The sequence below is a fragment of the Flavobacterium sp. LS1R10 genome (assembly GCF_003968825.1).
In the GTDB taxonomy this organism is placed as follows: domain Bacteria; phylum Bacteroidota; class Bacteroidia; order Flavobacteriales; family Flavobacteriaceae; genus Flavobacterium.
Genome location: NZ_RYDH01000002.1, coordinates 160594 through 218264, shown reverse-complemented (window position 1 = coordinate 218264; position 57671 = coordinate 160594). Strand labels below are relative to the sequence as shown.

46 protein-coding genes, 1 tRNA gene and 1 pseudogene (2 of these 48 only partly in view) are annotated in these 57671 nt (G+C 33.7%); 20 read left to right on the top strand and 28 right to left on the bottom strand.

Annotated elements, in window-relative coordinates:
* Positions 1-1663, bottom strand: partial view of a M1 family metallopeptidase gene (locus EKL96_RS06100; RefSeq protein WP_126459606.1) — the 5' portion only. 398 nt of this gene lie to the left of the window's left edge; 1663 of the gene's 2061 nt are visible here — the first part of the coding sequence; the start codon lies at positions 1661-1663; the stop codon falls past the left edge of the window.
* A 100-nt stretch (positions 1664-1763) separates the two neighbouring features.
* Here EKL96_RS06100 and EKL96_RS06095 point away from each other — a divergent pair, with 100 nt between their 5' ends.
* A complete protein-coding gene (locus EKL96_RS06095) occupies positions 1764-2501 on the top strand; it encodes a diphthine--ammonia ligase (RefSeq protein WP_126459603.1) in 738 nt (245 codons plus the stop codon).
* Positions 2502-2911: 410 nt separating this feature from the next.
* Here the strand turns inward: EKL96_RS06095 and EKL96_RS06090 are convergent, their stop codons facing one another.
* Positions 2912-3457: a DUF1697 domain-containing protein gene (locus EKL96_RS06090; protein WP_126459600.1), complete on the bottom strand. Its 546-nt coding sequence runs from the start codon at positions 3455-3457 to the stop codon at positions 2912-2914.
* 139 nt (positions 3458-3596) lie between these two features.
* Here EKL96_RS06090 and recG point away from each other — a divergent pair, with 139 nt between their 5' ends.
* From recG to pheT, 7 genes are all read left to right on the top strand, one after another.
* Complete coding sequence (gene recG, locus EKL96_RS06085; RefSeq protein WP_126459597.1) at positions 3597-5705, top strand: ATP-dependent DNA helicase RecG; 2109 nt, start codon at positions 3597-3599, stop codon at positions 5703-5705.
* A gap of 377 nt (positions 5706-6082) precedes the next feature.
* On the top strand, positions 6083-7153 hold the full coding sequence (locus tag EKL96_RS06080; protein ID WP_126451460.1) for an efflux RND transporter periplasmic adaptor subunit: 1071 nt from the start codon (positions 6083-6085) through the stop codon (positions 7151-7153).
* Positions 7154-7213: 60 nt separating this feature from the next.
* Positions 7214-10309 (top strand): efflux RND transporter permease subunit, encoded by a 3096-nt coding sequence (locus EKL96_RS06075; protein WP_126459595.1) that lies wholly within the window; start codon positions 7214-7216, stop codon positions 10307-10309.
* Between the two features lie 52 nt (positions 10310-10361).
* The gene (locus EKL96_RS06070; RefSeq protein ID WP_126460124.1) at positions 10362-11675 is read left to right on the top strand and encodes a TolC family protein; all 1314 of its coding nucleotides are present in this window, start codon (positions 10362-10364) and stop codon (positions 11673-11675) included.
* A gap of 153 nt (positions 11676-11828) precedes the next feature.
* The gene (locus tag EKL96_RS06065; RefSeq protein WP_126459592.1) at positions 11829-12692 is read left to right on the top strand and encodes a bestrophin family protein; all 864 of its coding nucleotides are present in this window, start codon (positions 11829-11831) and stop codon (positions 12690-12692) included.
* A gap of 75 nt (positions 12693-12767) precedes the next feature.
* Positions 12768-13265: an AraC family transcriptional regulator gene (locus tag EKL96_RS06060; RefSeq protein ID WP_233579271.1), complete on the top strand. Its 498-nt coding sequence runs from the start codon at positions 12768-12770 to the stop codon at positions 13263-13265.
* Positions 13266-13607: 342 nt separating this feature from the next.
* Complete coding sequence (gene pheT, locus EKL96_RS06055) at positions 13608-16028, top strand: phenylalanine--tRNA ligase subunit beta (protein WP_126459589.1); 2421 nt, start codon at positions 13608-13610, stop codon at positions 16026-16028.
* A gap of 131 nt (positions 16029-16159) precedes the next feature.
* Here pheT and EKL96_RS06050 read toward each other — a convergent pair whose 3' ends face one another.
* From EKL96_RS06050 to EKL96_RS06020, 7 genes are all read right to left on the bottom strand, one after another.
* Positions 16160-16714 (bottom strand): fasciclin domain-containing protein, encoded by a 555-nt coding sequence (locus EKL96_RS06050; protein ID WP_126459586.1) that lies wholly within the window; start codon positions 16712-16714, stop codon positions 16160-16162.
* Positions 16715-17053: 339 nt separating this feature from the next.
* Positions 17054-18835: a 30S ribosomal protein S1 gene (gene rpsA / locus EKL96_RS06045; protein WP_126459583.1), complete on the bottom strand. Its 1782-nt coding sequence runs from the start codon at positions 18833-18835 to the stop codon at positions 17054-17056.
* Positions 18836-19220: 385 nt separating this feature from the next.
* Positions 19221-20597: a nucleoside permease gene (locus EKL96_RS06040; protein WP_126459580.1), complete on the bottom strand. Its 1377-nt coding sequence runs from the start codon at positions 20595-20597 to the stop codon at positions 19221-19223.
* A gap of 75 nt (positions 20598-20672) precedes the next feature.
* Positions 20673-21368, bottom strand: a complete 696-nt coding sequence (cmk, locus tag EKL96_RS06035) for a (d)CMP kinase (RefSeq protein ID WP_126459577.1) — start codon at positions 21366-21368, stop codon at positions 20673-20675.
* Positions 21369-21402: 34 nt separating this feature from the next.
* Positions 21403-22425, bottom strand: a complete 1023-nt coding sequence (gene porQ / locus EKL96_RS06030; RefSeq protein WP_126459574.1) for a type IX secretion system protein PorQ — start codon at positions 22423-22425, stop codon at positions 21403-21405.
* Positions 22426-22590: 165 nt separating this feature from the next.
* The gene (lon, locus tag EKL96_RS06025; RefSeq protein WP_126459571.1) at positions 22591-25041 is read right to left on the bottom strand and encodes an endopeptidase La; all 2451 of its coding nucleotides are present in this window, start codon (positions 25039-25041) and stop codon (positions 22591-22593) included.
* Between the two features lie 356 nt (positions 25042-25397).
* Positions 25398-25475 (bottom strand) — tRNA-Val (locus EKL96_RS06020).
* A gap of 211 nt (positions 25476-25686) precedes the next feature.
* On the opposite strand from EKL96_RS06020, the gene EKL96_RS06015 reads away from it, so the two are divergent.
* On the top strand, positions 25687-27474 hold the full coding sequence (locus tag EKL96_RS06015) for an ABC transporter ATP-binding protein (RefSeq protein ID WP_126459567.1): 1788 nt from the start codon (positions 25687-25689) through the stop codon (positions 27472-27474).
* A gap of 117 nt (positions 27475-27591) precedes the next feature.
* On the opposite strand, the gene EKL96_RS06010 is transcribed toward EKL96_RS06015, so the two are convergent.
* Positions 27592-28761: a proline dehydrogenase family protein gene (locus EKL96_RS06010; RefSeq protein ID WP_126459563.1), complete on the bottom strand. Its 1170-nt coding sequence runs from the start codon at positions 28759-28761 to the stop codon at positions 27592-27594.
* 92 nt (positions 28762-28853) lie between these two features.
* On the opposite strand from EKL96_RS06010, the gene aroB reads away from it, so the two are divergent.
* The 6 genes from aroB (at position 28854) to recQ (ending at position 35267) form a co-directional block, all read left to right on the top strand.
* Positions 28854-29921, top strand: coding sequence for a 3-dehydroquinate synthase (aroB, locus tag EKL96_RS06005; RefSeq protein ID WP_126459560.1), 1068 nt, complete (start codon positions 28854-28856; stop codon positions 29919-29921).
* A 56-nt stretch (positions 29922-29977) separates the two neighbouring features.
* Positions 29978-30157 carry a hypothetical protein gene (locus tag EKL96_RS06000; RefSeq protein ID WP_126459556.1) on the top strand — a complete coding sequence of 60 codons (180 nt, stop codon included), beginning with the start codon at positions 29978-29980 and terminating at the stop codon, positions 30155-30157.
* 53 nt (positions 30158-30210) lie between these two features.
* Positions 30211-31611 carry an arginine decarboxylase gene (locus EKL96_RS05995; RefSeq protein WP_126459553.1) on the top strand — a complete coding sequence of 467 codons (1401 nt, stop codon included), beginning with the start codon at positions 30211-30213 and terminating at the stop codon, positions 31609-31611.
* A gap of 84 nt (positions 31612-31695) precedes the next feature.
* The gene (locus tag EKL96_RS05990; protein ID WP_126459548.1) at positions 31696-32667 is read left to right on the top strand and encodes a deoxyhypusine synthase family protein; all 972 of its coding nucleotides are present in this window, start codon (positions 31696-31698) and stop codon (positions 32665-32667) included.
* Between the two features lie 8 nt (positions 32668-32675).
* Positions 32676-33074: a DNA primase gene (locus EKL96_RS05985; RefSeq protein ID WP_126459544.1), complete on the top strand. Its 399-nt coding sequence runs from the start codon at positions 32676-32678 to the stop codon at positions 33072-33074.
* A gap of 87 nt (positions 33075-33161) precedes the next feature.
* A complete protein-coding gene (recQ, locus tag EKL96_RS05980; protein ID WP_126459541.1) occupies positions 33162-35267 on the top strand; it encodes a DNA helicase RecQ in 2106 nt (701 codons plus the stop codon).
* Positions 35268-35542: 275 nt separating this feature from the next.
* Here recQ and EKL96_RS05970 read toward each other — a convergent pair whose 3' ends face one another.
* The 4 genes from EKL96_RS05970 to EKL96_RS05955 form a co-directional block, all read right to left on the bottom strand.
* On the bottom strand, positions 35543-36058 hold the full coding sequence (locus EKL96_RS05970; protein ID WP_126459538.1) for a DinB family protein: 516 nt from the start codon (positions 36056-36058) through the stop codon (positions 35543-35545).
* Positions 36059-36068: 10 nt separating this feature from the next.
* A complete protein-coding gene (locus tag EKL96_RS05965; protein ID WP_126459535.1) occupies positions 36069-38654 on the bottom strand; it encodes a phosphoenolpyruvate carboxylase in 2586 nt (861 codons plus the stop codon).
* A gap of 100 nt (positions 38655-38754) precedes the next feature.
* Complete coding sequence (locus EKL96_RS05960) at positions 38755-39234, bottom strand: Lrp/AsnC family transcriptional regulator (RefSeq protein WP_072943262.1); 480 nt, start codon at positions 39232-39234, stop codon at positions 38755-38757.
* A gap of 76 nt (positions 39235-39310) precedes the next feature.
* Positions 39311-40465 carry a M14 metallopeptidase family protein gene (locus EKL96_RS05955; RefSeq protein ID WP_126459532.1) on the bottom strand — a complete coding sequence of 385 codons (1155 nt, stop codon included), beginning with the start codon at positions 40463-40465 and terminating at the stop codon, positions 39311-39313.
* A gap of 310 nt (positions 40466-40775) precedes the next feature.
* On the opposite strand from EKL96_RS05955, the gene EKL96_RS05950 reads away from it, so the two are divergent.
* Entirely contained in the window at positions 40776-41252 is a 477-nt protein-coding gene (locus EKL96_RS05950; protein ID WP_126459528.1) for a helix-turn-helix domain-containing protein, read from the top strand.
* 69 nt (positions 41253-41321) lie between these two features.
* Here EKL96_RS05950 and EKL96_RS05945 read toward each other — a convergent pair whose 3' ends face one another.
* A complete protein-coding gene (locus EKL96_RS05945; RefSeq protein ID WP_126459525.1) occupies positions 41322-41708 on the bottom strand; it encodes a hypothetical protein in 387 nt (128 codons plus the stop codon).
* Positions 41709-41882: 174 nt separating this feature from the next.
* Positions 41883-42437, bottom strand: coding sequence for a 1-acyl-sn-glycerol-3-phosphate acyltransferase (locus tag EKL96_RS05940; protein ID WP_126459522.1), 555 nt, complete (start codon positions 42435-42437; stop codon positions 41883-41885).
* A gap of 62 nt (positions 42438-42499) precedes the next feature.
* On the opposite strand from EKL96_RS05940, the gene EKL96_RS05935 reads away from it, so the two are divergent.
* Positions 42500-43165, top strand: a complete 666-nt coding sequence (locus EKL96_RS05935; RefSeq protein ID WP_126459519.1) for a spermidine synthase — start codon at positions 42500-42502, stop codon at positions 43163-43165.
* 13 nt (positions 43166-43178) lie between these two features.
* Here the strand turns inward: EKL96_RS05935 and kdsB are convergent, their stop codons facing one another.
* Complete coding sequence (kdsB, locus tag EKL96_RS05930; protein WP_126459516.1) at positions 43179-43916, bottom strand: 3-deoxy-manno-octulosonate cytidylyltransferase; 738 nt, start codon at positions 43914-43916, stop codon at positions 43179-43181.
* Between the two features lie 796 nt (positions 43917-44712).
* Between kdsB and EKL96_RS05925 the strand changes: the two are divergent.
* Positions 44713-45141: pseudogene (locus EKL96_RS05925) on the top strand (LTA synthase family protein); the annotation flags it as partial.
* Between the two features lie 252 nt (positions 45142-45393).
* Here the strand turns inward: EKL96_RS05925 and EKL96_RS05920 are convergent.
* A complete protein-coding gene (locus EKL96_RS05920) occupies positions 45394-46392 on the bottom strand; it encodes a zinc dependent phospholipase C family protein (protein WP_126459509.1) in 999 nt (332 codons plus the stop codon).
* A gap of 98 nt (positions 46393-46490) precedes the next feature.
* On the opposite strand from EKL96_RS05920, the gene EKL96_RS05915 reads away from it, so the two are divergent.
* Entirely contained in the window at positions 46491-47240 is a 750-nt protein-coding gene (locus EKL96_RS05915) for a YoaK family protein (RefSeq protein WP_126459506.1), read from the top strand.
* Here EKL96_RS05915 and EKL96_RS05910 read toward each other — a convergent pair.
* From EKL96_RS05910 to fabG, 4 genes are all read right to left on the bottom strand, one after another.
* The gene (locus tag EKL96_RS05910) at positions 47224-48201 is read right to left on the bottom strand and encodes a YeiH family protein (protein WP_233579270.1); all 978 of its coding nucleotides are present in this window, start codon (positions 48199-48201) and stop codon (positions 47224-47226) included. The two genes, EKL96_RS05915 and EKL96_RS05910, sit on opposite strands and share 17 nt — an antisense overlap.
* A gap of 75 nt (positions 48202-48276) precedes the next feature.
* Positions 48277-49173 (bottom strand): LysR family transcriptional regulator, encoded by an 897-nt coding sequence (locus EKL96_RS05905; RefSeq protein WP_126459503.1) that lies wholly within the window; start codon positions 49171-49173, stop codon positions 48277-48279.
* A 19-nt stretch (positions 49174-49192) separates the two neighbouring features.
* A complete protein-coding gene (locus tag EKL96_RS05900) occupies positions 49193-51220 on the bottom strand; it encodes a hypothetical protein (protein WP_126459498.1) in 2028 nt (675 codons plus the stop codon).
* Between the two features lie 100 nt (positions 51221-51320).
* Positions 51321-52067: a 3-oxoacyl-[acyl-carrier-protein] reductase gene (gene fabG / locus EKL96_RS05895; RefSeq protein WP_126459494.1), complete on the bottom strand. Its 747-nt coding sequence runs from the start codon at positions 52065-52067 to the stop codon at positions 51321-51323.
* Positions 52068-52461: 394 nt separating this feature from the next.
* Between fabG and EKL96_RS05890 the strand changes: the two genes are divergently transcribed.
* Positions 52462-53652 (top strand): cytochrome-c peroxidase, encoded by a 1191-nt coding sequence (locus EKL96_RS05890; protein ID WP_126459491.1) that lies wholly within the window; start codon positions 52462-52464, stop codon positions 53650-53652.
* Positions 53653-53701: 49 nt separating this feature from the next.
* Here EKL96_RS05890 and EKL96_RS05885 read toward each other — a convergent pair whose 3' ends face one another.
* From EKL96_RS05885 to lpxA, 6 genes are all read right to left on the bottom strand, one after another.
* Entirely contained in the window at positions 53702-54124 is a 423-nt protein-coding gene (locus EKL96_RS05885) for a hypothetical protein (protein ID WP_126459488.1), read from the bottom strand.
* A gap of 214 nt (positions 54125-54338) precedes the next feature.
* Positions 54339-55211: a succinate--CoA ligase subunit alpha gene (gene sucD, locus EKL96_RS05880; RefSeq protein ID WP_126451553.1), complete on the bottom strand. Its 873-nt coding sequence runs from the start codon at positions 55209-55211 to the stop codon at positions 54339-54341.
* A 94-nt stretch (positions 55212-55305) separates the two neighbouring features.
* Positions 55306-55668, bottom strand: coding sequence for a nuclear transport factor 2 family protein (locus tag EKL96_RS05875; RefSeq protein ID WP_126451552.1), 363 nt, complete (start codon positions 55666-55668; stop codon positions 55306-55308).
* 1 nt (position 55669) lies between these two features.
* Positions 55670-56599, bottom strand: coding sequence for a UDP-3-O-(3-hydroxymyristoyl)glucosamine N-acyltransferase (locus EKL96_RS05870; protein WP_126459485.1), 930 nt, complete (start codon positions 56597-56599; stop codon positions 55670-55672).
* 87 nt (positions 56600-56686) lie between these two features.
* Positions 56687-57253 (bottom strand): elongation factor P, encoded by a 567-nt coding sequence (efp, locus tag EKL96_RS05865; RefSeq protein WP_126459482.1) that lies wholly within the window; start codon positions 57251-57253, stop codon positions 56687-56689.
* Between the two features lie 30 nt (positions 57254-57283).
* On the bottom strand, positions 57284-57671 hold the 3' end of the coding sequence (gene lpxA / locus EKL96_RS05860) for an acyl-ACP--UDP-N-acetylglucosamine O-acyltransferase (RefSeq protein ID WP_126451549.1). It continues 398 nt past the right edge of the window; the window shows 388 of its 786 coding nt (coding positions 399-786); its start codon lies off the right edge, out of view — the gene reads right to left on this strand; it ends in the stop codon at positions 57284-57286.

The following is a 57671-nucleotide window of genomic DNA, read 5'->3' as shown; positions in this document are numbered from 1 at the left end:
CGGGGAAATTATTCCATAAATGATACAACGCTATTTCTTGGGTTTGATAGGAATGATCATCGAGTAAAGTCTCATATTGCAAACGGAAATCTTCGGGTATTTTAGTCAAAGTACTAGCTACAGCCTGACGCACTTGGAGATTTTCAGTTGTTAAAGCCAATGCCAGAAGTTCTTTTTTATCTTCCCATTTTTCATTTTTTAATTGATTTAAAATAACTTCTTTTACCAAAAAATAGACGTCAGATTGCATTGTTTTTTCAAGAAAATCCTTTTTCTCTGACAACGGTTTGTTTTTTAATTTATCGACTTCAAACAACGCCTGAATTGATTTGTTTTTAAGCAATAAACTATTGGCTTGTTGTGTATTGAAAACAGTAGTTTCAAGCCATACTTCACTAAAATTATCTAAATCATAACTAGATACTTTTTTGATTTCAGCAAAAAAATCTGTTGTATTCACATTTTGAAATGCATTTTTTTCTAAATAACTTTTTACCGCTTTTTTAAACGCCTTATCCCCTATTTCTTTGTGTAAAACAAAAAGTGCCCAAGCTCCTTTTTGATAAAAAGTCAATGAACTGGCTTTGGCATTCAAAACCGGAATGCTATCCGTTCTGGAAGCGTATTTTAATTGTGATGCCGACTCATATAATTTGGAATAAAAATAATCTTCTCCATAGATTTCCTTTTCGGCCAGCAACGCATAATAGGTCGCAAAACCTTCTTGTAACCAATGATGCTTGCTGCTTTCGGCCGTGACTAAATTCCCAAACCACTGATGCGCTAATTCATGCGCATTGACATTCGTGTAACTTCTGTCTTCAAAACCTGTAGAATCCACCACATAACGCATGTTGAAAAGCGTTGCTGATGTATTTTCCATTCCGGCATACAAGAAATCTCGAACAGGTGCTTGTTTGTAAATTTCCCAAGGATACTTCACTCCTATTTCCTTTTCTAAGAAATCAAACATTTTTTTAGAGTTGCGATAGGTTGGTTCAAATTTGGAAACGTCTTTTAGTCCCAAATACATTTCTAAAGGAATTCCAGAATTTGATTTCTCGATTTTTTTTTCAAATTTACCGATAGTAAGCATCAATAAATAAGAACTCATTGGTTTTTGCATTTGGTATTGCCAAACCGAAAGTCCATCAAATCCAGATTTAAATCTCAAAGTTCCATTTGAAATTACCTGATACTCTTTTTTGAATATAATATTCAAATTGAAAACCACTTTTTCATTCACATCATCAAAACTCGGAAACCAATGACTGGTATATTTTCCTTGTCCTTGCGTCCAAATTTGTAAATTATCATTTGCTTCTGAACCCACGAAATACATCGTTTGTTTTGGCTTAGCTGAATATTGAAAGGTCAAATTATTTTTTCCTTTTTTAAATGGAAAAATGATTTGCAATTGTTTTTGTGTATTGCGGTAATTGATTGCTTTTCCGTTCAGTTTTAAATTAGAAAATTCCATGTTTTGTGCATCAATTTTAATCGTGTCAATGGATTTCAAAACGTCAAAAATATAATCAACATCACCTGAAACTATTTTTTCAATTGGATTTACGGCAATTTTCCCTAAAACTGATTTAAAATCAACAAATTGGGTTTGTTGGGCGAATGTGAACGTGGAAATAAAAAAGAATAGGTATTTCATTATGATACATTTAATACTGTAATTTTCAAAGTTACGAAGGTTTCGCAAACTAAACCGCCAAATTTTGTAAGTTTGACTCCAGAAAAAACATGAAAATACATTGAAAAAGATAGCACTATTTAACTGGAGCAGCGGTAAAGATTCGGCTCTCGCCTTGTACAAAACATTACAAAATCCCGAAATTGAAATTGCTTGTTTACTCACAAGTGTAAACCAACAATATCAGCGTATTTCGATGCATGGCGTCCGAGTAGAATTATTGAAACAACAAGCCGAAAGCATTGGATTGCCTCTTGAAATTATGCAAATTCCTGAAATGCCAACCATGGAGGTGTACGAAAATGTGATGCGGGAAACATTGGCAAAACTAAAAAACCAAGGTGTTACACATTCGATTTTTGGTGATATTTTTCTGGAAGATTTACGAAAATACAGAGAAGACAAACTAGCCGAAATAGGTTTTGAAGGTATTTTTCCGCTTTGGAAAATCCCAACACATGATTTAATTCAAGAATTTATCAATTTAGGTTTTAAAACAATTGTGGTTTGCGTCAATGAACGCTTTTTAGATAAAAGCTTCGTTGGTCGCGTGATTGATCAAAATTTCATCAATGAATTACCTGAAAATGTAGATGTTTGCGGAGAAAACGGAGAATTTCACACCTTCACTTTTGACGGTCCCATTTTCTCGAAACCTATCAATTTCGAAATTGGCGAAGTTGTTTATAGAAAATACGAAAAACCAGAAAAGGAAGATCCATCTGATACTGCTTGTGATACGAGCGCTTCTGATGCATTTGATTTTGGTTTTTGGTATTGTGATCTGGTTGAAAAATAATCTATTTAATGGCTAATAAATTCAGTACTTTAGGATAGGCTTCATTTTTATAATTAAGGTTTTTAAAAAAAAAGTACCAAAAATTTTTCAACTCCTGAGATCTCTTTCGCAAAAATGCTTCATAATCCTAAATTTAACCGCATCAAAATGTTCAATAAGCACTTATTAATTTACTTTTTTAACTAAAAGTGTAAAATAATATTTGACATCGTTTACACAGATATTCTTGAGATGATTCTTTTTGTAAAAGGTTGCGTCAAATTATAAATATTTTATTTCTAAAGTTAAAAATAGATTCTGAAACATCCTTGTTTTGACTCTAAAAAAATACCGCTAATTCGCAAATTTCAAATGGATGATAACATTTGAAAATTAGCGAATTAGCGGTTATACTAGATTTTAAAGTCTTATTATCTTTCCTCGTAAAGTTTCAGTAATTGCGTCACAGTATTCCAATTGCGGATTGTTGCAATAACATTTAGCTTCTTCTCGATGTATTTTTGGTCGAATCGGGTTTTTCCGGCGCCAACAGCATATTTTATAAAAATTCTGCTGCCGTCAATACTGGCTTCATCCGGTTTGAACTGACTTATTCTCAAATCATTCATACTGCTACTTTGTAACGTAGTCGAAATAAAAGCCACATATAACTTCTTAGTATCAATATCTTTTTCCTTCAAGAAAGGATTATTCTTGAAACATGCTTCTAAATCTGCAGAGCTAATGACTACAACCGGCACTTCATGACCGAAAGCCTTGAAAATTTCCTGTTTTATTTTGAATCCAACAGCAGCTGAACTTTCTTCTTCTGTATCTACAAAAACATTTCCCGATTGAATATACGTTTGTACATTTTGAAAACCAATGGCTTCCAAAGTTGTTTTTAGCGCCTCCATTTTTATCATACTATGACCTGAAACATTGATGCCACGGAGTAATGCGAGATGAGTTGTCATTTATTACTTTTTTTTACGAAGGTATTGCGTTTGGTGTTAATTTCACAATTAAGTTAAGTTTTAACTTTACATTTTTAATAAAGCATTTTAGAATCAATTACACTTTCCAAATTTCCAAACAAAAAACTATCTTCGCACTATGCAACAAAACCTCCTACTCACTCCCATCGAATACTTGAAAGGCGTTGGTCCCAATCGGGGCGAATTGCTTCGTAAGGAATTGGGAATTTATAAGTACGTGGATTTGGTTAATTTTTTTCCAAATAGATACATAGACAGAACGCGATATTACAAGATTAACGAACTGCAAAATAATAGTGCCGAAGTTCAGATTATCGGTAAAATCATCAACATCAAAACTGTAGAATTTGGCAAAAACCAAAAACGATTGGTAGCGACTTTTGTAGATGATACAGGACAAATGGAACTCGTTTGGTTTCAAGGTCACAAATGGATTCGGGAGAGTTTAAAGCTCAATGAAATGTGTGTTATTTTTGGGAAATGCACCTCTTTTGGAAATGCGTTCAACATGGCGCATCCCGAAATTGAATTGATGACAGAGCATGAACAAAGTCTGCGTTCAGCGATGCAACCCGTGTATCCTTCGACAGAAACTTTGACTAATCGCGGAATTTCAAACCGGGTGATTAATAAACTGATGCAGCAATTGTTTCTGGAAACACAAGCGTTATTCACGGAAACTTTACCGGATTATTTGATTAACGAATTGAAGCTGATTCCTAAAAAAGCGGCTTTATTCAACATTCATTTTCCAAAAAGTTCTGATGTTTTAGCTAAAGCCAAATTCCGATTAATATTCGAAGAATTGTTCTTTATCCAATTGCAATTAATCACGAAGAATCTCATCCGAAAACATAAAATAAAAGGACATCCGTTTACAACTGTAGGCGAAAACTTCAATGATTTTTATCAGCATCATTTGCCTTTTCAACTGACAAATGCTCAAAAAAGAGTGATAAAGGAAATCCGAACCGATATGGGAAGCAACGCCCAAATGAACCGATTGCTGCAAGGCGATGTAGGTTCCGGAAAAACAATTGTGGCTTTTATGAGCATGCTTTTGGCGCTTGATAATGGCTTCCAAGCCTGCTTGATGGCACCAACAGAAATCCTCGCCAATCAGCATTTTATCGGTTTATCCGAATTGGCCGAAACTTTAAATATAAATATCCGAATCCTAACAGGTTCTACCAAAATAGCTCAACGCCGAATTATCCATGAAGAACTGGAAAACGGAACGTTACATATTCTCATCGGAACGCATGCTTTACTAGAAGATAAAGTAAAATTCAAGAATTTAGGACTGGCTGTAATTGATGAGCAACATCGTTTTGGCGTAGAACAACGCTCTAAATTATGGAATAAAAATGTGATTCCGCCACACGTTCTGGTAATGACCGCCACGCCTATTCCCCGCACTTTGGCGATGAGTTTGTATGGCGATTTAGACATTTCAGTAATTGATGAACTGCCTCCGGGACGAAAACCGATTCAGACCGTACATCGTTTTGACAGCAACCGTTTGAAGGTTTGGAAATTCCTTCGGGACGAAATCGCTTTGGGTCGCCAAATCTATATTGTGTATCCGCTCATCCAGGAATCGGAGAAAATGGATTTCAAGGATTTAATGGACGGTTACGAAAGTGTTTCCAGAGATTTCCCATTGCCACAGTATTCGATTTCAATTTTGCACGGAAAGATGAAACCAGCGGAAAAGGATGCAGAAATGAAACGCTTTTCAGAAGGGAAAACTAATATTATGGTTGCTACAACCGTAATTGAAGTTGGCGTGAATGTTCCTAATGCCAGCGTGATGATTATTGAAAGTGCGGAACGTTTTGGATTGTCGCAACTCCATCAGCTTCGAGGTCGCGTGGGTCGTGGTGCGGAGCAAAGTTATTGCATCCTGATGACAAGTCACAAATTGAGTTCTGACAGTAAAACACGAATGGAAACGATGGTGCAAACAAACGATGGTTTCGAAATTGCGGAAGTCGACTTGAAGCTTCGTGGTCCGGGTGATTTGATGGGAACACAACAAAGCGGCGTACTGAATCTTCAAATTGCCGATTTAGTTCGAGACAGAGATACTTTGGCTTTAGCCAGAAATTATGCTTTAAAACTTCTGAAAGAAGATGCAGGGATGCAAAAACCGGAGCATACCGCTTTGAGAGTTGTTTTCTTAGAAATGACAAAAAAGAAAAACATCTGGAATTATATTAGCTAACCTAAATTCTTATTTTGAGAATAATGTTCAACTTTTGTTTTTGATTAAAACTAAAACGGCGAGAAGTTGATATTTTATCTTGCTAACGTAATTTTTGATCGTATGTACTTTTTAATTTAGTTTCGTTAAATACTATTTTTTCTATTATCAATTAAACCATTTCCGTTTTTTGTAGTCCTACAATCTAATGAGTTTCTGAAAACATTTTTTTTAATGCTATATTTCTAAAATATTTAGAATTCAGAAACGTATTTTTTACGGACAAGACATTTGTATGTACAAACGTTAAATAAAAATTAACACCTCAATTAATTCATTTCTAAAACCTAAATTTGTCTTTAACTAAAAAAACTGAGACCTAATCTTACTTAATAACTATGAAAATTAAATACCTAGTTTATGCCTTGCTAACAATTGGAATCATTGGATTTATTGGTTACCGAATAAAAGAAAACAAAAGTAAAAGTGGCGATTCAAAAGATCAATCAGGAAACATCAAATCAATGAATGTCAGTGGAATTATTGTAGAGCCACAAACGTTTGATAATAATTTATCGTTATCTGGTTCTATTGAAGCCAATGAACAGGTTGAAATCCGGAGTGAAGTTTCAGGAATTGTTGAACGAATTTATTTTGAGGAAGGAAGTAGCGTTAGCAAAGGTCAAGTACTTTTTAAAGTGAATGATTTAGAGTTAAGAGCCCAATTGAGACAAGCATCTACTCGAGAAGGATTAGCTTCAGAAAATGCAAGAAGAGCACAATTATTACTTCAAAAAGAAGCCATTAGCCAGGAAGAATATGATTTAGCCCGAGCGGATCTAAAATCAGCAGAAGCCCAAACTCAGTTGATTCAAGTTCAAATTGCCAAAACATCTGTACGAGCGCCCTTCTCAGGAAAAATTGGTTTGCGTTCTATTTCTCCGGGGATTTATATTACACCTTCCATGTTGATTGCAAATCTTGTGAACACCAGCAAGCTAAAAATAACTTTTTCGATTCCTGAAAAATATGCTACACAAATTAAGAAAAACACCTCTTTACACTTTACAGTAGCCGGATCTAATAAAAAATATAGCGCTATGATTTATGCTATTGAGCCAAGAGTGTCTGTAGCTACCAGAACCATACAAGTACGAGCATTAGCAGAAAACAAAGACGGTAACTTATTACCGGGACTTTTTGCCGATGTAGAAATGCCTTTGGATATTATCAAAGATGCGATCTTAGTCCCAACAGAAGCGATCATTCCGGTTCAAAACGGTAAAAAAGTTTTTATTTCCAGTGGAGGAAAAGCAAAGCAAGTGATGGTCGAAACCGCCACCAGAACGGATGCTTCCATCTTAGTACTTTCAGGACTTAAGGCGGGTGATACTTTATTGACCAGTGGTATTATGTCCTTAAAAAATGATGTTCCTGTAAAAGTAACTGTCGCTAAAAATAATATTTAAGGTCAATACCCTTAAAATTAAATCCCTTTGTTTATTGGGATTAAAAACTAAATTAAAACAATGAGTTTATCAACTTTAAGTATCAAAAGACCTGTATTAACTATAGTAATGAACCTTTCCATTGTGTTATTTGGAATAATTGGATATAGTTTTTTGGGAGTCCGGGAATTTCCTTCTATTGATCCTGCGCAAATTTCGATTCGAACCAATTATGCCGGAGCAAATGCGGATATTATTGAGTCACAAATTACCGAGCCTATAGAAAAAGCAATCAATTCTATTGAAGGAATTCGAAATATTACTTCGTCGAGTACCCAAGGAAACAGCAGCATAACCATTGAATTTAATTTAGGTAAGGATCTTGAAGCTGCCGCAAATGATGTCCGGGATAAAGTATCTCAGGCAGTACGAAATTTGCCAGAAGACATTGATTCCCCTCCTGTTGTCTCTAAAGCAGATGCCGATAGTCGTGCCATTATTTCGATGACAGTTCAAAGTGATTCCAGAAATTCCCTAGAATTAAGTGATTATGCTGAAAATGTTATTGCCCAAAGATTAGAAACAATCCCTGGAGTCAGTGGAGTTCAAATTTGGGGACAACAGAGATTTGCCATGCGTTTATGGATTGATCCTGTCAAATTAGCCGCTTACGGATGTTCCGTAGCCGAAGTTAGAGATGCCTTAAATCAACAAAATGTAGAACTCCCTTCTGGAAAAATAACGGGCAATAATACGGAATTAACAGTAAAAACAGTTGGAAATTTATCTACAGCCGAAGAGTTCAATAATATTATCATTCGTTCCGAAGGAGCAAAAACGGTTCTTTTTAGTGATATAGGTACAGCGGTTTTAGGACCTGAAAATCTGGAAACAAAAATGACGCAATCCGGTTTACCGTTAGTGGGTGTAGCTATAGTTCCGCTTCCTGGTGCAAATTATTTAGATATTTCTAAAGAATTCTACAAAGAATATGATAAATTAAAAAAGGATTTACCCAAAGATATTAAATTAAACATTGTTATTGACAGCACTATTTTTGTAAAAAAATCCGTTATTGAAGTGGCTGAAACCTTGTTAATTTCTATCATTTTGGTAATTCTGATCATTTATTTATTCTTTAGAGATTGGGCTATTGCCATTAGACCCTTAATTGACATACCGGTTTCGCTAATTGCAACGTTCTTCATCATGTATCTTTTTGGTTTCTCGATAAATGTACTGACTTTATTAGCTATTGTTCTTGCTACAGGCCTGGTCGTTGATGATGGAATTGTTGTCACGGAAAATATTTTTAAGAAGGTCGAAGAAGGGATGTCTCCAATTGAGGCAGCTATAAAAGGCTCTAATGAGATCTTTTTTGCTGTAATCTCGATTTCAATTACTTTAGCAGCCGTATTTTTACCGGTAATTTTTCTGGAAGGATTTGTTGGGCGGCTATTTCGGGAGTTTGGCGTCGTCATAGGAGCCGCAGTATTAATTTCGGCTTTTGTCTCATTAACATTAACACCTATGTTAAATGCCTATTTGATGAAAGGCGGGGAACAAAAAAAATCAAAATTCTATATTTATTCGGAACCATTTTACCAAAGATTGAATAGTGGTTATGCCAGTGCATTAAGTACTTTTATGAAACGAAAATGGATCAGTTTTCCCATTCTTATAGCTTGTTTTGGATTAATATATGTATTTTTTAATTTATTGCAAAAAGAAACTGCACCTTACGATGACCGTAGTGCTCTTGTTATGAGAATGACAACTCCTGAGGGTTCGTCCTACGAATACACGGACCGCTTTATGCAAGAATTATCACAATTAGTAGATGATTCTATTCCGGAAAAAAAGGTTGCTTTAGTAATTACATCACCGGGTTGGGGTTCCTCCTCTGTAAATAGTGGAATGATTCGAATGGCACTCTCAGAAACAGGGGAACGAGAAAAATCTCAAAAGGAAATTGCAGAAAAATTAAACCGATTAACAAAAAAATATCCCGAAATTAAGACTTCAGTTATTGAAGAACCTACTATTGCAGTAAACAGACGTGGAGGTCTACCGATTGAATACATTATTCAGGCACCTAATTTTAAACAATTAGAAAAAAAGATTCCTGAATTTATGGATGAGGCTGCCAAAAACCCTACGTTTTCGGTTACCGATGTAAACCTAAAATTTAACAAACCCGAAATCAATGTTACTATTGATCGGGAAAAAGCGAAAAGTTTAGGTATATCTGTTATGGATATTGCACAAACCTTACAACTTTCTTTGAGCGGACAGCGTTTTGGTTATTTTATGCGCAATGGAAAACAATATCAGGTCATTGGACAATTTGAACAAGAAGATCGATCCAAACCTTTGGATTTAACTTCTATGTATGTAAAAAATAGTAGTGGAGAATTAATCCAAATGGATAATGTTGTTAGTATTCAAGAACAGAGCAATCCGCCACAATTGTACCATAATAACCGATACATGTCAGCCACTGTAACTGCCGGATTAGCACCGGGAAAAAGTATCAGTGATGGAATTGATGCCATGAATGAAATTAAAGCGAAAGTACTTGACGACACTTTTACCACTGATTTAGGGGGCGAATCCAGGGATTATGTAGAGAGTAGTTCTAATACCTCTTTTGCTTTTGGATTGGCTTTACTGTTAATATTTTTGATTCTGGCAGCACAATTTGAGAGTTTTATCGATCCTTTAATTATTATTTTGACAGTTCCAATGGCTGTTGCAGGTGCTTTATTCTCCCTTTGGTTGTTTGATCAGACGTGGAATATTTTCAGCCAAATTGGAACGGTAATGCTTATTGGATTAGTCACGAAGAATGGGATTTTGATAGTTGAGTTTGCCAATAAACTGAGAGAAGAAGGAAAACCAAAACTAGAGGCTATTTTAGAAGCTTCTGAATCCAGACTTCGTCCTATTTTAATGACTAGTTTAGCTATTTCATTGGGAGCTTTGCCTATTGCCTTATCTTTAGGAGAAGCATCTACCAGTAGAATTGGAATGGGAGTTGTCATTGTTGGCGGAACAATTTTCTCTTTAATTCTAACTTTATTTGTAATCCCTGCCATGTACTTAATGTGGTCTAAAGCTCGAAAACATTATCCTGAATTTGATCATATTGAAGAATATGAAAAAGAAGTTCAATAATTTGAACGGAGCTACAAATGACAAGGATTTATCTGTGACAAAAAAAACAATTATGACAAACACTAAAATACTCTTTCGCAGTTTAATTTTAATTTTCTTTTGTATTTTAAATACCCAAGCACAAGAAGTGCTAACATTGGAAAGTGCCATAAAGATAGCATTGGAAAACAATTACGAAATAAAAATTGCAGCCAATAATTTAAAAATAGAAAAAACAAACGTAGCGGTTGGAAATGCAGGAATGCTACCCACCGTAACAGCTTCTGTAGTGGACAATAACAGCGTTCAAAATAGTTCCCAAACCAGGCAAGACGGAGCAGAAACGAAATTAGACAATGCTAAAAATAACAGTTTGAGTTATGGTGTAGGTCTGAACTGGACCATTTTTGACGGATTCCGAATGTTTGCCCGAATGAACCAGCTCAAAGAGTTACAAAAACTTGGGGAAGCCCAATTAAAGCTGACCTTAATTACTAAAATTAGTGACGTAAATGCTGCTTATTATGATTTAGTGCAGCAACAACAACAATTGGCCGCTCTGGATACGACAATTGTTATTTCAAATCAGCGACTAATTTTGGCACAAAACCGATTTACAATCGGAAAAGCATCTAAATTAGAGGTTTTGAATGCTCAGGTAGATTTAAATACTGACCAAGTCGCACTTTTAAGACAAAAAGAACTCTATGCTAACAGCAAAATCCTGCTGAACCAAATTATGGCCAGAGATCTTAAAATTAATTTTAAAGTAATCGATGTACTTGCAGTAGACCGACTGTTATTTCTTCCGGAACTTACTGTGCTGGCCGAAAAGCAAAATCCACAATTAGAAGCTCAGATCATCAATAAAAGAGTAGCTGAATTGCAATTGAAGCAAATCAAAGCAGGACGTTATCCTACAATCAGAGTTAATACGGCCTATAACTTTTCAGAAAGTCAATCCAGTCTTGGTTTCGTCACACAATCGCAATCCAGAGGTTTTAATTATGGCTTTACAGCAACATTAAACCTGTTTGATGGCTTTTCTCAAAATAGAAATGAAAAAATAGCGAAAATTCAAATTGAAAATTCCAAAATATCAATTCAGCAACAAAATTTGATCCTAAATGCTCAATTGGCAACCTCCTATCAAACCTATTTGACCAATTTAGAATTGATAACATTGGAAGAAAAAAATCAAGCAATAGCCCAACAAAATTTGACTATAACTTTAGATAAATTTCGCATTGGAACCATTACCACTCTAGAATTCAGAACCGCACAATTGAATTATGTTAATGCAAAGGTTCGCTATAGTAACGCCCAATTTCAAGGCAAATTATCTGAAATTGCACTTCGAGAATTGGCGGGAAATCTTATTTTTTAATTTGACAATAATTCACAATTTTGTTCTTTTTTCCATGGCTCAATTTTCGAATTTTAAAGGCAAAACGAATGGTAGTTTACAGTCAAAAATTTTGATTCCTTATTTAGAACCAGAAAGTTCATTTTAGTTTATTTTTGCAAATAAAAAATCTGAATGACTTCGTATAACCCTAAAGATTGGATTAGTTTTATTTTCCATTTAAGCAAAGCCGATACTTTTCGGAAATTGATACCAATGATGCTACTTATTGGTGTTTATTCCGGTGTAATAGGGTATTTGGAAATTGAATATTGGCATTTGCCGGATAACAGTCCCGTAAAAAACATTTCAATAATGCACGGAATGTTGGGTTTTGTAATTTCATTATTATTAGCCTACCGAACCAATACAGCTTATGATCGCTGGTGGGAAGGAAGAAAATTATGGGGATCATTGGTAAATAACAGTCGTAATTTATCTATTAAATTGTCTGCAATGTTGCAGGACGAAAAAGATCGTAATTTCTTTCGCAAAATAATTCCCGGGTATGCCTCAATTTTACATAAACATTTAAACGACCGTGACACCAGCCTGCAACTTTTTGACGATCTGGATTTAGACATTGATCATCACAAACACAAGCCCAATCAGGTCGCAAAAATGATGTTTCAAAAAATCAATGATTTGTATGTTTCTAAAAAAATAACAGGCGACCAACTCTTGATTTTAAATACTGAAGTTCATTCGTTTACAGATATTTGTGGTGCTTGTGAACGTATAAAAAACACTCCTATCCCCTATTCATACAGTGCTTTTATCAAAAAATTTATTTTTATTTATGTACTGACTTTGCCTTTTGGATACGTGTTCAGTTTGGGATATTATGTAATTCCGGTTGTGGTATTTATCTTTTATGTTTTAGCAAGTTTAGAGCTGATTGCCGAAGAAATTGAAGATCCTTTTGGCATGGATGCCAATGATCTGCCCACTAAAAAAATGGCGGAAAACATAAAAAAACACGTCGAAGAATTAATTTAAATATTCCATAAATAGCACTAAAATTTAAGTTATTTACTTTAAATTTAGACTTTTCCTTTTTTAAAGTTTAAATTTATGAATAGTAATGGTACCTTCATCAACCCACCGCATTTATCAAACGAGAAATCGTTAAAAACATTAGTGGAGAACCGAACGGTTTACTCTTTGAACCATTGCGAACTAAATCTTTTTGAAACTTATGAATCATCGGCATTAGTTCCTCTAAAATTTAATGATTTTGTAGTGACCAGCATGCTCAGAGGTAAAAAAGTGATGCATCTTTTTGATGATCCGAGCTTTGTGTACTTACCAGGAGAAACAGTAGTGATTCCCTCAAATGTAGAAATGAAAATTGATTTCCCGGAGGCTACAAGAAAAAATCCAACACAGTGTTTGGCTTTGGCCATAGAGCAAACTAAGATTATAGATACCTTACAGTTTTTGAACGAACGGTATCCTAAAGACGGAAACGACCAATTTTGGCAATTAAACTACCAAAATTATTTTTTCTACAACAATGTAGAACTGGCAGCTACCATTAATAAATTAATCAAAGAATGCATGAGTATTTAATTGGTGCAACAAACTTTCCCCCAATATAATTATCATATTTTGCCTTAAATTCTGGTCTTTGTGCTACGTTATCCATATTGTTATCTGTTTATATTTTATCAAAAATAGTTACCTATTTCTCTTTAGAATAGCACAATTCAGTCAAGTAATAGCATTAAATTTAAATATGTGTTTTTTTAACCTAATTTTATTGTTTAATTCACATATAATTATATTTAAGATTCCTTTATCTGTATTTTTGGTACGTAGTCAATCCATATAAATGAGTTGTAAAAAACCAAAAAAATTGTTTCTTACTCCAAACTGCAATCCTTATATTTGCAGTCTCATTAAAATTAAAAGATGAAAATATCTTACAACTGGTTAAAACAATTTATTAAAATAGACTGGAAATCCGAGGAAACTGCAGCATTACTAACTGATTTAGGGTTAGAAGTAGAAATTGTTGATAAATACCAATCCGTAAAAGGCGGATTAGAAGGCATTGTTGTGGGACACGTGCTTACGTGCATCCAACATCCGGATGCTGACCGATTAAAAATTACCACAGTCGATTTAGGAAATGGCGTTCCTGTACAGATTGTATGTGGTGCCACTAATGTTGCTGCAGGACAAAAAGTGCCGGTTGCTACTATTGGAACCACATTATATGACGCCTCGGGAATTGCTTTTATAATAAAAAAAGGAAAAATTCGCGGACAGGAAAGTCACGGAATGATTTGTGCAGAAGATGAACTAGGACTAGGCGATAGCCATGACGGAATTATGATACTGGACGATGCTTTAGCAGCAGGAACTCCTGCATCCACCGTTTTTAAAATTGAAAATGACGAAGTTTTCGAAATTGGATTGACACCCAATCGTGCTGATGCCATGAGCCATTTGGGAACTGCTCGGGATTTGAGAGCAGGAATGCTGCAAAGCGGTGTCAATGTAGAACTGATCACCCCTTCGGTAAGTAATTTTAGAGTAGATAAAAGAACCTTAAAAATTGATATTGATGTCAAAGAGTCTAAACTGGCTCCTAGATATTGTGGTGTAACCATTTCTGGTATAGAGGTAAAACCATCACCAGCTTGGTTGCAAAACCGATTGAAAGCTATTGGAATCAATCCTAAAAATAATATTGTAGATGTAACCAATTATGTTTTACATGAGCTGGGTCAACCTCTTCATGCCTTTGATGCTGCAAAAATTAATGGAAAGATACTCGTACAAACACTTCCTACCGGAACTAAATTCATTACTCTTGATGATGTAGAAAGAACCTTACACGAAGAAGATTTAATGATTTGTGATGAAAAAGGACCTTTATGTATTGCCGGTGTTTTTGGCGGAAAAAAATCAGGAGTAGGTGAACATACCAATTCTATTTTTCTGGAAAGTGCTTATTTTAATCCCGTAAGTATTCGTAAAACAGCGAAAAGACATCAATTGAATACGGATGCTTCCTTTCGATTTGAAAGAGGAATTGACCCAACCATTACCGCATACGCCCTAAAAAGAGCAGCTCTATTAATACAAGAAGTAGCAGGAGGCGAAATAACATCTGATGTTGTGGATATGTATCCAAAAAAATTGGAAGACTTTTCAGTGTTTTTAAATTTTAGTAAAGTCGCTAAAATAATTGGTCAGGAATTACCAAAAGATACGATCAAACAAATCTTAGCGTCATTAGAAATTAAAATCAATAGTGTTTCTGACGCAGGTTTAGGTTTAACCATTCCGGCTTACCGGGTTGATGTACAAAGAGAAATTGATGTAATTGAAGAAATATTAAGGGTTTACGGTTACAATAACATTAAATTTTCAAAAAAATTGAATGCTACTGTTTCTAATTCTCCCAGAAACGAAGACTATAAGATACAAAATCTGATTGCCACACAATTAAATTCTCAAGGATTTAATGAGATGATGGCTAATTCGCTGACGACCGCTTCTTATGTAGCGCTGAGTGAAATACTTAAAGAAGAACATAACGTAACAATGCTGAATCCGTTAAGTGCTGATTTATCAACAATGCGACAATCCCTGTTATTCTCCGGATTAGAGGCTGTTTCCTATAATATTAATCGTAAAAATTCCGATTTAAAATTATTTGAATTTGGAAAATCATACCACAACTATCTTGCTGGTTATGAAGAGAAAAAACATTTGACTTTATTTCTTTCCGGAAACAGAAATCAAGAAAATTGGACTAACGCTCAAAAACCCTCTGATTTCTTTTTGTTCAAAGGCTATGTCCATGGGATCCTTTCAAGATTAGGGATTCAAAAAACACAAAATTTACCTGTTACATCTGATATTTTTTCTGAAGGAATTGCAATTGGATGTCACAAAGATACTTTGGTAGAATTTGGGGTGGTAAAAAAATCAATATTGAAGCATTTTGGAATCAAACAAGAAGTATTTTTTGCAGATTTTAATTGGGCTCTAATTTTAAAATTAATTTCTGCGAAGATAAAATATACCGAGATTCCAAAATATCCGGAAGTGCGCAGGGATTTGGCTTTGCTTATAGATCAAAACATAACTTATGAAAGTATTTATAACATTGCACGTCAGACAGAAAAAACACTTTTAAAAGACATTAATTTATTTGATGTATATCAAGGTCAAAATCTTCCTGAAGGGAAAAAATCATACGCTTTAAGTTTCGCTATCCAAGACTGTTCTAAAACACTGACGGATGCGCAAATTGACAAAATTATGAGCAAGTTACAAAATAATTTTATAACTGAACTCGGAGCCACTTTGAGATAAGTTCAATTTTATCTAAGTAAAATATAATCCCGATGCTAAAAAACTTAGTATCGGGGTTTTTTTATAACAAAAAAGCCCTGCAAATTGCGAGGGCTCTTAAGACTAACAAAATATCAACCTCTAATCAAAAATTATTGTTTAGGTAATACAACTGCATCAATAACGTGAATCACACCATTAGATTGGTTCACATCAGCAATTGTTACTTTAGATTTTCCTCCATTTTCATCCGAGATATATAAATCTTTACCTTTCATCCAAGCAGTTAAGTTTCCGCCACTAACTGTTTTTAAGGTTGCTTTTCCTTTTCCCATTTTAATTGCTTTAGCAATATCTGAAGCATTCATTTTTCCAGCTACAACATGGTACGTAAGTATTGTTTGTAACATCTTTAAGTTTTCTGGTTTTAACAATGTAGTTACAGTTCCTGCTGGTAAATTATCAAACGCAGCATTTGTTGGGGCAAAAACGGTGAATGGTCCTGTACTTTGTAATGTTTCAACTAAACCAGCTGCTGTTACAGCTGCAACTAAAGTAGTATGGTCTTTAGAGTTTACCGCATTTTCAACAATATTTTTAGTTGGATACATCGCTGCTCCTCCAACCATTACACTTTTTTGAGCGAAAGATGTAGCTCCAAATACTAATGTCATTAATGCAATTGATAAAAATTTTCTAGTTTTCATATTTTTTTTTTAAAGTTATATAAAAGCATTTACGCACTATTATTACTTTTGGTTTTAAAAAAATAAAAATATTTTTCAAAATATTGATTTTCAAATAATTATATTTTTTTAATAGTGTTATGAAAATGAAACGAAGTAAAATAGCCCAGATGGCAGCAAGTATCCTTTTTATGGTGCTACCCAAAGTTATTTTTTAAAAATTAGTACTGCACAATAAAAAGATACTGCGAACAGCGGGACGATTGTGGATGGTGAACTTATATGTTATGCTCCTTAAAAAGGAAGCAAAAAAAAGCCCCACATTACTGTGGAGCTTTCTATTTTCAAAAAATCAAGAAATTATTTTTTCTCTGACTTTTCCATTTTAGCTTTTAATGCTGCTAATACATCATTACTATCACCTAAAGTTGATGCCGAAGCATTGTTTGTAGATGCTGAAGATGATGTGTTTTCAGTAGCTGTTTTTACATTTTTCTCTTCTTCTTCACGGAAGATAGCAGTGTGAGAGGCAACTACTCTTTTGAATTCTTTGTTGAATTCGATAACTTTGAAATCAGCTGTTTCGCCTTTTTTCAATTTCTTTCCGTCTTCTTTTTCAAGGTGACGTGTAGGAATGAAAGCAACGATATCATCACCAAATTCTACAGTAGCTCCTTTGTCAACAATTTCAGAGATTTCACCGTTATGGATTGTTCCAACTGCAAATGAATCTTCATATTGATCCCAAGGATTAGCAGTAGTTTGTTTGTGACCTAAAGATAATTTACGTCCATCAACATCTAATTCTAATACTACTACATCAAGTTTTTCACCAACATTTACAAATTCAGATGGGTGTTTGATTTTCTTTGTCCAAGATAGGTCTGAGATGTAAATCAATCCATCAATTCCTTCTTCTAGTTCTACGAAAATACCAAAGTTTGTAAAGTTTCTAACGATACCTGAATGTTTAGAACCTACAGGATATTTAGAAGTGATATCAGTCCAAGGATCTTGAGACAATTGTTTGATACCTAATGACATTTTACGGTCATCTCTGTCTAATGTTAAGATAACTGCTTCAACAATATCTCCTACTTTTACGAAATCTTGAGCAGAACGTAAATGAGTAGACCAAGACATTTCAGAAACGTGGATTAAACCTTCAACACCTTCAGCCACTTCAATAAATGCACCGTAATCAGCTATTACAACTACTTTACCTTTTACTTTGTCTCCAATTGCTAATTTAGCATCTAGAGCATCCCAAGGGTGAGCGTTTAATTGTTTCAATCCTAATTGAATTCTTGTTTTTTCGTCATCGAAATCAAGGATTACAACATTTAATTTTTGGTCTAATTCCAATACTTCAGATGGGTGGTTGATTCTTGACCAAGAAAGGTCAGTAATGTGAATCAATCCATCAACTCCACCTAAGTCAATAAAGACACCATAAGAAGTAATGTTTTTAACAACACCTTCTAATACTTGTCCTTTTTGCAATTGACCGATGATTTCTTTTTTCTGGATTTCGATATCCGCTTCAATAAGCGCTTTATGAGAAACAACAACATTTTTGAATTCGTGGTTGATTTTTACCACTTTGAATTCCATCATTTTGTTTACATATACATCGTAGTCTCTAATTGGTTTAACATCAATTTGAGATCCTGGTAAAAACGCTTCAATTCCGAAAACGTCAACGATCATACCACCTTTAGTTCTGCATTTTACAAAACCATTAACGATTTCTCCTGTTTCGTTAGCCGAAATAACTCTATCCCATGATTTGATAGTACGTGCTTTTCTGTGAGACAATACTAATTGACCTGTTTTATCCTCACGGATGTCAATTAATACTTCAACAGTATCACCTACTTTTAAGCTTGGGTTGTAACGGAATTCGTTCAATGAAATAACACCTTCCGATTTTGCGTTGATATCAACAATAACGTCTCTATCTGTAATTCTAACAACTGTTCCATCTACTACTTCTTCTTGATCCGTAGCGATAAATGTTTTTGAAACTAGTTCTTCAAATTCTAATAAGTTTTTTTGATCCACTGCATCAATACCTTCTTCAAAGTTGTGCCAGTTAAAATTTGCTAAAAACTCTTCTTGTGATTTTACTTGTTCAGACATGCTGATTGAAAATTTGTATTCTGTATTCTCTCGAGTTTCTTAATGTGCTAGAAAACAACAGAAGTTGTTTGTATAATTAAGTAATACCTAAAGGAAACTCTTATTCACCAAAAGGACTGCAAAAGTAACACATTTATCTTAATTTGCAAAATAATTTAAATGCGATAATGTCTTGGTTTTTAGGAGCAGTACGTTTTGGGGTTTTTATGACGATTACTCCCGCTTTCCGCTATATCTTTTATACAGTATCCAGCCTTTTGAAGGCTGGATACTGTATAAAAGGATACCGCTTCACTCGGGGCTAGTTATGTAAATATTTGATTCCCAGCATAAAAAAACCGATAACTATTTTTAGTTATCGGTTTTTTTTATTTTTCTTTCCTTTCTAATGACTTACATTTTCAAAATCTACAGGATTGTGTTTGTGCTTGAATAAAACGGCAAAAGCCAAGGCAATTATCAGTGCATACATAGCAAAAGCCAACCAAATGGTATGCCAGTCTTTCATAAAAATGGCTTTACTAAACAATCCATCAGCCGTAATTGTATTCCCTTGAGCAGTCACAAATTCTAACATCTTTGAATTTGTCGTTTCTGTTTCCAGAAAACCAGCTAAATCTGTAGTATTATTAAATGATTTTGTAAAGTATTTATCAATAGCCCATCCCGAAGTAAAACTTCCTAAAACCGCTCCAAAACCATTGGTCATCATCATAAACAATCCTTGTGCCGAAGAACGATTTTTTGGATCTGTGGTGGTTTCAACAAATAATGATCCTGATATATTAAAGAAATCAAATGCCATTCCGTATACCACACAGGACATAATAATCATCCACAACCCGTCTGTAGGATTGCCGTAAGCAAATAATCCAAAACGCAATACCCAAGCCAGCATACTGATCAACATCACTTGTTTGATACCAAAACGTCTTAGAAAAAAAGGAATCGCAAGAATAAATAAAGTCTCCGATATTTGAGAAATCGACATGATAATAGTTGAATATTCCACTACGAAAGAATCAGCATATTTTGGAAAATGTTTGAATTCATCCAAGAAAACATCTCCGTACGCATTTGTTAATTGTAAAGCGCCTCCTAAAAACATGGAGAAAACAAAGAACAAAGCCATTTTATAATCTGCGAATAACTTAAAGGATTCTAATCCTAGTGTTTCCATCACAGAAGCATTCTCTTTAGACAAGCGCTGCGGTTTACATTTGGGTAACGTAAAAGAGTAAATTCCCAAAAGTACCGCTGCTAAACCTGCAATATAAAATTGATATTCCGTTGCTTTATTTCCGGTCAAATTAGTGATCCACATAGCAACAATAAAACCGATTGTTCCCCAAACCCGTATTGGAGGGAAATTTTTGATTACATCTTTATTGTTTAATTTTAGAGCCGTGTAAGAAATTGAGTTACTCAAAGCAATCGTTGGCATATAAAAACACATTGCTAAAAGCATACTATAAATAAAGGTTTCCGGAGTAGTAACTTGTGGGATAAAAAATAATACTGCAGCATACAAAATATGAAGAATTCCATATAATTTCTCAGCATTTACCCATCGATCAGCAATAATTCCGGTTAGTGTCGGCATAAATAAAGAAGCAATTCCCATAGTTCCAAAAACCAATCCAAATTGAGTTCCTTCCCAATTCTTGGTGCCAAACCAATAATTTGCAATGGTAATCAACCAAGCTCCCCAAACAAAAAACTGAAGAAAACTCATTATTACCAATCTATTTTTAATTCCCATGCGATGAATTGTTTTTTTTATTTTAAAAAATTTACAAGGCGTAAATCTACTATTAAAAATTAAATCTGCAACTAATTATATCGTTTTAGTAATTTCATTTACTAATTCTAAAACAAGCTCAAATTGCTCTTTACGATTTAAATGTGAATTGTCAATTTCTATCGCATCATCGGCCATTATCAAGGGAGAATCTTCCCGGTGAGTATCAATATAATCCCGCTCTTCTACATTTTTGAGAACTTTTTCATACGTGATACTATCGCCCTTTTGAACTAACTCGTCATAGCGTCTTTTTGCTCTTGTGCTTGCACTGGCGGTCATGAATATTTTAAGCTCGGCATCCGGAAAAACAACGGTACCTATATCTCTGCCGTCCATCACAATTGCTTTGTCTTTTCCCATTTCTTTTTGCTGTTCGACTAATTTACTGCGAACCTCAGAAACTTCGGCTACTTTACTAACAAAACTAGACACTTCAATCGTTCTGATTTCAGTTTCGACATTCACATCATTCAAATACATTTCGGCAAAACCCAAATCAGTATTGAATTTAAACTGCAACTTAATATTTGACAAACTATTAATCAATGCTTGTTTATCAAAAAAAGTGGCGTTAACATATCCTTTTTGCATCGCAAAAAAAGTAACGGCACGATACATTGCTCCGGTATCTACAAATACATATCCAAAATGATTTGCGAGTTGTTTGGCTAAAGTACTTTTTCCGGTTGATGAAAAACCGTCAATCGCAATGGTGATTTTTTTGTTCAAAATGTAAAATTTAAAGTTCAATGTTATATCAAAATCATTCTTGAAAATTAATTGTCAATCCAAAAAGGCTTGTATTTCCTGCTAACGTATATCTTGAATACGAATAATTAAATTTAAGTTTATTTAATTTAAGTCCAAAACCCAATGAAATTCCTGAAAAATTACGTTGCTCGACAATACGTAATTCTTCGGCTCGTCTAAAATTATATCCCAATCGCAAATTAAGGGCTCTTTTAGGAAAAAGCTCTACTCCCATAATTACATGACGCAAAGCATTATTTACAAATGGCACCTTCTCTTCGGTTGATTCTCCATTAAATGAAGATGTAGCTCTAGCTGGATTTGAAAAAGCAATATTCCATTGCTGTAAATTCTCTAAAGTAAGATGCCAGCGAATAGGGACATTTTCTAATTCCTGTGACACTCCTGCGATTATTTCTAGTGGCAGTTTTTCATTTGTACCATTATACGTTGAAAACTGTGTGCCTATATTTCGAATGGCCAAAGCCCAATTGACATCATTTTTTTCATCAATAAAAAGAGCGCCTATATCTAACGCACCACCAAAAGAATTATAAATGTCTAAATTTGAAGAAATCAATTTAGCGCTCGCACCAATATGAATATTCGTATAGGGAATATTATAGGCATACCCGAAAGAAAGCGCTATTTCACTTCCAGTAAATGCTGCCGTAGGCTGGCCATTTTCATCAAATCCTTCAAAATTACCATAATTTACATAATTTATACCCGCCTGAAAGGTCTGTAAATGACGATCGTATGTATACGCGTACGAAGCAGTTCCATAAGTCACTTCATTAAAGTAGCTCCCGTAATTCAAAGCCAAATGGTTGTCCATTTCTGCATTTATAGTAGCCGGATTAAAATGGACCTGATTGACATCCTCATCATAAATTGTAATCACTTTCCCGCCTAAAGCTGCCTGTCTTGGTGAGGTCACTAAATTTAAAAACTGATAGGTGTACTTCCCTCCTATTTGACTGTAAGACACAGCACAAACAAAAATAAAAGAGTACAGATATAGTTTTTTTAGCATGCTTTAAATTGGAGTTTGTATAAGTAAAACGCAACTGCGAAGATAAAATTATAAATACAATAAATGGCAACTTTAAAACTGGTAATTACAAATAAAAAAATCCAAATTCCTTTGCTTGAAAATCAAGTTTTAGAAGTTGGATTTTAAATTTAGAATTTGTTTTTATTACAAATCCTTAGCGTTTTTAACCTTTTGATCAGTTAGAGCATATTTCAATACTTCGCTCATTTCTTTTACATAATGAAAAGAAAGTCCTTCCAGATATTCAGGTTTTATTTCATCAATATCACTCTTATTTTCATGACACAGAATAATTTCTTTAATATTGGCTCTTTTTGCAGCCAAAATCTTTTCTTTGATTCCGCCTACTGGCAATACTTTCCCACGTAAAGTAATTTCTCCTGTCATGGCTAGGTTTTTCTTCACTCGTTTTTGTGTAAATAACGAAACTAAGGACGTCAGCATTGCAATTCCTGCACTTGGTCCGTCTTTTGGAGTGGCTCCTTCCGGAACGTGTAAGTGAATGTTATATTTAGAAAGCAGCTCTGAATCCAATCCTAAAAATGATGCATTGGCCTTAATATATTCTAAAGCAATGGTGGCAGATTCTTTCATTACTGTACCCAAGTTTCCGGTAATTGTCATGGTTCCTTTTCCTGGGGAAAGCAACGATTCTATAAACAAAATATCACCGCCAACAGAGGTCCAGGCCAAACCAGTTACTACTCCGGCAACATCATTATTCTCGTATTTATCTCTTTCTAGCCTTGGAACACCTAGCGTTTTTATGATATCGTCATCCGTTACTTTTTTATTATACGCTTCCTCCATTGCAACGGATTTTGCTGCATTACGGATTACTTGAGCAATTTTAGCTTCTAGGCCACGAACTCCGGATTCACGTGTGTATCCTTCGACAATTTTTTCTAATTGTTTTTTACCAATAGTTAAATCTTTGGTTGTCAAACCATGTTCTTTCAATTGTCTTGGAAACAAATGCTGACGTGCAATTTCTACCTTTTCTTCAATCGTATAGCCTGACATTTTGATGATTTCCATTCTGTCTTTCAACGCAGGTTGAATCGCAGCCATATTATTCGATGTAGCAATAAACATCACTTTAGACAAATCATATCCCATTTCAAGGAAATTATCATAAAAAGAATTGTTTTGTTCCGGATCTAAAACTTCCAATAATGCTGATGACGGATCACCTTGGTTGCTGTTTGATAATTTATCGATTTCATCCAAAACAAAAACAGGATTTGAGGTTCCGGCTTTTTTCAAGCTTTGGATAATTCGTCCAGGCATGGCACCTATATACGTTTTTCTATGTCCGCGAATTTCCGCTTCATCACGCAACCCACCAAGAGAAATTCTAACATATTTTCGGCCTAAAGCTTCTGCTATAGAGCGTCCAATAGATGTTTTTCCAACTCCGGGAGGTCCTGTCAAACAAATAATTGGGGATTTCATATCATTTCGCAATTTTAAAACTGCCAAATGTTCTATCATTCTTTTCTTAACATCTTCAAGACCAAAATGATCTCTATCTAATATTTTCTGTGCTCTTTTTAAATCAAATTTATCTTTAGAATATTCGTTCCAAGGCAATTCCAAAAACAACTCCAGATAGTTTCTTTGAATACCAAAATCAGGCGCTTGGGGATTCATGCGACGCATTTTAGACAATTCCTTATCAAAATGTTTTTTGGTTTTCTCGTCCCATTTTTTGGTCAAGGACTTCTGTAACATTTCGTCCATTTCCTCTTCCTGAGAAACTCCACCTAATTCTTCCTGAATGGTTTTCATTTGCTGGTGCAGGAAATATTCACGCTGTTGTTGGTCTAAATCAAACCGAACTTTAGACTGAATATCATTTTTTAATTCGAGTTTTTGCAACTCAATATTCATGTAGCGAAGCGTTTCTAAAGCTCTTTCTTTCAACTCATTAATCGCTAATAAATCTTGTTTTTCTTTAACTGTCAAATTCATATTCGAAGTCACAAAGTTGACTAAAAACGATTGGCTTTCAATATTCTTGATGGCAAAAGTAGCTTCACTGGGAATGTTTGGACTTTCTTTTATAATCTGAATCGCTAATTCTTTGATTGAATCCAGAATGGCAACAAATTCAGTATCGTTTTTCTTAGGTCTTTTCTCTGGAACTTCCTTGATTTTTGCAGTAATATAAGATGTTTCATCAATAACAGTCTCAATCTCAAAACGTTTTTTACCTTGAAGAATTACCGTTATATTCCCGTCAGGCATTTTCAGTACACGTAAAATACGGGCTACCGTACCTATTTTATGAATATCTGCTTTGGTTGGGTCTTCATCTTCCTCATTGATTTGAGCAACAACTCCAATAGTTTTCCCTGCAGCGTTAGCGTCATTGATCAATTTAATCGATTTATCGCGTCCCGCAGTAATTGGTATTACAACTCCTGGAAATAAAACCATATTCCGCAAGGGCAATATAGCCAATAATTCAGGTAAAGCCTCATTGTTCATTTCCTCCTCGTCTTCGGGAGTCAAAAGTGGAATTAAATCTGCTTCCGAATCAAATTCCTGAAGTGACAGATTGTCAATAGTAAGTATTTTATGATTTGACATATATTTATTTAAGTCTTTTTGTCATTAAAAATTTTCATTTGCCAAGTAAATATATGATATCATAGTATTAATTTAAATAAAATCGTTGTATGACACTAATAATTTGTACAACCCTAAAAGAGACAATCATTATGCCAAAGTAAAAGCAAATTAATTTTATCTTCCTACAAATAATTCGAAAGATATATCTTTCTTTTTTTTTAGCTTTTTTCAACACTTGATTCGCATAGGTAAATATTACCTATGAAATGTCTTTGATAAATAGGAGGAAGTGTTAGTTTTTGATTCAGTCAGACTGCTAAAAAATTTTTCAAATAAAAAAAGGACAAAGAAGAATTTTTCTTCCTTGTCCCTTATGGTGGGCAATGAGGGGTTCGAACCCCCGACCCCCTCGGTGTAAACGAGGTGCTCTGAACCAGCTGAGCTAATTGCCCTAAACAATGCAGATATTTTCATATCCTTATTGCGAGTGCAAATATACAGCTAGAAATCGTATCTGCAAGCAAAAAAGTAAAAAAAATCAATAAAATAGTGACTCAGTTTTCTTTCGTGCTCTATAATAGCACTTTATCTTTGTAATGAAAAACTAGTATTTTTTTGTATTCATTCGCTATAGTCTTACATTTGCGACATAAACAATAGATAATGGCCAGGTTCAAAGAAAACGATTTACCAAAATCAAAAATTACTGCAAGTTCACTCCAAAAAGCAACTGTAATATTTCAATATGCAGGAAATCACCGATGGAAATTTTATGTAGGATTAGTTTTTTTATTATTCACTGGAGCGACTGCTCTTGCTTTTCCTAAGTTGATGGGAATGCTAATTGATTGTGTGAAAAACAAAGACAATACTCAAGCTAACATGATTGCGGGTGGTTTAATTGTAATCTTATTTCTTCAGTCCATTTTTTCGTTTTTTAGATTGTATTTATTTGTCAATTTTACGGAGAATACTTTAGCTAATCTACGATTATCACTGTACAGCAATTTGGTAAAACTACCTATGTCTTTCTTCTCGCAAAAGCGTGTTGGCGAATTAAACAGTAGAATCAGTTCAGATATTACCCAGATACAAGATACTTTAACATCTACTATAGCCGAATTCTTAAGACAATTCATTTTAATTATTGGTGGCGTTCTTTTATTGGCCAATGAAAGCATCAAATTGACATTATTGATGTTGTCCGTAGTGCCACTAGTGGCCGTTGCTGCGGTTATTTTTGGGCGATTCATCAGGAAATATTCAAAAAATGTTCAAGATAAAGTGGCCGAAAGTCAAGTAATTGTTGAAGAAACCATGCAAGGCATCAGTATTGTTAAGGCTTTTGCCAATGAGTGGTACGAAATTGCCCGTTACAACGGAAAAATAAAAGAAGTGGTTGCAATTGCCATTAAAGGCGGAAAATACAGAGGGTATTTTGCTTCATTCATTATTTTCTGTCTTTTTGGAGCTATTGTTGCCGTAGTTTGGTTTGGTGTTCGATTGAGTATTAGTGGAGAAATGAGCGTTGGCCAATTGATTTCGTTTGTGTTGTATTCTACATTTGTAGGTGCTTCTTTTGGCGGAATTGCGGAACTATATGCCCAAATCCAAAAAGCGATTGGCGCAACCGAACGTGTTTTTGAATTATTAGATGAAACTCCTGAAAAAATAAATTCGGTGCGTGATCCGGCTGCAATTGAAAAAATAAAAGGCAATGTCACTTTCAAGAATGTAGCGTTCAGTTACCATTCCAGAAAAGAAATTAAAGTATTAAAAGACGTCAATTTTACGGCTAATTTTGGTCAAAAAATTGCTATTGTAGGGCCAAGCGGAACCGGAAAATCGACTATTGCTTCCCTATTATTGCGTTTTTATACTATTGATGAAGGAGAAATATTGGTTGACGGAAAAAATATTTATGATTTTGATTTAGAAAGTCTTCGTGGAAACATGAGTATTGTGCCGCAAGACGTAATATTATTTGGAGGAACCATCAGAGAGAATATTGCTTATGGAAATCCCAATGCTACCGAAGAAGAAATTGTTACTGCTTCAAAACAAGCCAATGCCTATAATTTTATCGAAAGTTTCCCTGAAAAATTTGAAACAATTGTGGGAGAAAGAGGTATTAAACTTTCCGGCGGACAACGACAACGTATTGCCATAGCCCGAGCATTATTGAAAAATCCAAGTATTTTAATTCTGGATGAAGCCACATCATCATTAGATAGTGAAAGTGAAAAACTAGTTCAGGAAGCCTTAGAGATTTTAATGCAAGGAAGAACTAGTATTATAATAGCGCACCGCCTATCGACGATTCGCAGTGCGGATCAAATTTTGGTCTTGGATAAAGGAAAAATCACAGAACAAGGAACACATCAGGAATTAATCGCTCTAGAAAATGGGATTTATAAAAATTTAAGTAATCTGCAGTTTAGCAATTTTTAGATTTCATAAATTTGACATTAAAAAACTCCATTCAATAAGCTGAATGGAGTTTTTTATTAAAACTTTTTATAAATTCTAATATAACTGAATACTAAAATCTGATCACTGACCACTTTCCTACTTCCCTTTTCTTCGATTGCGTTCTGCTTTTATCATTTCTAATTCACGACTCGTTTGTCCCGCTACGGAAGTATTTTCTTCCGCACGACGAATTAAGTACGGCATCACATCTTTAACTGGACCAAAAGGCAAATATTTAGCAACATTATAGCCATTAGCGGCCATATTGTAGCTGATGTTATCGCTCATACCATACAATTGTCCAAACCAGATTCTGTCATCATTAGTTTTTATTCCTTTCTCCGTCATTAATTCCATTAGCGTATAAGTACTGGACTCATTATGGGTACCTGCAAAAACAGACATTACCTCTAAATGATCCGTCATATAGCGCACAGCACCATCATAATTTTCATCCGTAGCTTCTTTTGAAGCGCAAATTGGTGATGGATATCCTTTTTCAGCAGCCCGAACAATTTCCTTTTCCATGTACGCACCACGAACCAATTTCATTCCGATAAAAAAACCTTCTTTTATAGCCTGTTCATGTAATTTTTTCAAGTAATCCAAACGATCCCAACGGTACATTTGCAACGTATTGAAAACAATGGTTTTTTCTTTATTGTATTTGCGCATCATTTCGGTCACTAAATCATCAGCCGCATCTTGCATCCAACTTTCTTCACCGTCTATCAAAAGAGCAACATTTTTAGAATGGGCATCTTTACAAACTAAATCAAAACGAGCCATCACTCTATTCCATTCTGCCTGTTCTTCTGGAGTCAATGTTTGTTTTTCGCCCAACTTCTCATATAATTCAAAACGCCCAAAACCGGTTGGTTTAAAAACGGCAAAAGGAATGGCTTGGCGTTCTCTGGCAAATTCAATAGTTTTCAAGGTCATTTCAAGCGCGGCATCAAATTGATCTTCGGCTTCTTTTCCTTCTACAGAATAATCCAAAACAGAGGAAACTCCTTTGGTATACATTTTATCTACCACCGAAAGACAGTCCACTTCATTTATCCCACCACAAAAATGGTCAAAAACTGTAGCGCGAATCAAACCTTCAACAGGAAGATTGGCTTTAAGGGCAAAATTTGTAACTGCAGTTCCAATACGTACCAGAGGCTGATTAGCAATCATTTTGAAAAGAAAATAAGCTCTGTCAAGTTCCGTATCACTTTTTAATGAAAAGGCAACTTGAGTATTATTGAATATTTTTTCCATTATTTGTTAGATTTTTGTACAAATATAGACAGAGTTTTGAATATTATTTAGCAAAAAATGCCTTATTTTGCGGTTCCAATTAATCCATACAGATGCAATCAATTCAAGCCAACAGTTACCCGATACATTTTAACGAAAAAGGATATGAAGCAATAAACCTTCATTTAAAAGAAAATAAATACTCCAACCTATTTATTATTGTTGACAGCAATACTAATGAGTTTTGTCTGCCCCATTTTCTTCCTGTTCTGGAAACTGATCTTATAATTGAAATCATTGAATTTGATTGTGGCGAAGAAAATAAAAATATTGAGACTTGCGTCCAAATTTGGAAAGTACTCACGGAACTTGGGGCTGACAGAAAAAGCCTTATCATTAACTTAGGCGGTGGCGTTGTCACTGATTTAGGTGGTTTTGTAGCATCCACCTTCAAACGCGGTGTTGATTTTATTCACGTTCCAACCACTTTACTCGCAATGGTTGATGCTTCTGTAGGTGGCAAAAACGGGGTGGATTTAGGAAATTTAAAAAACCAAATCGGTGTTATTAATGTGCCTAAAATGGTGCTTATTGATACTCAATATTTAGAAACAGTGCCACAAAACGAAATGCGTTCCGGTCTTGCCGAAATGCTGAAACACGGTTTGATTTATGATAAAGAATATTGGGAGCAATTTTTAGATTTAAAGACTATAGATTTTGCTGATTTTGATGTATTAATTTACCGTTCAGTCGAGATAAAAAATGAAATTGTGCTGCAAGATCCAACCGAAAAAAATATCCGAAAAGCGTTGAATTTTGGTCACACACTGGGTCATGCCATTGAAAGTTATTTTTTGGAAAATGATAACAAAACAACTTTATTGCACGGTGAAGCCATAGCCGTTGGGATGATATTAGAGAGTTACCTTTCACTACATAAAAAACTGATCAATATAGAAGAATATTCTCAGATAAAATCCAGTATAAAGGCTATTTATACCGACATCGTTTTTGAAGAAAATGATATCAAACCAATCTTAGAATTACTGATTCACGACAAAAAAAACGAATATGGAAACATCCAGTTCGCATTGATAGAAGGTATCGGAAAAATAAAAATCAATCAAATGGTTGAAAATGAATTAATTCTTAATGCCTTTCAGGATTATAAATCTTAATTATTTTTTATAAAAAGGATTGCATTGCGTATATAATATTTTTTACATTTGCAGTAATGAAAAAAAGTCAAAACAAACAAAATTATAGTTGTAATAAAACCCGAAACAATATCTCTTTTCTAAGAATATTGAAACGTTTTTATTCTATCAAAGGAAACTTTAGTTTTGATGTTTTTCAATACATGAAAGCAGATCACGAAAAACTTCAGATTATCTATGCAAATATTCGGGTTTGAATTATGGGTTTCTTTATTTTACAATATTTTAATCTATAAATTTATGACATCTAATGAATACAAAATATTCTGATTTAATCAATCAAACCTACTATTTTCCACAGGAAGAATTTACTTTAAACAAAGACAACCTTCAGTTTCATAATATCGATTTAATGAAATTGGTAGAACAATATGGCACTCCATTAAAATTCACCTACTTACCTCAAATTTCCAACAACATTAACAAAGCCAAAAGCTGGTTTCGTAAATCGATGGAGAAAAACAAATACGAGGCAAAATATTACTACTGCTATTGTACTAAAAGTTCTCATTTTGAATTTGTAATGAATGAAGCCTTTAAAAATAACATCCATATTGAAACGTCATCTGCTTTTGATATCAATATTGTTGAGAACTTACTGGCAAACGGAAAAATTAATAAAAGCACCTATGTGATATGCAATGGCTTTAAGAGAGATCAGTATATTGAAAATATAGCCCGAATAATAAATAATGGACATAAAAATGCAATTCCAATTATTGATAATTATGAAGAGCTTGATCTTTTACAAGAACAAATAAAAGGGAAATTCAAAATCGGAATTCGTATTGCTGCTGAGGAAGAACCTAAATTTGAGTTTTACACGTCAAGATTAGGAATAGGGTATAAAAACATTGTCAATTTTTACAAAAAACAAATCCAGGAAAATAAAAAATTGGAACTAAAAATGTTGCACTTTTTTATCAATACAGGAATAAATGATAATGCCTATTACTGGAATGAATTAGTAAAATGTATCAAAGTTTATATTGCATTAAAAAAAGAGTGCCCTACACTTGATGGACTGAATATTGGCGGTGGTTTTCCGATCAAAAATTCATTAGCATTCGAGTACGATTATCAATATATGATTGACGAAATTATCAATCAAATCAAAATTGCCTGCGATGAAGCCGAGGTTGAGGTTCCAAATATTTTCACTGAATTCGGGTCCTTCACAGTAGGAGAAAGTGGCGGTGCAATATACCAGATATTGTATCAAAAACAACAAAATGACAGAGAAAAGTGGAACATGATTGATTCCTCTTTCATCACAACGCTACCGGACACTTGGGCTATAAACAAACGTTTTATCATGCTGGCTGTGAATCGCTGGAATGAAACTTACGAAAGAGTTTTATTAGGAGGAATGACATGCGACAGCGATGATTATTACAACTCCGAGCAAAATATGAACGCAATCTATCTCCCCAAATACAACAAAGAAAAACCGTTATACATAGGATTTTTCAATACGGGGGCTTATCAGGAAACGATTGGCGGATACGGTGGCTTGCATCACTGTTTGATTCCGCAACCCAAACACATATTAATAGACAGAGACGAAAATGGTATTTTAGCTACTGAGGTTTTCTCCGAACAACAAACCTCCGACGATGTTTTGAAAATATTAGGGTACGACAAAAAATAAATAACAATTATTCAATATAAAAATTCGTTAAATTTGAAATACTAATTTTAACGAATTGATTTCTAAGTATTTAAATAAATAAAAATGAGCAAAGGACCAATCAGTCAGTTTATAGAAAAGCATTATTTGCATTTCAACTCTGCATCTTTAGTTGACGCCGCTAAGGCATATGAAGAACAATTAGCCAATGGTGCAAAAATGATGGTGAGCATGGCTGGAGCTATGAGTACTGCCGAGATTGGTAAGATTTTTTCTGAAATTATTCGTCAGGACAAAGTGCATATTATTTCGTGTACTGGTGCAAATCTCGAAGAAGACGTGATGAATCTAGTCGCTCATTCTCATTATGAAAGAGTTCCTAATTACCGTGATTTGACTCCACAGGACGAATGGGATTTATTAGAAAGAGGATTAAATCGTGTAACTGATACTTGTATCCCGGAGCATGAAGCTTTCCGTCGTTTGCAAAAACACATTTACAAAATATGGAAAGATGCAGATGATAAAGGCGAAAGATATTTTCCGCATGAGTTTATGTACAAAATGTTGCTTTCAGGTGTTCTTGAAGAATATTATGAAATTGACCTAAAAGACAGCTGGATGTATGCAGCCGCTGAGAAAAATTTGCCTATCATTGTACCGGGATGGGAAGATAGTACCATGGGAAATATATTTGCATCCTATGTAATAAAAGGAGATTTAAAAGCTTCAACAATGAAATCCGGTATCGAATATATGGTCTTCTTGTCTGATTGGTATCCTAAAAACAGTACAAATGGTGTAGGTTTCTTTCAAATTGGTGGTGGTATTGCTGGAGACTTTCCAATATGTGTAGTACCAATGTTATACCAAGATATGGAAATGCATGACATTCCTTTCTGGAGTTATTTCTGTCAGATTTCAGATTCAACAACCAGTTACGGTTCGTATTCTGGAGCGGTGCCAAATGAAAAAATTACGTGGGGTAAATTAGACATTAAAACCCCTAAGTTCATTATTGAGTCCGATGCTACCATTGTAGCTCCTTTAATTTTCGCTTATTTATTAGATTTATAGAATATTTTATGAAAAGAGTAATTGTAGATTACGCCAAACTTACCAATGAAATTTTAAACCTATTGGTTGATAAATTTCCAGATGGTTATGATGATTCAAATATTATTAGTTTTAGAAACGCTAAAAATGAATTAGTTGAAGCAGTTGAAGTACGAACTGAAGATACCATTTATTTAGTAAAAGTGAGCACAAAACTGGCTGATAGAATTGAAAATTATGATGAAGATGATGAAATAATCATCGATGAAGTTGTTGAACCAATTAAAGGGCTTGATTTAGAGGACGATATGGATGATGATGATGAGGATGATGCTAATGATAAACCAGATACTGATTCAGGAGATGATGATGAAGATGCAGACGAAAAAGATTTTTCAGATGATGACGATGACGATGAAGAGGATTAATTAATCCCTTCTCAAATATATTTATTAAAAGGAACTCATTCACGAGTTCCTTTTTTTATAACTTTAGACTTCTAAATATACGCCAAAATGACTAATCAAATTTTATATGCCAAACTCAAAGAAAACTTTGGTTTTGAAAAATTTCGCCCAAACCAGGAAGAGATAATAAATTGTGTACTTTCCGGACAGGATACATTGGCAATTATGCCTACAGGTGGAGGAAAATCAATTTGTTTTCAATTGCCCGCATTGGTTTTTCCGGGAATTACAATCGTAATTTCTCCACTGATTGCTTTGATGAAAGATCAGGTAGATAGTCTGAAAGCAAATGGTATTGAAGCCTGTTTCATCAACAGTAGCCAAACTGAAAATGAACGTCAGTTTTATATCGAAAGGTTAAAATCGAATGTGATTAAATTAGTGTATATCGCTCCGGAAAGCCTATCGTTTCTGGATAATCTTTTCAATAGTTTGACCATAAGTTTAATTGCTATTGATGAAGCACATTGCATTTCAGCTTGGGGACATGATTTTCGTCCTGCATATACTAATTTAGGATACCTCAAAAAGCGCTTCCCTTCTACTCCAATATTAGCTTTAACTGCAACGGCTGATAAGGCTACACGTAAAGATATTAGCCAACAATTAAATTTGATAAATCCAAAAATATTTGTTGCTTCTTTTGATCGAAAAAATTTAAGTTTAGAAGTGCGTCCCGCTTTGGACAGAGTCAAACAAATTATAGATTTCATCCTAGAAAAGCCCAATGAATCGGGAATTATCTACTGTTTAAGCAGAAAAACAACAGAAGAATTGGCTGAAAAATTACAAAAAACAGGCGTGAATGCCAAAGCGTATCACGCAGGTTTAGACACGAAAATTCGTTCTAAAACACAGGATGAATTTATCAATGATGATTGCCAGGTGATTTGTGCTACCATTGCTTTTGGAATGGGAATTGACAAATCCAATGTACGCTGGGTCATTCATTATAACTTACCTAAAAATATTGAAGGCTATTATCAGGAAATTGGTCGTGCCGGTCGCGATGGATTACCATCAGAAACGGTATTATTCGAAAGTTATGGCGATCTGATTCAGTTGCAAAAATTTGCCTCTCAAGGTTTGAATGCTGAAGTGCAACTGGCCAAATTAGAACGAATGAAACAATATGCCGATGCGTTGAGTTGTCGCAGAAAAATATTGCTTTCCTATTTTGGCGAACTTGTCACAGAGAATTGTGAAAACTGTGATATTTGTAAAAATCCACCACTTTTTTTTGACGGAACGGTGATCGCTCAAAAAGCTTTATCGGCAATTATTCGGTTGAAGAAAATAGAACCATTACCAGTAATCATTGACTTTTTACGCGGTTCAAAAAATGCATATATTTATGAAAAAGAATACCAAAACCTGAAAACATACAGTGTTGGTGCTAATTTATCATGGTATGACTGGAATCAATATTTGATACAATTGATCAATTTGGGCTATTGTGAAATTGCTTTTCACCAGCAAAACAAAATCAAATTGACAGCCTTTGCAAAAAAAGTATTATTTGAAGGTGAGAAAGTACAGCTGACCACAGTTCAAAAAATCAATATCGACAAGCAAGAAATTAAACAAACCAAATCCGTTGCAAATTCACTTTTTGAAACTTTACGTAAACTACGGTACGAAATTTCTAAGGAAGAATCTGTACCGGCTTATGTGATTTTCATTGATGCGGCTTTACGCCAAATGGAAATTGAAAGACCGATGAGCGAAACAGAATTATTGGCAATTGACGGCGTTGGTAAAGCAAAACTGGAAAAATATGGCGATGCTTTTATAAAAGTTATCCAAGATTTCCAGAAAGCAAAAGGCGCTAAAAAGAAAAAAGAAGCCACAACCTACAAAGAAACATTAGAACTTTATACTACCGGATTCTCTGTAGAGGAAATTGCCCAAAAAAGAAAATTAGGTTTAAGTACAATTATGTCTCATTTAGCAAAACTGTATGTTGATGGAGCTAATATAGATTTGGATTCGCTTATCTCAAAAGAAGAAGTTTCTCAAATTGCTGAAGCGCAAATAAAACTGGAATCACCAAATGCCTTAAAACCTTATTTTGATTATTTTGAAGAAAAAATAGACTACGGAAAAATCCGGTTAGCATTAGCCATACTCGAAAAAGAAAAAGCTATACTTTAAACCTTAATATGATACAATCCTTTCTGGATTTTGTAAATTCTGAAACTGAAATATTCCCATCAAAAACCAAGAAGAAACTGATTTTGAAACATTGTTTAAAGAATTTCCCGGCATCACAAAAATTATTTTTAACGGAAAAGAAAGTCATAAATACTTTCTAAAAAAATTTGGTCAAATAAAAGGCATCACATATTATATGATGCCTTCCACAAATCCTGTAAATACTATGTCTTTTGAAAACAAGTTGAAAATTTGGTCGACTTGTTTTCAATAATTTATAAGTACCTTTCTTCAAAAACTTTTTGATGGTGTTTTTGATGTCCAATCATAATAAAACCTATGGCTCGAACTGAAACAGCAGTATTTGAGGCAGTTCCAATTCTCTTTAATTGCTCTTCAGATAAACTTTTGAAAAGAAATAAATTCGAATGTCGCACCGCTGAGAATTCAGTTAGTAAATCTTGAATACTTCTATTGGCAGCTTCAGTATTATTTACATAATCATTTTCATCAAAACCAGGCAAAGCTGTTTGGTCATTTCTTGAAATTCGCAACGCACGATAGGCAAATATGCGCTCCGTATCAATTACATGCTGAATAATTTCCTTGATATTCCACTTCCCTTGCGCATATCTATAATCAAATTTATCCATTGGAATGTTTTGAATAAAATGGATAAAATCATGTAATGAAATTTCTAATTCTTCCATCAAATTTACGTCTCCCAAAGCATTTATATACGGAGTATAAAAAGAGGCATATTCGTTTTCGGGTAATTGAGTTGACTTCATATTTTATCGTTTAAGCGGAGTTTCTACTGGCATTAGTATTTCCAAAAAGGGAACGGGTTACAATTTTTTCGTATACTTGTATCAAAGCTTCGTCAGGGGTATTTTCTTTATTTAATTCATTGATACGCAATAAAGCATATTGTTGTATTGTTAATAGTGGCAGTACTATACGTTCTCTTATTTGAATTGATGCTTTACCATCTGGATAATTTTCCATAAGCTCTTTATGACCTGCAATTTTCAAAAGTAATCTTTTTGTTTCTAAAAATTCATCATAAATAATTTGCCAAAATGTTCCAAATTCAGGATCTTTTCTCATGTAAGCAGTCAATGGGAAAAATGATTTGGCCAATGACATCATACTGTTTTCTAATAAGGTTTTAACAAACAACGAATTATCGTATAAATCCTGAACTTTATCCCACTGATTTGTATCTTCAAAATGTTTTAAAGCTGTACCTACACCAAAAAACCCGGGTACATTTTGCTTCAATTGGCTCCAAGAACCTACAAAAGGAATCGCTCGTAAATCAGCAAAATCTAAATGTTCTGATTTACTTCTTTTAGAAGGACGACTTCCTATGTTTGTTTTAGCATAATACTTCAACGTACTCATCTGCTCTAAATAAGGAATAAATTTTGGATGATTTTTAAAGCTTAAATATTTCTCATATCCTAAACCAGCTAATTGATCCATTATGTTTTTTTCGTCCAAAGTCAATTCATTTTGACCTTTGCTGAAAACCTGATTGGTTACTCCGGCACTCAATAAATTTTCTAAATTGTAGCGACAGGAATCCAAAGTTCCGAAATTAGAACTAATCGTTTGACCTTGTACAGTAACCTGAATTTCGTTATTTTCAATATTAGGCCCCAATGAAGCATAGAACTTATGTGTTTTCCCTCCGCCGCGCGCTGGTGGACCGCCTCGACCATCAAAGAAAATTACTTTTACACCATATTTTCTGGAAATTGCAGTAAGTTCTTCTTTGGCCTTGTAAATACTCCAATTCGCCATCAAATATCCTCCGTCTTTTGTACCGTCAGAAAAACCAAGCATGATGGTTTGCTTATTATCTCTGTTCGTTAAATGTTTTGCATAACCAGGATTAGTATATAATTTTTCCATGATAGCATGTGCATTTTGCAAATCATTAACCGATTCAAAAAGCGGAATAATATCAACGGGAGGATTTTCCCAATTGCTCAAACGAAATAACGCAAAGGTCTCCATCACATTAAGTGCACTTTCATTATTACTGATAATGTAACGGTTAGCGCCAAATTCTCCGTTTTTTTCCTGAATTGTTTTTATCGTTTGAATGGATTCGATTGTCAAACGCGACATTTCATTTGAAAACACAGTAGCATCAAGATTCCCACTTACATTTGATAAAATCGTAAACTTTTCTTTTTCTGTTAATTCAAAATAATTTTTCGGAAAAACAGAGGGATTTGTTTTTAAATAAAAATCCACTATATCTTTGAACACAGCATCATGAATTTTACTGTTCTGACGTATGTCTAATGACGCAAAATGAAATCCAAATAAATTTACTTTTATTAATAGCGCGTCCAATTCATCCAAATATAACGATTGATGCTGATCGATAATTATTTGTTTAATTTTATTTAATTGTGATTTGAATTCATCCAAAGTAATGAAAATTTCTCCTGTAGAATAAAATACAGACCTATAAAGTTTTTGTTCTAATTCAGTCACTAAAGTATCTACACCAGAGAAGGTTAGTTTTCTTTTTAAATTCCTAATTTCGATATAATAACACTTTAAAATGGAGGTTCGCAAACGTTCCGCTACTTTCAGCGTTATTTCAGTAGTCACAAATGGATTTCCATCACGGTCACCGCCTGGCCAAAATCCAAGTTTAATCAAAGGATTCTTTATGGAGTTGCCGTTAAAAATGTTTTTTTGCAAATACTGCACGATCTCGCCTGAAGTTTGATAAAAAACATTTTCAAGATACCAGATCAAACTTACTGCTTCGTCAAAAGGATTTGGTTTTTCGTTTTGAATAAAAGGCGTTTTTCCTAATTGAGCCAGTAACTGTTTAATTTCAAGCAAGTTATTTTTTCGAATCGCTTCGGTCAAATCAGTAATTATCCCAAGAACTGCTCCCGGATAAAATTGCGTAGGATGCGCCGTCAAAACTGTCCTTACATTGAAATCTTCCAGAAAATCAATCAATTCCTCTTCCTTGTCTTTTGCATCTGATTTTTCTTTGATATCTCTTAAAGATCCTCGTCCTTCCATATTATTAACAACTGGAAAAGCAGCATCTTCAATAGCATCAAACAAAACAATTTGGCGTTCGATATATTGAATAAAACGAAACATAATATCGATTTTTTCTGTTTCTGAAGGATCATGTAAATACCTTTTGGCAAAAAAATCAAAAATTTCTTTTGGAGTTTCTTGCTTTTTAAATCCTGTATCACAAATATCTGCAAACAAAGGAAGTAAAGCACCCGTATTATCTATGGAGTGAAATGGCAATGTTATAAAAACACTATTATAAATGTGATATTTAGAGAGGACATCTTGATTAAAACGTTCAAGTTTGGGTAGTGTGTACATAATTTTGTTGTAGTTGGTTGTTGGTTTAGTTAATTTTTCATAAAAAAACCTCAAGAACTAACTTGAGGTTATATTTATAATATAGTGCATTCAAGAGTAATTACATATTTTTGAAAATAGTATGCATCAAACGCTTCTTATCATTTATACTTTCCTCAAGGGAAATCATTGTTTCGGTTCTATAAACACCATCAATATCATCAATCATAAAGATCACATCTTTAGCATGCTTGGTATCTTTTGCTCTAATTTTACAAAAAATATTAAATTTTCCAGTGGTGACTGAAGCTACTGTTACAAAAGGAATTTCGTTGATACGCTCCAAAACAAACTTCGTTTGAGACGTATTATTTAGAAAAACACCAACATAAGCAATAAAAGAATAGCCTAATTTATCATAATCAAGCACTAATGAGGATCCCATGATAATACCGGCATCTTCCATTTTTTTTACTCTAACATGCACAGTTCCTGCTGAAATCAATAATTTTTTTGCAATATCCGTAAATGGAACTCTTGTGTTGTCTATCAACATATCTAAAATCTGGTGATCTACTTCATCTAAACGAAACTTACTCATAATTCTTTAATTAATATTATTAATTACTATAACAAAGTATAAAAATATACATAAAAACAACAAAAAGACGTAAATATTATATTTTTATCATTCCGTTAACAAATTTCACGTTATTATCTAAATAAAAATCAGCTTTTTGATTCAATTTAGGAATATCGTTATGATCATCTTTGTATAAAGCTCCTTTAGCATCATATTCGAAATGACCAAAATAATCCTCTAAATCGCCTATTTGTGAAACATAGGCATTAAAACAGACCTGATTTTCAATTAGCTCTTCTTTGTATTGTGCTGCAAAATTGGTGATAATTTCGATACCATCATAATTTATTTTGATGTTTTTATACATAAAATCATAAAAAACGACTTTATTCTGAGAAATACTCAAATATTTGTCAATTCCATTATCAACTATAACGTTTTCGGAGAGTATCCTAAAACTTGAAATTAAACTCATAAAAACGTATTTTCGTGTTTCTTCCCTTTGATAATCATTCTCAAAATGACCCGCTTCAAACAATAAAGTGGGCACTCCTAAAAACTGAAACGTGTCTCCAATGCAATTTATATTAAACGAATCATCAAAACGCCCAATCTGATTGGGAAGATAACGCTGTAAATCCTCATTTATTCCGGCAATCAAGTTGATCGCTTTCAACCTAGATTCATTTATATCTCGATTTTCATTATAGGAAGGTGCTAAAAAAGATACTGTTGCAGGTTTCCCGGTATCATCTACACCAAAAATAGTACGCTGATCATGCAAGTTAAAACAATAATCAGGCTCAAAGGAATCAAAAGCTGCCCTTAACAGCTTGCTTTCTGGTTGTGTCAGCGCTTGCGAATCGCGATTTAAATCAACTTTATTGGCGTTTTCTCTTGTGTATAATGTTGCACCGTCAGGATTCAACATCGGAATGGTGTAAAAAGTAAAGAAGTCTAATAATTGGTGTGCTAATGCAGAACCACTATGCAGTACATTAAAAAAATCGAATAGCGCTTTTGTAGTTGTACTTTCATTTCCGTGCATTTGGGACCACAGAAAAATTCTCGTTTTTCCTTTTCCAATTTCATACGAATAAATAGATTTTCCAAGAACTGATTTTCCTAAAATTTGAAGTTGATTGTTCGTGTTTAATTTTTGCAACAAAGGCTCGATTGATGTTAAAGTGACGTACCGTCCACGAACGGATTCTTCCTTAAACTGATCGAATAATTCTTCTAAATTCATACCATTTTATTTGATTTACAAAAGTAAACATCTTTGCATTTACATTTGTAAACATTCAAAACAAAGAATATTTCAATACTGTAAACACTTTTCGCCAGTTAAACCAGGTAGAAAATCCGGCAAATGTTAACAATTGTTATAAATTTATTTTATAATAATTAGAATTTTGTTTATCAATTAATTATGTGTATTTATTAAAAGTATAACTTTAGTTTATTAGACTTTTAAAATACTATTTATACCTTTAATTTTGATACGTAAGCTTCTTTTGATTACATTTGTAACTAGTTAATTTTTACATTAATTTACAATGGTAAACATAGAAGATTTTATAAAAAGATTAGAGATTATACTGGACTACTACAATTTGAATGCCTCTTCTTTTGCAGATAAAATTGGTGTGCAACGCTCCAGCCTGTCTCACCTGCTTTCTGGGAGAAACAAACCAAGCTTGGATTTTATACTTAAAATTTTAGATGTTTTTCCTGATGTTGATTTGTATTGGATTCTGAATGGAAAAGGAACCTTTCCAAAAAATGCGGAAGAGTTTAACACTAGAGAAAGAATTATTAATCAGGTCTCTGAACAAAATATCCCTGCTCTGGCCAGTGATCAAATAATCTCTGAAAATTTATTTTCTGAACTAAAAAATACTGTTTTGATTCCTGCATTGGAAACTAAAAAAAGTGATCCAATAAATAGTCCTGGTGAAGCGGTTGCTTCTGAAATTGACACCATTGTTATCTTTTATAAAAATGGCTCTTTCAAGAGTTATGTTCCAAATTAAATAAATAACCCCAATTCTGATTTTAGAATTGGGGTTATCGATTAAAAAAGCATTTTTGAAAACAAAAATCTATTTTCTTAAGACAAAAATTGACGTTACACCCGCTTCCGCTCTCGCATTTACGGGAGCAAAATCACCCGAACCAACAGGAAAACTATACGTTAGTACTTGTCCTCCTGCATTTAATCTTTCAGCAACATATATGTTTTTTGTAACACTGTCATAAGCCACAGCCACAGGATTGCCTAAAAGTGAATTAGAACCATAAATCCGTACTTGATTCGTTACTGCAATTGTTCCCGCAGCAGCAGTTGAAGCGAAAACAGTTGAGAAATTTTTAATTATAATTAATCCACCATCAGTGGCTGAAGCAGCACTGGCAAATAATTTGACTATTGGTGTTGTAGTTAATAAATTGGTAAGCGTAATTTTCCCGGAGGTATTACTGGATGTCATCAAATTTAATTCTGCCGGGCTAGTATCAGAATCATTATTATTGTATCAAGCGAAAAATAAAACTAAAAATGCGGTACTAATAACCAAATGTTTCATGTTGTATATTTTAGAGTTTTAATACACTTACGAGAAATCAATTATATGGTTTTAACATTTTTTAAGTTTTTTTAAGAGTTATTCAAATGAGTATCCCTGTTCTGGAATTTTACCCTTGACTCCTATAAAATGTTTTTTCAAAACGGTTATATCGGCCTCAATATCTCCCGAAGGAAAAATAGGATTTCCTAAATTAATTTCTTTTTTTCCAAAATCAAATGCAATAGGAATTACAGGAACCTTTGCTTTTAAAGCAATGTAATAAAATCCTGTTTTAAGTTTGCTAATCTTTTTACGGGTTCCTTCCGGTGCTACTGCCAGACGAAAAACCTTTTTTCTTTGAAAAATAGCTGCAATAGAATCCACTTTATTCAACCCTCCTGTCCTATCAAGCGGTTCTCCACCCATGTATCTAAAATAAAATCCCAAAGGAAAACGGAATAATTCCTGTTTGCCTACCCAATTCATTTGTAAACCGGTTATTGCTCGGATAAAAACCCCTAAATAAAAATCATGAGCGCTGGTATGTGGCATTATCATCATGACACATTTCGTGATATTTGGATCAATACTACCCACTACTTTCCAACCCATTAGTCTGGAAAATATCCATTTGTATAATTGTTTCTTCATTCTTGCTTTCTTTCGTACAAAATAAATAATTAATATCTTATTTTTGGGTAAATCTATCATTAATGCTAAAAAAAATATTCAGCTACGTAATTCCTTTAACTATTTATCAAACTAAATCGGTTTTGAGCAAATCGATTGAGGTGACTTGGGCAAATGGGGAACTGGTCATGGATTCGCAAAACACAAATTATTCCTATGGCAGTTTGCAACGGATTCTGAGGTTAGGCTTAAAAAACATTGGATACAAAAAAATTGTGCCCATGGAGCATATTTTAGTTTTAGGTGTTGCTGGTGGAAGTGTCATCAAAACATTGGTAGAAGAAATAAAATACAAAGGAAAAATTACCGGTGTTGAAATTGATCCTGAAATAATTACAATAGCCAATGCCTATTTTGACTTGGATAAAACAAAAAATCTTACAATTGTAATTGAGGATGCTTTTGCATTTGTGTTAAAAACCCCTACTAAATACGATTTGATTATCATTGATATTTTTCAGGACACTACAATGCCTAATTTTTTATTTGAACCTTTTTTTACCAATAGGGTTTGCTCGCTTTTAAAAAGTCATGGTTTTATTCTTTTTAATACGATGTTATTAGATGAAAATCAAAATCAAAGAAATAAAAAATATGTAACCGAGTTTTACAAAAATCAATTTAAAATTAGAACTATTCCAAGAGTTGAAGTTCATAACGAACTTATTGTCATCGAGAAAATTGCCTAATCAAAACGGTTTTTCAGCTCTGAATTTTTAACATTTCCCTAGCTTTTTCTAGATCTTCTGGGGTATCAATACCAATACCAATGTGAGTAGTTTCGATCATTTTAATGCGTTTCCCAAATTCAAGATAACGCAATTGCTCTAGTTTTTCAGATGCTTCTAATGATTGCATGGGCAAACTATAAAAATCCAATAATGCTTGTTTTCTAAACGCATAAACACCAATATGTTGCAGGTACCGTACGCCTACATTTTTCGCTCTTGGATACGGAATAACCGATCGGGAGAAGTACAAGGCAAATCCGTTTTGATCCACCACAACTTTTACATTATTGGGATTATTAATCTCTGCTTCATTCGTGATTTCGCGCATCAACGACGCTAAATCTACTTTTTTATCCAAATCATTTCTAAAAACTTCAATCACTTTAGCTAAAGGTGCCGCATCAATAAAAGGCTCATCTCCTTGTACATTGACTACAATATCAACATCCAGATTTTCTATTGCTTCTGCAATTCGATCACTTCCGGATTCGTGTTCTTTGATGCTTCGAATAACGTTTCCTCCGTGAGTACGTATTTCGTCATAAATTAAATCGGAATCAGTTACTACAAAAACAGCATCAAATAATTTAGTGTTTACAGCTGCTTCATACGTTCTTAAAATTACCGTTTTATCGCCTAAATCCTGCATTAGTTTGGCAGGAAATCGTGTCGAAGCGTATCGTGCGGGAATGACTGCTATTATTTTCATTTTTATTTTTTTATTTGCGTTTAAGAGTTTTATAGCCGTTACAGCTAGACTCTTTAAAGTATAAAATTACTTCATTATCCTAATCCACTCTTGCTAGCAGGCTACTAAGTTAGTCTGTTTTTATGAATTAGAAAAACGGCACTACATTCTCAGTGCTTAATTGTAGTGTTTTACATTAGTATGAGTTTTATTTTAAGAGTTATTCTTTTTTTTTATCCCATCACACAAGCCTCCTTTACTTGGATTGATACGCTACACTTATTTATATTTGGATTTTTATCTGATTTTTGTTTTTGTTTTGGTCAGTGACTTTTTGTGGCTCTATCATATTTTCATCTCCAATACAAAATACCGAAACAAATCAGGTTCTGGTTATTTTCCTTTGTCATCTTTCTATATGTGGTTTAATTTTACAAAATAGAATCAGTGAATACCTTTTTCGGAATGAATTTGGGGTCAAATACAATTTTATCGCAGTAAATTATCTGGTGTATACTAATGAAGTGATAGGTAATATTATGCAATCCTATCCTGTTATTCCCTTATTTTCTGCACTATTTATTTGTACAGGATTGGTCACTTATTTTAAAAGTAAAGAAATCAAAAAACTATATTGAAAGCATTCCCGCTTTTGTACAAAAAATCAAAATTCCAGGAATTTACCTGCTTCTCTTCACATTATCGTTATTGGCAATTCCTGCTTTATCCGTTAAATAAAATTCTTAAAATATGTTTGTCAATTAATTAAAAAACCAGCCTATTATATAAATTTTATATGGCATTTATGAAAAGTGAACTTGAAGCCATTACTTTATGTTTTCCTCCTACTCCCGGCGAAAGTGTTATAAAAAGGAAAGACAATAAAAATAAATTCCCTACCGGAATGCTCTTTAAACAAAAAGGCTATACTGTAAAATTCATGTATGGCGGCGATTCCTTTTTTGACAATATGGGCGATTTCTTTTCAGGAAATGGATATGAAATTGTAGACAAAAAAACATTTGAACCCAACGAAATCACTTTTGCTAATATTTGGGACGTTTGCGATGAAGATATGTACAACAAAGCACTCTCGGAAATAAACAAAGAAGCAGCGGCAAATAAGCCGTTTTTTAATCACATTATGACCGTGAGCAATCACAGACCATTCACGTATCCAAATGGAAAAATTGATATTCCCGGAGATGCAAAATCTCTTGATGGCGGGGTAAAATGTATTGACTATTATTTCTCTCAAACAAACCGTCAAACAATTTCAATTGACTTTGAAACCCAATCAAAAAGCAGCTACTGATTTTTAAATATTTTATGATCAAATACCGCTCACAAAAGAAAGAACGGATTTAGTAAATGAAATGATTTCGTATCATCAAACAGTCTCGGATATGTTAAAGAAAAAAAAATATCAAAAAATTTATTAGCATAAAAAAACGGGTAAAATTGAAGTTTTACCCGTTATTTAATTGGAAATATATCGTTATTCTTTTTCGTTTGTTAAACCAAAAAGAGTTCCTTTTTCAAAAGTTTTCAAATCCTTTTTTAAAGTTTTGCTATTGCGCTTTGTAAGTTCGGCAGTATCAAGAGTACTTAAATCTGGTTTTCCGGCATTAACCCAAGCCGTGTACCAAAAACTTGCAGTGGCTGTAATGGCTTTTTTCATTTGTTGTTCAACCATTCCGTTCAACTCCGTGTGCAATTTAGCAGCATATTCGTCGGAATATAACATTCCTCCGTATTTGTTCTTGACAACATTTCCATCGGTATCCGTTACGTACATTTTGTTTTCAGCAGTTGCAGTTCTTAATTTTTTATCGGCAGCCAACAAAGGTTCCACTAAACTGTGCGTGTCAAAAACGATATCCCAAGTAGCTTTCTCCACATTGTCTAAATATATTCCTTCAGGTACATTTAATTTATACCCTTTGGCAAACAATTCCGGCAAACGGCTTTCCCATAAGGAATGAATTCCTTTTTGATTCGTGTTTTGTCCATCGTGATTGTCTGATGTATGCAACGGCATGTGTGCATCGGCAATATAATGGCCTAAATCCCCCGCAATAAATAAAATTTCATTTTTTCTTTTGTCCTTGAACGCTTTAGTCAATTTGACCATCATATCCTGAATATACCAAGGTAAAATTCCGTTTTTAGTCAAAAATTTCTCATCGTATTTCAGCTTCGCTTCTTCCATAGTTTTAGGAAACGTTTCCATAGCTCCAAAATTCTCCATGTCAAAATAATGACGGGGCGGCTCTGCTTTATCATTCAAAATATTTCTTCTCAAATCCGGAACAGTAGATTCTTGGGTAATGAAATCGATATGATTGTAAAAAAAGGTCTGCAATGGTTTTGGAAGTGCCATTACCGCCGCTCTATTGATTCGTTCATGACCAATAACGCCCCATGACAAAAGAAAAAGTGCAACTCCAAGAGCAGATAAAGTGATAAGTGTAGGTCTAATTTTAAAATTTTTCATTAAATTTATTTTTTTGAAGTACAAATGTATTTCTTTAAATCGTTATTAGAAAAAATTGAGTTTAAGATTCTGTTAATTAAAACAAGAAAACTACAACTATGTTTCGACATCAAGGAAAAAACAGAACTTTTATTCATAACCTACGTTTAGCCACTTTACTATCTTTTGTTGCCGGAATTGTAAATGTTACTGGAGTTTTATCCGTACACACGTTGACCACAAATGTTACGGGACATTTTGCCTATTTTGCCGAAGAAATAATGAAACAGAATTATATAGCTGCTATTACCTTTTTTGTATTTACTATTTTCTTCTTGTTGGGCGCTTTTACCTCTAATTTTTTAGCAGAATTAATTTCTAAAAAACATCCTGATTTATCTCATGTCATTCCTATTTCACTGGAAATGATTGTTTTGATTGGCATTGGTATTTTTGGACTAGCGTCTGAATTATCCAGCATTGAAGGAAAATGGATTGCTTTTTCGATGCTTTTTGCCATGGGAATACAAAACTCTTTGGTTACAAAAATCTCTCAGTCTACGGTTAGAACAACCCATTTAACGGGGCTTTTTACTGATTTGGGAATCGAACTGTCACAATTATTTTTTTATAAAAAACCAGAAGAAAATAAAAAATTAAAGATCAGTATTTATTTGAGATTGTCTATTATTATATTCTTTTTCATGGGCTGTATTCTAGGTGGTTTTTTGTATAATTTACTAGGCATGAAAACACTTTTTGTTGCCGCAACCTTTTTATTGTTTGCACTTTTGTATGATTATATCAGATTACAATTTCATGTGATCAAACGAAAAACCTTCCGTCATAAAACTATTTTAAATAAATAATTGAAATTAAAGTTGCAACTGCAATGAATGTCCAAAGCAAAACTCCCTGCACAAGCGGTTTTAATCCCACTGATTTCACTACATTCCTATTTAATCCGGCACCAATTAAAAACAAAGTTACCGTCAGGCCTATTTTGGCAAGTGAAACTAAATGTGGTCCTGCACTCTTCATTTCTGGCAGATAGGTATTGGCAATCATTGCCAAAATAAACAATCCTATAAAATAAGGAATTTTTATTTTTCCAGATTTATTTTTGAAAATAAATGCGGTAATCAATGCTACAGGAATAATCCACAACGCACGGGCTAATTTTACTGTTGTGGCTATTTGCATGGCTTCAGGACCAAATTTACTCGCTGCTCCTACTACAGAACTCGTATCATGAATAGCAATAGCGCACCATAATCCAAACTCTTTTTGCGATAAATCCAGCCAATGACCTACTGCAGGAAATAAAAATAGCGCTACCGAATTCAGAATAAATATCACTCCCAAAGCAACTGAGGTTTGTTTTTCATTCGATTGGATTACGGGAGCAATAGCAGCGATTGCACTTCCTCCGCAAATTGCAGTGCCACAAGAAATTAAATGTGATGTTTTTGTATCCGTTTTAAACCATTTTCCAAGGAAAGTTCCTAAAACTAAAGTGCTTACAATAGAAATAATTGTAAACAAAAAACCTTCTTTTCCGGATGAAACAGCACTGTGAACATTCATTCCAAATCCTAAACCAACTACCGAAAACTGCAACAGATAATTAGTGGCTTTATGATTCAATTCTAAAAAAGGATGTCCAAAAAGGTTGGCAACAATCAATCCTAGTACCAAAGCAATTGGTGGAGAAATAAAAATTGTGGTGCAAAACAAAAGCAATGCAACGAAAATGAGTTGCTGCAATGTGGCATTTACTTTAAAAAAAATAAAAGATTCCTTCTGAATTGCTTTTTGATTCGTTTCCAATGTAAAGTTGTTGAATTAGTACAGTACAAAGGTGGAACGATAAAACTATTTATGCCAATCGCAAATTATAATCTGCTATAACTTTAAATTATAATGATTGGAAATATTCTGAATAAACAAATCGGATAATGAATCTGTTTTTCCTTGAAGCGTAATAATATAAAAGTATCGTTCTATAATCAGGTCTTCAATATCTAATATAGCCAATTCATTGTTTTGAAGTTCTTTTTTTATGGCATGAATCGATATAAATGCCACACAATCCGAGTGCATTAAATAGGATTTTATACTTTCTGTACTTCCCAATTGCATTTCAATTTGTAGTTCGGATACTTTAATTTTAAATGGTTTCAACGCATGTTCAATAACTTCAAGTGTTCCTGAACCTTGTTCTCGCATTAAAAAACGCATCTTTTTAAGATCATCCTGAGTCACTTCATCACGACTTACTAACGGATTGGAACTCTTACAGACCAAAACCAATTCGTCTTTCAAAAACTCGGTATATTTAATAGATTTATTTTTGGATTGCCCTTCAACAATTCCTATTTCAATTTCTTTTCTTAATAAAGCGTTTTCTATTTGTTCCGTGTTTCCGTTGAGTAAACTTACTTTTACATCTTGCAATTTTTGATGGAAACGAGCTAAAAGTGGCGGAATTATATACTGAGAAATTGTAGTACTGGCTCCTAATTGCAACAATCCGGAACGTTGATTAATCAGTGTACTCATGTCAAAATTAATTTCGCGGTATACTTCAAAAATGTTTTTGGTGTGTTTCAATAATACCTCACCAGCAATTGTCAATGCTATTTTAGAACCATTTCTGTCAAACAGTTTGATTTTATAGTCCTCTTCTAATTCCTGAATGTGTTTGGAAATAGCAGGTTGCGTAATAAACAATTCGGTTGCCGCTTTTGTAAAACTCAAACGATTGGCAACAGTATAAAATACTTTCAGTCTAAAATCCATGTTGTTTAATTGTATTTTATTAAAGTAATCCGTTGTGTTTTCGAACAAACCATTCGGTTGTCAGTAAAATTGAAATTAAAACCAATAACCACATCCAATTTATCAAAGGAGTTTTGGTAACACTACTCTTTTGTATCGTCTTGTATTCCTCATTTTCTAAAAGCGTTTTAATCAATACGTCTACTTGATCTGAAAAATACGCTTTTCCTTGTGTTTGCCCAGCTAATTGCGTCAATTTCTCCACGTCGGGATTAACAAATTGTTTTTCAATATCAAAATCAAGAATTTCAAAACTACTGGAATACGTCGTTTTAGAATTTAATTCTTTTACCGTAAAAGTATGAGAACCGGCTTTCAATCCGTCAAGATTGACTTTATAGGAATTATTCCCTTTTAATAAATCGTAATTTTTCGTTTGCTTGGTTTCGGTATTTTTTACCGTTATAGTCAAACGGGCTTTTTCATCAAACTCATAATTTTTATTGAAATACTGTGCCGTTATTTCAATGGCTTCACCGGAATTATAAAAACTTTCATGTTCAACAACCAATGATTTTTTAGAATTATTAGAAGCCAGAAATTGAATAATCTTATCCATGAAAACGTCATATTTTTCAAAAGATTGATTATTTACATGTGTTTGCAAGCGCCATTTCCAACTATTTTCACCCAAAAGATAAGTGGCTCGCCTGCCTTGATTTTCTGCAAAAACCAGTAAAGGCGCATTCGTATCTATTGTTCTGATTTTAGATGAAAGCAAAACTGACACAACTCCTTTTGTAGTTACGGTTCCAAAAGCGTTTTGCAAAGGCGGTAAATCTTCAAACCCAATATTGTCCGCAGCAAACAAATTAAACTGTTTATTAAAAACCGACAAATACTCTTCTTTTTGTCCACTCATTTTAAAGCTCAAATTCTCCTGTTGCTGATTCAAAAAATTGAAATCGGTGTTGTTTCCAGTAATAATAAATGTATTAATTCCGGCAACTTTATTACTTTCAAAAATAGTTTTAAATTCAGTCGTTGGTTGGTATAAAATCAAAACATTATAATATTGTAATGTTTTGATTTCATTTGGTTTAATAATTATTACTTTACGCTGTACATTCGATTCAATAGCTCTTTTCATAGCCCCTAAATCGGGATGATTTATAGCTGAAATTATGGCAATATTTGTTTTTTGATCAATAACTTCAACTGCAAAATTCTTGGTGTTGTTATATGTATTTTTTTCTTTTTCTTTTGATGAAATTGTAACTTTAAAAACCTGTAATCCTATTTTATCAGCCGGCAAAAGTACGGGTACAGTTGCTGTCTTCTTGGATGGTGATAAGGTAATGGATTGTGTACTGAATACCGAATTCCCTTGTGAAATAACAAAATCAGCTGTTACACTTTTGGTTCCTGAATACTGCAAAAAAACTTCTACAGGAAATTTATTCTTATGAAAAGCATATTTATTAACGTTCAGTTGATTGATTTTTAAGTCAAATAATTTTGTTGTGTCGCCTAATATTACCGGATAAACTTTATTTAAGGGGTCAAAACTATAGACGTAATCATTCCCTGAAGTTTGGTTTCCATCTGTGATTAAAACTGTTGGATATACTGTGTTTTTATAAATGCTTTTTAGATTTTTGGCAACAACATCGATATTGGTTTGAGTTCCCTTAAAATCAAAAATTTCCGTAGGTTCAAAATCATCTGAAAACTGATACGTTTGCACATCGAATTTATCTTTCAAATCTGAGTTTAATTGTATTCTTTTATACAATTCTAATGCTTTTTCATTGGCATTCAAAAAAGAAATAGAACTGGAATTATCAACAACAATCGGTAAGGGTGTTTTTACCGTTTCGAAGGTATTTTTGGTTAGTATTGGATTAATCAACAACATTAAAATTCCAAAAATGGATAAAAAACGCAAAAAAGCCAAAAACCAACCGACTTTCGATTTGTTTTTGGCTTTGTAAATATATTGAAAAAATGACAAACCACCAGCTATTAGTAACGAAAGCAGTAATAATAGTAGCGTGTTTGTTGTCATTTATTCTTTATTAAAAGATTGAAGAATTTAATGATTAAAAATTAATTACGTAGTTCAAAAATCTTTAAATCTTTGATTTTTACAATCTTATAATTAAATTTTAGGTAAGCATTCCTCCGCAAACATTCATAACCTGTCCCGTTACATACGCACTCATATCCGAAGCAAAGAAAAGACACGCATTAGCAACATCTTCAGTAGTTCCGCCACGTTTCAAAGGAATTCCATCTCTCCATCCTTTTACAACATCTTCATTTAACTTAGCGGTCATTTCCGTTTCTATAAATCCCGGAGCAATTACATTACAACGAATGTTACGAGATCCTAATTCCAATGCTACAGATTTAGAAAAACCAATAACTCCCGCTTTAGAAGCCGCATAATTCGTTTGTCCTGCATTTCCTTTCACTCCTACTACTGAACTCATATTGATAATTGAACCTGAACGTTGTTTCAAGAAAGTACGTTGAATGGCTTTAGTCATATTAAAAACCGACTTCAAGTTAACATCAATTACTTGATCAAAATCGCCTTCAGACATACGCATTAATAGGTTGTCTTTAGTAATTCCGGCATTGTTTATCAGAATATCGACTGTTCCGAATTCAGCTAAAACCGCATCTACAAGAGTTTGTGCTTCATTAAAATCAGCTGCATTTGATTGATATCCTTTGGCTTTAATCCCTAAAGCGTTCAATTCATTTTCAAGAGCCAAAGCTGATTCAACAGATGAACTATACGTAAAAGCAACATTTGCCCCATTTTTAGCAAAAACTTCTGCAATTCCTTTACCAATTCCACGGCTTGCGCCAGTAATTATAACAACCTTTCCTTCTAGTAATTTCATGTTCTAAAATTAATTTAATATTTATTTGAAGCTATTCCTGCTATCCGTTTCAATCTTTTTCTCTTGTTCTCCTCCTCGCTTTTCAAACGAAATCGAACTGACAAGAAAAAGGATTTCCACTTCTATCAGGGCTAATTTACACTTGCCAAATATAGCAATAATTGTGGGTTGAAAAAAAAATACATCTTCAATTAAACCTTTTATAAAAAAAATTGTCCTAAAACTTAGTAAAACTGTTTGACATGATTAAAGCTTCAAAATGTTTAGATGTAATCATAATAAAATTACTAGATTTGAAATTGACTCTAATTATAAAAAAAAGTAAAAAAACAATCTAAAATACAAGAAACCCAAATAGAATCAACGACCTCATTTTTTAACTTAACCAATTGATATGAACAAGATCTCTTCCTTATTATTTTTTGTAGGATTACTCGTTTTTACAGCTTGTAGCAAAAATGAAAGCAATGAAACAACTGTGATTGCCGATTCCTATCCCAATGTGACTGCTACTTTTCCTGGTAAAATTGATTTAAATAATTTGAGTAATTATGCTAACCAAATTATCCCTTCTTACATAACTAAAGATAACACTGCAGGAAATCCAGTAACTGACAAAGGAGCTACATTAGGTCGGGTTTTATTTTATGATAAAAACTTATCCTCAAATAACACAATTTCCTGTTCTTCCTGCCACATTCAAGCAAATGCTTTTGGAGATGTGGCTATTGCCAGCGACGGAATAAACGGAAAGACCACCAGACATTCTATGAGATTGGTGAATTCTAGATTTTCAAGAGAAAACAAGTTTTTTTGGGACGAACGAGCAACCACATTAGAGTTACAAACGACACAACCTATTCAAAATCACATTGAAATGGGTTTTAGTGGAACCTTAGGTGATGCAAACTTGATAGTACTAATTTCAAAATTGCAAAACATTGGGTATTACAAAGAATTGTTTAAATATACGTATGGCTCTGAAATCATTACTGAAAGCAAGATTCAGCTGGCTTTGGCGCAATTTATTAGAAGCATCCAATCCTTTGATTCTAAATATGATGCTGGAAGGGTATTAGTTGCAAACGACGGCCAACCCTTCACCAACTTTACGACACAAGAAAATCAAGGTAAAAATTTGTTCCTGGCGCCTCCGGTTTTTGACGCAACCGGAAACAGAACTTCTGGAGGAGTAGGATGTGCAGTTTGCCATGCCGCACCTGAATTTGACATTGATCCCAATACAAAAAACAATGGTATTATAGGTGTTTTAAACGCCCCGGGAATTGACATCACAAACACAAGAGCACCTTCATTGAGAGATCTGGTAAAACCAAACGGAAGTTCTAATGGTTTATTTATGCATACGGGAAATTTAACAACACTACAAAATGTTATTGGGCATTATGGAAGTATCAATTTAGCTCCCGGAAATACAAATTTGGATCCAAGATTAGCGCCAAATGGTTTTGGGCAAAAATTAAATCTTACTGCTCCCGAAGTTAATGCTCTTGTCGCTTTTATTCAAACATTATCAGGAACTAATGTATATGTAGATACAAAATGGTCGACACCATTTAAATAAAAAAAGCCCCAAATAGGAGCTTTTAAATTATTTAAAAAAACGGATTGTATTAAAAAGCTACATTCCATTTTGGTAATCTTCCATTTTCGTCTAGAAAGTTTTGTAAAACTTGTCCTTCTACGAATGTTGGAATCACTTTAGTTTTATCGTTGAATGTCTCATACCAAACCACTTCTAGCGTGCTGATCTCTTCAATTTTCATTTGCGCTGGCCAAGAATATTTTCTTCCTGTTTTAGCAAATTGGTGTCCTTCAACAATTTTTTCTTTTAGACCACCGTTTTTAATTTTCAAAGTTCCGTTATTTTGGACAGTTCCGGTAGAACCCACCATAATCAACTCTTTCTCTTCTGCTACGGCATATACTAAAAATATTCCAGATCCTTCTGAAGCATTACAAACTTCGGCTAAACTATCTTCTGTAGTGAATGAAAACTGATTGGTAACTTTGAATTTTTTTAACTCTTTATACATTTTTTTTATTTTAATTTGAATTGGCTTTAGCAAAAAAATACCCCACAAAATCGTGAAGTCCATTAGAAACCATTCGTTTATGTTTACTTTTATTAGGATTACATCTGAAAAACAGATTTATTTAATAAAGTGCAAAGATATTTCTTTAATTGAATTTATAATAAAAAAGCCCCACAAAATGTGAGGCTTTTAAAATATTTAATTAGAGTTTAGATTAACCTAAAACTTCTTTTACTTTTTTACCAATTTCCGCTGGAGAATCTACTACGTGAATACCACATTCTCGCATGATTTGCTTTTTTGCTTCAGCAGTATCGTCAGATCCACCTACGATTGCACCTGCATGTCCCATTGTGCGTCCTACTGGAGCGGTAACTCCTGCAATGAATCCTACAACTGGTTTACGGTTACCATCTGCTTTGATCCAGTGAGCTGCATCCGCTTCTAATTGTCCGCCAATTTCACCTATCATTACAATACATTCTGTTTCTGGATCGTTCATTAATAATTCAACAGCTTCTTTTGTTGTAGTTCCAATGATTGGGTCTCCACCAATACCAATAGCGGTAGTGATTCCTAATCCTTGCTTAACTACTTGATCCGCTGCCTCATAGGTTAATGTTCCCGATTTAGAAACAATACCAACAGTTCCTTTTTTGAAAACGAAACCTGGCATAATACCAACTTTAGCTTCACCCGGAGTAATTATTCCTGGGCAGTTAGGTCCTATTAGACGAGCATTTCTTTCTTTTACGTAACTATTTGCTTTTATCATGTCAGCCACAGGTATTCCTTCAGTAATTGCAATAATTACTTTTATACCTGCATCTGCAGCTTCCATTATTGCATCAGCAGCAAAAGCCGGTGGAACAAAAATGATAGTTGTATCAGCTCCTGCTTGTTCTACAGCATCTTTTACAGTATTGAAAACGGGTCTGTCTAAGTGAGTTGTTCCTCCTTTTCCTGGAGTTACGCCACCAACAACGTTAGTACCGTACTCAATCATTTGAGAAGCATGGAAAGTTCCTTCACTTCCTGTAAAACCTTGAACAATTATTTTGGAATCTTTATTAACTAAAACACTCATGATATATTTTTTATGTAGTTTTTAAAATTGTTATGCAAAAGTATAAAATAGTAAGCAGTAATCAGTGTTCAGTGTTCAGTTTTTTGACACTAAATTAGGATAATTGACTCATTTGATACCCTCTGTATAATTTATTGTCTTTTATTTCCCAAATAGCTATAAAATGTGCTAATAACATCTCTTCTCTAGGATTTTCAATTGTTTTGACAAAATGAGAATAGCGCACGGAAATTAAATTATTTTCACCAATAATATGGCTTATTCGAACTTTAGAACGAACATACGCTTTGCTTAAATCATTAGATAAATTTAATAAAGAATTATAATCCAACTGAATGAATCCTTTGCTGCTATTCCATTCTACTATTACTTCCGGGTGCAAATAATCTTTGATGACTTCGCTGTCGATTAAAGCATCTGATTTATAAAATTGTTGAACGATTTCTTTTGCAGACATATTATTTTAGTTTAGTAAGAATTTCTGGTATCTTTTTAATATTGGCCAGTTGCTTCAATTTTTCTCTTGATTCCTCAATTGGCGTTCCAAAATAGGATTTACCTCCTTCTACTGATTTTGTAACTCCGGTTTGTCCTAGAATAACAGCCTTTGCTCCTATTGTGATTCCGCTGGTAGTTCCTACTTGTCCCCATATTGTAACTTCATCTTCTATAATAACGCATCCGGCAATTCCGGTTTGTGAAGCAATTAAACATTTTTTCCCAATCACGGTGTCATGACCTACATGCACCTGATTGTCAATTTTTGTGCCTTCACCAATAATAGTATCGCCAGTAACACCTTTGTCAATTGTACAAAGCGCTCCAATTCCCACATTGTCTTTGATGACCACTCTTCCGCCGGAAAGTAATTGATCGTATCCTTCGGGACGTTTTTTATAGTAAAAAGCATCGGCACCCAAAATTGTTCCTGCGTGAATGATTACATTATCACCAATTACGGTATAATCATAAATAGAAACATTAGAATGTATCACACAATTTTCTCCAATGACAACATGATTTCCAATAAATGTATTGGGCTGTATTACAGTTCCTTCACCTATTGAAGCTGAAGCAGCTATTGAAACATTTGAATACTGAAAAGGTTTAAAGTGTTTTGTTAATGTGTTGAAATCCCTAAACGGATCATTAGAAATAAGTAATGCTTTTCCATCAGGACAAGCTACATTTTTATTGATTAAAACTATAGTTGCCGCTGAGTTTAACGCTTTATCATAATACTTAGGATGATCTACAAAAACAATATCACCAGATTCGACAACATGAATTTCATTCATTCCCAAAACAGGAAAATTAGCATCACCAACATATTCACAGTCGATGATAGTTGCAATTTCTTCTAAAGTATATACTTTTTGGAATTTCATTTTTTCATTTCTTTAGTCTCAGTTTTCAGTACCAGTTTTAATTCTTTACAACTCGAATTATCTACTGATACTGAAAACCTATAAAAACTACTCCTTTACACGTTCCATATAAGAACCTGATGCAGTATCTATTTTAATTTTATCTCCTTCATTGATAAACAAAGGTACATTTACAGTGGCTCCTGTTTCAACAGTTGCTGATTTTGTTGCATTTGTAGCAGTATTTCCTTTGATACCTGGTTCCGCATAAGTCACTTCAAGAATTACAGATGCCGGCATATCTACAGAAAGAGGTAAATCAGTCTCTGTATTGATACTTACCATTACATTTTCGCCTTCTTTTAATAATCCTGGGGAATCCAAAATATTTTTATTCAAGGAAATTTGCTCAAAGGTTTCTGTATTCATAAAATGGAATTCATCACCTTCCGGATACAAATATTGAAATTTATGATTTTCAACTCGAACTTCCTCAATTTTATGACCCGCAGAAAAAGTGTTATCCAATACTTTTCCGTTTGTTAAACTTCTTAATTTAGTTCTAACGAAAGCTGGTCCTTTTCCTGGTTTTACATGAAGAAATTCAATTATTTTGTAGATATCGTTGTTGTATTTAATACACAATCCGTTTTTAATGTCTGATGTAGATGCCATTTTTATTTTTATTTGTTGATTTGTTGATTCTTAATAATTTCCTGAATAGCCTTTCATTACACCTCTTGAGGAGTTTCGAATAAAATCAATGATTTCATCTCTTTCCGGCGTGGCCTCCATTTCAGCTTCAATAATACCCAAAGCTTGCGTGGTATTATAATTTTTTTGGTACAGAATTCTGTAAATATCTTGAATTTCTCTGATTTTTTCTGTTGTAAAACCACGTCTTCTTAATCCCACAGAATTAATACCTACATACGACAAAGGTTCTTTTGCGGCTTTGGTAAACGGGGGAACATCTTTTCTTACTAAGGATCCACCAGAAATCATGGCATGATCTCCAATATGGATAAATTGATGAATGGCAGCCAATCCTCCAATAACGGCATATTTACCAACGGTTACATGACCAGCCAGA

What these genes read in the sequence shown, in the direction of transcription:
- EKL96_RS05870 (WP_126459485.1), bottom strand. Translation starts at nt 56,599, where the DNA reads ATGAAATTCCAAAAAGTATATACTTTAGAAGAAATTGCAACTATCATC.
- EKL96_RS06010 (WP_126459563.1), bottom strand. Translation starts at nt 28,761, where the DNA reads ATGGAAAAAATATTCAATAATACTCAAGTTGCCTTTTCATTAAAAAGT.
- EKL96_RS05990 (WP_126459548.1), top strand. Translation starts at nt 31,696, where the DNA reads ATGAGCAAAGGACCAATCAGTCAGTTTATAGAAAAGCATTATTTGCAT.
- EKL96_RS05940 (WP_126459522.1), bottom strand. Translation starts at nt 42,437, where the DNA reads ATGAAGAAACAATTATACAAATGGATATTTTCCAGACTAATGGGTTGG.
- EKL96_RS05935 (WP_126459519.1), top strand. Translation starts at nt 42,500, where the DNA reads ATGCTAAAAAAAATATTCAGCTACGTAATTCCTTTAACTATTTATCAA.
- recG (WP_126459597.1), top strand. Translation starts at nt 3,597, where the DNA reads ATGCAACAAAACCTCCTACTCACTCCCATCGAATACTTGAAAGGCGTT.
- EKL96_RS06070 (WP_126460124.1), top strand. Translation starts at nt 10,362, where the DNA reads ATGACAAACACTAAAATACTCTTTCGCAGTTTAATTTTAATTTTCTTT.
- EKL96_RS05955 (WP_126459532.1), bottom strand. Translation starts at nt 40,465, where the DNA reads ATGAATTTAGAAGAATTATTCGATCAGTTTAAGGAAGAATCCGTTCGT.
- lon (WP_126459571.1), bottom strand. Translation starts at nt 25,041, where the DNA reads ATGTCAAATCATAAAATACTTACTATTGACAATCTGTCACTTCAGGAA.
- EKL96_RS05890 (WP_126459491.1), top strand. Translation starts at nt 52,462, where the DNA reads ATGAACAAGATCTCTTCCTTATTATTTTTTGTAGGATTACTCGTTTTT.
- EKL96_RS06000 (WP_126459556.1), top strand. Translation starts at nt 29,978, where the DNA reads ATGAAAAAAAGTCAAAACAAACAAAATTATAGTTGTAATAAAACCCGA.
- EKL96_RS05875 (WP_126451552.1), bottom strand. Translation starts at nt 55,668, where the DNA reads ATGTCTGCAAAAGAAATCGTTCAACAATTTTATAAATCAGATGCTTTA.
- EKL96_RS05885 (WP_126459488.1), bottom strand. Translation starts at nt 54,124, where the DNA reads ATGTATAAAGAGTTAAAAAAATTCAAAGTTACCAATCAGTTTTCATTC.
- EKL96_RS06080 (WP_126451460.1), top strand. Translation starts at nt 6,083, where the DNA reads ATGAAAATTAAATACCTAGTTTATGCCTTGCTAACAATTGGAATCATT.
- EKL96_RS05995 (WP_126459553.1), top strand. Translation starts at nt 30,211, where the DNA reads ATGAATACAAAATATTCTGATTTAATCAATCAAACCTACTATTTTCCA.
- EKL96_RS06050 (WP_126459586.1), bottom strand. Translation starts at nt 16,714, where the DNA reads ATGAAAACTAGAAAATTTTTATCAATTGCATTAATGACATTAGTATTT.
- EKL96_RS06015 (WP_126459567.1), top strand. Translation starts at nt 25,687, where the DNA reads ATGGCCAGGTTCAAAGAAAACGATTTACCAAAATCAAAAATTACTGCA.
- EKL96_RS05920 (WP_126459509.1), bottom strand. Translation starts at nt 46,392, where the DNA reads ATGAAAAATTTTAAAATTAGACCTACACTTATCACTTTATCTGCTCTT.
- fabG (WP_126459494.1), bottom strand. Translation starts at nt 52,067, where the DNA reads ATGAAATTACTAGAAGGAAAGGTTGTTATAATTACTGGCGCAAGCCGT.
- sucD (WP_126451553.1), bottom strand. Translation starts at nt 55,211, where the DNA reads ATGAGTGTTTTAGTTAATAAAGATTCCAAAATAATTGTTCAAGGTTTT.
- EKL96_RS05905 (WP_126459503.1), bottom strand. Translation starts at nt 49,173, where the DNA reads ATGGATTTTAGACTGAAAGTATTTTATACTGTTGCCAATCGTTTGAGT.
- EKL96_RS05915 (WP_126459506.1), top strand. Translation starts at nt 46,491, where the DNA reads ATGTTTCGACATCAAGGAAAAAACAGAACTTTTATTCATAACCTACGT.
- EKL96_RS05900 (WP_126459498.1), bottom strand. Translation starts at nt 51,220, where the DNA reads ATGACAACAAACACGCTACTATTATTACTGCTTTCGTTACTAATAGCT.
- aroB (WP_126459560.1), top strand. Translation starts at nt 28,854, where the DNA reads ATGCAATCAATTCAAGCCAACAGTTACCCGATACATTTTAACGAAAAA.
- EKL96_RS05960 (WP_072943262.1), bottom strand. Translation starts at nt 39,234, where the DNA reads ATGAGTAAGTTTCGTTTAGATGAAGTAGATCACCAGATTTTAGATATG.
- EKL96_RS05970 (WP_126459538.1), bottom strand. Translation starts at nt 36,058, where the DNA reads ATGAAGTCAACTCAATTACCCGAAAACGAATATGCCTCTTTTTATACT.
- EKL96_RS05965 (WP_126459535.1), bottom strand. Translation starts at nt 38,654, where the DNA reads ATGTACACACTACCCAAACTTGAACGTTTTAATCAAGATGTCCTCTCT.
- EKL96_RS05985 (WP_126459544.1), top strand. Translation starts at nt 32,676, where the DNA reads ATGAAAAGAGTAATTGTAGATTACGCCAAACTTACCAATGAAATTTTA.
- efp (WP_126459482.1), bottom strand. Translation starts at nt 57,253, where the DNA reads ATGGCATCTACATCAGACATTAAAAACGGATTGTGTATTAAATACAAC.
- EKL96_RS06090 (WP_126459600.1), bottom strand. Translation starts at nt 3,457, where the DNA reads ATGACAACTCATCTCGCATTACTCCGTGGCATCAATGTTTCAGGTCAT.
- recQ (WP_126459541.1), top strand. Translation starts at nt 33,162, where the DNA reads ATGACTAATCAAATTTTATATGCCAAACTCAAAGAAAACTTTGGTTTT.
- pheT (WP_126459589.1), top strand. Translation starts at nt 13,608, where the DNA reads ATGAAAATATCTTACAACTGGTTAAAACAATTTATTAAAATAGACTGG.
- EKL96_RS06065 (WP_126459592.1), top strand. Translation starts at nt 11,829, where the DNA reads ATGACTTCGTATAACCCTAAAGATTGGATTAGTTTTATTTTCCATTTA.
- porQ (WP_126459574.1), bottom strand. Translation starts at nt 22,425, where the DNA reads ATGCTAAAAAAACTATATCTGTACTCTTTTATTTTTGTTTGTGCTGTG.
- EKL96_RS06075 (WP_126459595.1), top strand. Translation starts at nt 7,214, where the DNA reads ATGAGTTTATCAACTTTAAGTATCAAAAGACCTGTATTAACTATAGTA.
- EKL96_RS05950 (WP_126459528.1), top strand. Translation starts at nt 40,776, where the DNA reads ATGGTAAACATAGAAGATTTTATAAAAAGATTAGAGATTATACTGGAC.
- kdsB (WP_126459516.1), bottom strand. Translation starts at nt 43,916, where the DNA reads ATGAAAATAATAGCAGTCATTCCCGCACGATACGCTTCGACACGATTT.
- EKL96_RS05945 (WP_126459525.1), bottom strand. Translation starts at nt 41,708, where the DNA reads ATGACATCCAGTAATACCTCCGGGAAAATTACGCTTACCAATTTATTA.
- EKL96_RS06060 (WP_233579271.1), top strand. Translation starts at nt 12,768, where the DNA reads ATGAATAGTAATGGTACCTTCATCAACCCACCGCATTTATCAAACGAG.
- rpsA (WP_126459583.1), bottom strand. Translation starts at nt 18,835, where the DNA reads ATGTCTGAACAAGTAAAATCACAAGAAGAGTTTTTAGCAAATTTTAAC.
- EKL96_RS06040 (WP_126459580.1), bottom strand. Translation starts at nt 20,597, where the DNA reads ATGGGAATTAAAAATAGATTGGTAATAATGAGTTTTCTTCAGTTTTTT.